The following is a 56,712-nucleotide window of genomic DNA, read 5'->3' as shown; positions in this document are numbered from 1 at the left end:
CTGTGATCACCAGGGGCGGCTCGTGGTGAGGTATTCGGCCATCTTCTGGCTCTGCCGACGGTGCGCACGGCGGGTCTCGGCTCGTTCGTCACCGGACCTGTTGAGCTGGACTTCCTCGTCGGACTCCGGCAGCACCGGCGGCACCTGGGTGGGCAGGCCGGCGTCGTCGATCGCCACGAACGTCAGGAATGCGGTCGCGGCGATCCGGCGGTCACCGCTGCGGAGGTCTTCGGCGGTGACCTTCACGAACACCTCCATCGAGCTGCGTCCGGTCCACGTGACGAACGATTCGAGGCACACCGAGTCGGACGGTGTCACCGGTGCGAGGAACGCCACAGAATCCGTCGACGCCGTGACCACCGATGCGCGGCTGTGCCGGGTCGCGGAGATCGACGCGGTCATGTCGATGTCGCTCATCAGCTTCCCGCCGAACAACGTGTTGTGATCGTTGATGTCATTGGGAAAAACCCTGCTGGTCTTGATGACTCGGGATTCGCCGCACGGTTTGGCCTGCACGCGTGGTCCTTTCGTAGGCAGTGCTCCGGGATCTCCGGTTGTCTGCACCGTCAAGCCTACGGCCACGGAAGCGGCACGTTACCGGTCCGCGCGAGAGTGATGCCCCACAAGCTTGGTCAGCATCGCAGCGAATTGTGCACGTTCATCCGCTTCCAGCGGGGCGAACGCCACATCTTGCACTGCGGTGAGCGCCAGCTCGAGTTCGAACAGCCGATTGCGCCCTCGGCGGGTGAGGCTGATGATATTCCGGCGCCGGTCGCTCGGGTCGGGGGCACGCTCGACGAAATGCCGGTCGACGAGTGCGTCGACGACGGCCACGACGTCGCTGCGGTCGAGGCCACACCGGCGCCCCAGATCGATCTGGCTGGACGACCCGTACTCGTCCAGCGCGGCGAGCACTCGGTAATGGTGCCCGCGGGCATCGGCAGCGTCGAGCCGGTCGAACACGACGCGGTGGATGTGCCGCGCTGCCTGGCTCAGCAGGAAACTGGGCAGATGCTCGAGTCGGGCCGGACCGGTCGGTGCAACGGTGGCGGGCATGGACGGAGTCTACGTTCGGCGACGTCTGGGAAGGAAGTTCCGTGAGGTGCGTCCCTATCACCGTCCGCGGTGGTCGGTGATGGGCGTGCGTGGTCCGCGCTTCGGAACCTGTGAGTATCCACCGGATGCGACGATCAGCCGGACCGCTCGATAACGATGCGGTCGTAGCGGTTCGAGGTACTCGACCATTCCCGCATCGTCGAGGGGTTCGCCGAGCAGCGACCGGCCGACCACGTTCGCCAGGTGGTAGTCGCCCACGGACAGGGCGTCGGCGTCGCCGAACGCGCGCTGTGCGACCTCGGCCGCAGTCCACACCCCGATGCCCGGCAGTGTCCGCAGCTTCCGCTGGGCTTCGTCCGGGGCGTCGTCGCACAAACGCTCGAGACGGTCGGCGAGCTGTGCGCACCGCACGATCGTGCGGGCACGGGACGGATCGACGTTCGCCTTGTGGAACTCCCACGACGGGATGCGACGCCACACCTGAGCGCTCGGTGGCACGCGCATGCCTGCCGGTGCGGGTCCGGGCGCGGGGTCGCCGAAACGCGTGACGAGGCGGCGCCACGATGCGAACGCCGCGACGCCGTGTACTCGTTGCTCGAGCACGGCGGGCACGAGCGATTCGAGGACACGGCCGGTACGCGTGATCCGCAGTGCCGGGAATCGCCGGTGGGCCTCGACGAGTGCGGGATGCTCGGGTGCGAAGCCGGACGGGTCGTCGTGTGCGCCGAGGAGGGCGGGTAGTTGCTCGTGCAGTTCTGCCGAGCCCGGACCCCACAACCGGGCGTGCGCTCCGTTCGGGCCGTCCTGGGTCAGGCGGTAGGTCACCGGACCGGACTCCATCCGAGACACCCGCCACACGCCAGAGCCGTCGGTGCGGTGACATGGATCCCACGCGCCACGCTGGAGAGGCCGAAGCGTCGACACGAGGTCGACGGGCCATGGCACTCTTATACGGGTGTCCATTTCGAATGTGGACGTGGGCACCGAATCACCGTACTCCCGGGAACTGAACACGGGTTTCGCCGGTGTCGGACGGGGACGGCTCACAACAGTCGACGAGAAGTACGGTACTCCCTCATCCTCACTGACACTTCCGTCCAACCCCATCCGCCACTCGAGGAGACCGCGGAATACCTCGACATCCGCGTAGTACAGATTCTCATGCACCGCGGCGGAGTTTCGGTTCACAGCTCGTCGTACCTGCTCCGATCACCGCATCGTCGACGAAGCGGATCTTCGGACGAACCCCGGAACGACCCGCAGCGCACACCCCAAACGCGATGCCGCGGCGCGGGCTGAACGGAACGTGTCGGTGGCCCGCGTTATCGTCACCGCCGACACCTCACACCGGCACTGCCGGGAAGAACACACGCGGCATCCTCAGTGAAGCCCGCAACCGGGGGACGAAGGGGGGACGCGATGGCCGGCACCGAACTGACCGAGCGGCGCCAGTTTTCGTTCACCACCCGCCCCCACCTCGCGGTTGACGACACCAGCGGTGAACCGATCGGACTCGACGACATCGATAGTCGTGTCGGGTGGCTGCTCGACCTGATCACCGGCGCCGAAACAGAATTGCTCACCAGGCTGTGGCACCCCGACACTTTCGATGCCCTCGCTGCTGGCCGGGACGGTGACGGCCGGGCACTGCCGAAGCACGGGCACGTCGCCGCCGCCCGTCTCGGCTGGACCCCCACCTACCCCGACGGGTGTTATGTGCCGTCACGGGTGTCGCGGGTGGTCACCGCACAGGCCACAGCGACGTTGCGGACCTCGGCGTATCGGGATTCCGTGATCGCTGCACTGTCGGCCCGGTTCGATCCGGTCACCGGGCGTGTGCGCGCACCGGCCGATGGTGAGCTGTCTGTGCCGTCGGGGTTCGCGCGGTGTGTGCGACGGCAGTTGGTCGCCTGTATCGGCCGCACGGGCGCAACCTCGAGCAAGGAAGTCTCGAGTGACGCACCATCCGGTGCACCGATGTCCGTTGCATCGACAGCGGCGGATGAAACAGCGGCGGATGAATCGCCCTCCACACGGGTGCGGATCACCGATATCCAAACCCCACCGCAGGTCAGCCCGATGGCCCGCCTCGCCGCCGCCGATCGGCAACTCGCCGAGCTCACCGTCACCGGCAACACGATGGTGTTGATGGTCAAACTCCCGACCACAGCCACCCCCACCGGGCGAGCACACTGGCGGGCGGTGCGGTTGACCGCCGCGCTTCCACCCCACCTGCACGGCCGACCGATCACCGGATGGCATCTACCGACCCTGACCCACGACGGTCGAGGTCTGCTGCTGCGCTGCGCCGCCACCGAAGCCGTCCCCGCAACGAATCTGCCGGCAGCAACGATCGCGGTGGGGGTGGACTGGTCACCGTCGACCCTCGGCGCCGCCGCGATCACCACCGACACCGGCGACGGGCTGGTCTCCGATTTTCAGGGCTACACCTACGACGACCGCGGCCTCGGTATCAAGCTGGCTCGCCTTCAGACCGAAGGTCAATTCCTGCACCGCAAGGCCGCCCGCCTGACTCGGCTCGCCGAGACTGCGCCACCGCAGCTCCGCGCGGAGCTCGAAGCGAAGATCGCCGTGCTCGATGAGAATCGCGCCGCCGTGGGCGCCAAGCGCGGGAAGATCAACCGGGAACTCGCGTTCCATTTCGCGCGTCAGGTCACCGGGTACGCGGTCGCCGCCGACGCGACGGTGATCGCAGTCGAAGACCTCGCCACTCTCGAACCCCGTGGGCGTGGCCGGGTGAACAACAATCGGGCGGCGCAGTCCCCGCGCCGTAAAGCCGCCGACGCCCTCACTCATACTGCAGCCCGCGAGGGTGTGGTGGTGGTGTCGGTACCCGCCCGCGGGTCGTCATCGTTGTGTCCGGGCTGCAACGAGGAACTCGCCCGGCCGAAGGGGTATCACGATGCGTGGTGTCAGACCTGCGAGGTGGGTGGGAATCGTGATGATGTGGCGGGGGTGAACCTCGCCAAACGCGGATTGTTGGGACGCGGGAAAGCGGTCCAGACACGTGGTGGGAGTCTGGAGATCCGCACCACCATGCATGCCCCCGTGCGGAAATGTCGGGACAAGACCGGTCCGACACCGGGCAGGCAGCGGCATCGTCGTGTCCGCCATAGTGTTCCGACCCCGACGGCCTCTGAGGGGGTGAACAAATCGAAGCCTCGTCCTGCATCTCGAGCGTCGGTGTGGGACACGGTCGAGCCCGCGGTGTCGCAGGATGTCTCGGGTAGCCGTGAGGAACGTGGATCTGTACCGCCTGCCACTTGAATTCAGGTGGCGGAAAGTATCGGATTTACGGAGACGCTATGGTTCGCACATGATCATCGTGAGCACCGACGGATCCTGTTTGCGCAATCCCGGTGGCGCCATCGGGTGGGCGTGGGTCAATCACGAAGGCCCCAGCGCGTCGGGTGGTGATCGCTCCGGTACCAATCAGATCGCGGAGCTGTGGGCGCTGCTCGAAGCACTCCGCGCTCATCCGGGCCCCGACCCGTTGCTCATCGAATCCGATTCGCAGTACGCCATCAAGTGCGCGTCCGAGTGGCTGCCGGGCTGGAAGCGCAAGGGCTGGAAGACAGCGTCGGGTGCTCCGGTGAAGAACCTCGATCTGGTCCGCGACATCGACCGCGAAATCGCCGGACGCACGGGCCCCGTGAGGTTCCGCTGGGTGCGGGGGCACGTCGGCAACCACTTCAACGAGGTCGCCGACAAGCTCGCCGGTGAGGCGGCACGTGAGGCCGCCGCCCTGCCCGGCCCGATCGAGGTCCCGAAGATCGCGCCCGCCGCGGTCAAGCCCAAGAAGACTTCGCCCGCCGCCGACGCCGAAATGACCCTGTTCTGAGTCGGTAGTACAGCTCGGCGTCAGTAGTAGACGGCGAGGCGGCCATTCGGCCCGTCGACGCAGGTGACAGGGGTGTCGAACACCCGCGTGAGCACCTCGTCCACCAGGATCTCGTCGGGGGTCCCGAACTCCACTACCTTGCCGTCCTTCATCGCGCAGATCCGGTCGGCGTAGTGGCCGGCGAAGTTGATGTCGTGGAGCACGATGACCACGGTGCGTCCGAGCTCGACGGCCACCTTGTGGAGGTGCTGCATCATCTGGACCGAGTGCTTCATGTCCAGGTTGTTCAGCGGCTCGTCCAGCAGGATGTAGTCGGTGTCCTGGCACAGCACCATCGCCACGTAGGCGCGCTGCCGCTGCCCACCGGAGAGCTGGTCCAGATAGCGGTGTTCGAGGTCGGTGAGGCCGAAGAACTCGATGGCCTTGGTGATGGCCGTCTCGTCGTCGCGGGTGAGGCGGCCCTTCGAATGCGGGAAACGTCCGAAGCCCACGAGTTGGCGCACCGTCAAACGGGTCACGAAGTGGTTCTCCTGGCGGAGGATCGAGACGATCTTCGCGAGGTCCTTCGACTTGGTGCTCGACACGTCGTAGCCGGCGATCTCGATGGTCCCGGAGTCGGCGCCGAGCAACCGGCCCACGATCGTGAGCATCGTCGACTTGCCTGCGCCGTTGGGTCCGACGAGGGCGGTGATTCCGCCCGCGGGGATGGTCAGGTCGATATCGCCGATCGTGACCGTGCTGCTGTACTCCTTACGGAGTCCCTTGATCTCGATCACAGTCTGCCCTTCCGGAGAATCACGTAGAGGAACACCGAGCCGCCGACGGCCTCGATGATGATGGAGACGGCGCCTTCGGCGTAGAAGATGTTCTTCAGGACGAAGTAGGCACCGCCCAGGATGACGAACCCGGTGAGGATCGCGACCGGGAACACGAAGCGGTGATCGTGCGTGGCCGCGAACTGGTAGGCCAGGGTCGCGACGAGGAAGCCGAGGAATGTCATGGGGCCCACGAGCGCTGTGGTGGTGGCCATGAGGACCGACACCAGGAACAGAATGAGCAGGATCTCGCGGCGATGGTTCAGGCCGAGGTTCGTGGTCATGTCCTTACCGAGCGCCACGATGTCGAGCCTGCGGGATCGCCACCACAGCGTTCCCGCAGACGCGATGCAGAGCGGGATCGCCAGCGGCAGATAGGACGCATCCGCATTGGACACCGACCCGAACAGTTTGGCGGTGAGGATGTCGAACTCGCTGGGGGTAAGCATGCGCTGCATGAAGGTGGCCACGGAGCCGAGGCCGCCACCGAGGACGATGCCGACCAGGAGCATCACCTGCATGTTCCCGTACTTGCCGGAGAGCAACCATCCGTAGAGCACGAGCGAGAAGCCGATCATCAGGACGAGCATGAGGGCAAACTGCGGCACCCCTTGGAGCGTCGTCACCCCGACCGCGCCCAGGAAGAAGATGGCAGCGGTCTGGATCGCGACGTAGAGCGCCTCGAAACCCATGATGGAAGGTGTGATGATGCGGTTGTTCGTCGCCGACTGGAACGACACTGTCGCGACGGCCTGACACACGACGACGATGGCGATCACAACGAGGTTGGTCGCGCGCATCTGCGTGATCCGCCAGAATCCTGCCGTCCCGAAGGGCACCGGGTTGTTCCAGGTCACGATCCCCACGGCGACGACGACGGACAGCAGAACCAGGGCTCCGACGAGGATCCAGTAGCGACGCTGTTGGCGTGCGGTGGCGAATGCTCCCGAGCCCGTGTGCTCGGTCTTCACAGCAGTGGTAGGCGCGGGCTCGACGGCCGTATCAGGCTTTGTCTTCTCAGGGAGTGTCGTATCAGGCATTGCGGCGGCTCCGGAGAAGCAGGGTGATGAAGACGACGGAGCCCACGACTCCGAGGATCAGGGATACCGGTACTTCGAACGGCATGATGATCGTCCGGCCGATCAGGTCGCAGACGGTCACGATGGCGATGCCGAGCAGACACACCCACGGGAGGTTGCTGCGCAGGTCGTCGCCACGGAACATCGACACGATGTTGGGAACGATGAGCCCGAGGAACGGCAGGGCGCCCACCACGACGGTCACGACTCCGGTGGAGATGGCGATGAGACCGGTTCCCAGAAGAATGATGCGGTTGTAGTTCAGGCCGACATTGGTGGCCACGTCCTCACCGAGTCCGGCGACCGTGAGTCGGTCGGCGACGACGAACACCAGCACCGCGACGATCGCAACGATCCAGAGGGCTTCGTACTGACCCTTGACGATGGATGTGAAGCTTCCGGCGAACCAGATGCCCAGGCTCTGGAGTTTGTCGGTGGAGAGAGCGATGTACGTGGTGATGGAGCCGACGACGGCGCCGAGCATGATGCCGACGATGGGAACGATCAGCGACGACGACAGCTGCACCCGCCGTAGGAAGAGAAAAAAGATCATCGTCCCGACGAAGGCGGCGCCGATCGCGCCGATCATCCGGGGCATGAGGCCCGCGGTGGGAAAGACGATCATCATGAGCAGCAAACCGAGTCCGGCCCATTCGGTGGTGCCGGTCGTCGTCGGTTCCACGAAGCGGTTCTGGGTGAGCAACTGCATGACCAGGCCGGACATCGCCATCGCTGCGCCGGCGAGGACCAGCGCGATCGTGCGGGGGATGCGGGTGATGCTGAACATCTCCCAGCCGAATTCGCCGCCGAAGATATCGAACACACCGGTGAACAGTGATATGACCAGCAGGACTCCGACCCCGAGAAATCCCAGTAGGAGCTTCCAGTCGAACAGCTTCTCCCCGGTCCGGGAGGATTGGGTCTGCGTACTCATGCCACCGTCGTTCTCAGTCGTGAATCACGTCGGCCGTGGGCTCGACCTGGTAGCCGGGCCCACGGCAATCGACGCTGTGCGTCAGGTACTCACTTCGCTCGCGCGAAGATCAGTTGTTCGCTTCGCCCTGTGTGTTCTGCTTTTCGAGCAGATCCGCGAGGGAGTTGAAGAACTCCGTGTAGGTCTGGATGCTCTCGTTGGTGTACGTGTCGGTGGGCAGGTAGATGATGTTGCCCTCCTGGACCGCCGCCACATTCTGCAGCGCCTGGGACTGCTCGATCACCGTGGTGGCAGGGATGTAGTCCGGTCCGCCACCGGTCGAGGTGCCGGCATCGCGGTCCATGATGATGATCAGGCCCGGGTTGGAGGCTGCGATGGCCTCGACGGAGATGTCGTCGCCCTGATGGTCGTCGGTTCCCTCGGGAACGTCGAGAGCGGGGGTCATGCCGAAGATGTCGAACATGGGGCCGATGGTGCGACCGGTGCTCGGGGCGACGTACCCGATCTGGCCACCGGACACGATGAGACCCATCACCGACTGGTCGGGGGAGTATGCGGCCTGCACGCGGGCGATGGATTCGTCGAACGCATCGCTGAGAGCCTGTGCTTCGGTTTCCTTGTCGAAGATCTCGCCGAGAACCGTGACGCCGCGCTTGAGTTCGGCGTCGAAGGACTCGCCGTCGCGCGGAGCAACCTCGACGATGGCGGCGTCCGGTGCGAGGTCCTGGAACTGTTCGCGGAACTGGGCGAACCGTCCGCCGTTGATGATCAGGTCCGGATCTGCGGCGACGATGGCTTCGAGGTTGGGCTCACGATGTGAGCCCAGGTCGATGATGCTCTCGTCCTCCGTGTAGGAGATCGTGTTCGGCATGAGGGTGACCGCGCCTGCGGCGAGCGGGATACCCCACGTGTCGAGAGTCTCGAACGTGCTGTTGTCGGTGGCGACCACGGATTGCGGCGGCACGGTGACCGTCTGGGGACCGAAGTTGTCTTCGACGGTGACAGTGGCGGCGGTGTCGTCGGTCGCCTCGGTGGCGGGGTCGCTCGAACATGCCGTCAGGGCCAGGGCAGCCAGGGTGCCGAGGACGGCACCTCGGTACAGGCGGGATGCGTTCATCAAATTTCCTCGCTGCTTGCTCACAAAGGGGTGGGGGTGTCGTTTAGGACACCCTATAAAACGGTTAGCATAACCTAAGCCAGAGGGATTGCTAGGATCGAGTCCGATACCGCTCTGAACTCGGGTTTTTCTATCGGTATCGGTGCGCAGACGGACGTCGATCGACCCCGGTACGGTCGCTGTGTGAACGAGATCGAGCAGATTGCGCAGTTCCGTCGGCGTCACGGCATCGATGCGCTCATCGATGTCCACACGCATTTCATGCCGAAGAGCGTGATGGACAAGGTCTGGGAGTACTTCGACACCGCGGGGCCGCTCGTCGGACGGACCTGGCCCATCACCTACCGGCACACCGAAGAGGAACGCGTCGAGCGCCTGCGCGCGTTCGGGGTCCGGTATTTCACGTCGATGCTCTACCCGCATCGACCGGAAATGGCGGCGTGGCTCAACGCATGGTCGGCGGATTTCGCCGCCCGCACCCCGGATTGCCTGCACACCGCGACGTTCTATCCCGAGCCGGGCGCGGCGTCCTACGTGTCCGACGCGATCTCGTCCGGCGCAGCGGTGTTCAAATCCCACATTCAGGTCGGCGACTACACGCCACTCGATCCACAGCTGAAAGATGTGTGGGGGCTACTCGAGGACGCGGGCCTGCCGATCGTCGTGCACTGCGGGTCGGGGCCCGCTCCCGGAACGCACACCGGCCCCGGGCCGATGGCCGAACTGATGCGGCGGTATCCGAATCTGACGGTGATCGTGGCGCACATGGGTATGCCGGAGTACGAGGCTTTCCTCGACCTCGCGGACGAGCACCCACGCGTGTACCTCGACACCACGATGGCGTTCACCGACTTCGTCGAAGCGGATATGCCGTTCCCCGAGGCGGCATTGCCCAGGCTCGACGCCCTCCGGTCGAGGATTCTTCTCGGCAGCGATTTCCCCAACATTCCGTACGGCTACCTTCACCAGCTCGAGGCGGTCGAACGGTTCGCGCCGGATTCCGCGTGGGTGCGCGAGGTGTGCCACGACAACGCGGCTGTGTTGTTCGGGCTGGGGTAAGAGCTCCCCCGCGGTTGACGCAGAAAAGGCAGATACACACCTTCGGAAGATGTGTATCTGCCTTTTCGGTTGTGACTATCGTCAGACCGCGAGATCGCGCCGGATGATCTTGCCGGTCGCGTTGCGCGGCAGGAGATCCTGCGTGATCTTCCACGTCTTCGGGATCTTGTAGTAGGAGAGACGGTCCTTCAGGAAGCCCCGAAGATCGTCTTCGGTCGCCCCACCGCCGGGTCGCAACACCACCACTGCCGCGACTTCCTGCCCGAGATCTTCGTCCGCGACACCGATGACCGCGCACTCCTGGACATCGGGATGCTCGTCGAGTGCCTGCTCGATCTCGGTGGGGTACACGTTCTCTCCGCCCCGCAGGATCAGATCGGAACGCCGGCCGGTCAACCGGAGGCGACCGTTCTGGAGGACTGCGTAGTCGCCGGTGCGCAACCATCCGTCGGAGGTGATCGCGGCGTCGGTGGCCGCGTCGTTCTCCCAGTAGCCGAGCATCACGAACGGGCTGCGAACGCAGATCTCACCTTCGACGCCGTCGGCCACCTTCTCGCCGAACGGGTCGCGGATCTCCATGCTCACCGTGAGAATCGGGTTGCCGAGGGTGCCGGGGAAGGCTTCGAGCTCGGGTGCGGTCGCCACAGCGATCGCGGTGCTGCACTCGGTCAGGCCGTAGCTGTCCACCAGCGCCTGCTGGGCAAAGGGGAACTTCTCCTGCAGCCGCTTCTTGAACGCCGGTGACGACGGTGCGGACGCCAGCGCGAACGCGCTCAGCGACGACAGGTCGTACTTGTCGGTGTCCTCGTGCTCGAGCATGCGCGACGCCATGGTCGGGACGGCGCCCCAGTTGGTGACCTTCTCGCGGTCGATCAAGGTGAACACCTTGTCGACGTCGAAGGCGCCTTCGGTCATGACGAGCGCGCTGCCGGTGGCGAGCCGCGGAACGGCGAGGTTGTGCAGGCTGGCGATGTGGAACAGCGGCGAGGTCAGCAGGTAGCGAAGGTCGCTCGGCGCGGAGTCGTCGTACTGGCGCCCGTACATCGTCGCCATCATCGCATCGTTGAACCGGTGGTAGTCGATGACGGCGAGCAGGTTCCGCTGGGAGTGCACCGCACCCTTGGGGCGTCCGCTGGTGCCGCTGGTGAACAGGATGACGGCGGGGTCGTCCTCGGCAACGTCGGTGACCGGGAGCTCGGCGCCGGACGCTGCGGCCACGATCCGCGGCACATCCTCTTCCATCGAGAGCACATCGAACCCGGACACCTCGGCCGTGGCGAGCAGCGCGGCGCGCTTGGCGTCGGCCACGATCACCTTCGGCTTCACCAGGTCGACGCCGTACGCGATCTCTGCGGGCACCCACCACGAGTTGAGCCCGACGCTGATCGCACCGAGGGACTGCGTCGCCCAGAAGGTGATGATCCATTCCGGCGAATTGGCGGCAAGGATCGCGACCCGGTCGCCCTTGCCCACGCCGTGTTCGTCGCGCAGGGTCGTGGCCAGGGCAGCCACCGCGTCGGCGTGCTGCGCGAAGGAGATACGTCGGTCGGCCGTGACGATGTAGTCGCGGTCGCCCCACGCCTTCGATGCAGCGATGACGTCGCCGACACGCCGATCGCGATTGACCATCACCGGCATGGCGTTCCCACGGACCTCCTCCACAGCGATCTCGAACCGTCCGCCGGGGCCTGTCAGTTGGGATACGACCTTCTGCAGCATCTGTTGGACGTCAGCTGGTGCTGTCACTTCGATCGCCTTTCTTCGGTATCGCCGAGGGGTACTTCACTCATTGCCGCGCGACGATCTCACGCCGGGTCCCCAGTATGGCGTGACCGTTACCACTGACCGGGAGTGCGCTGTGGTGCCGATCACGCCCAAGTCTCACTCACCGGGAGTCCGAGATGTCCGTTGCACGCCGCTGGCTACTTTCTCGGCACCCCGATATGCCGCCGCGAGGTCCGATTCCCTCGCCGTCCTCGGCGCGCTCGAGACGAAGGAGCTCCTCATCGTGAAACGCAGTACTGCTTCGAAGCTGGTGGCCGGCCTGGCCGCCACCATGGCGGTGACCACGGCCTGTGCATCGGATCGCGGTCAGGATCCGTCACTTGCCGGGCTCGCTCCGGCCGCCGCCGCGGAAGCGGTCGCCGCTCCCACCGATGTGAAGTTCGGAACTCTCGAGTCGCCCTGCGGTGCAGGCGATGCCGCGGGGGGAACGGACCAGGGCGTCACCGACACCGAGATCCGGATCGGCTACGGCGACGACAGCGGCTACACCAAGAGCCCGGGCCTGAACAAGGAAATGGGCGACGCCGTCGCGGCCATGATCGATTGGTGCAACGACCAGGGCGGCATCAACGGACGCACGATCGTCGGCACCCGCTACGACGCAGCGATGACGCAGGCGAACGCCGTCACGCAGAACGCGTGTACGTCCGAATTCATGCTGGTCGGTCACGGCTTCGCCATGGACCAGACCTCCGAGCAGACGCGTGTCGCCTGCAACCTCGTGTCCGTCCCCGGGTTCACCGTGTCGCCCGACGCGGCGAACGGGCCCATGACCTTCCAGGGCGTTCCGTTCCCGGTCGACCACGCGAACGGGTCGCAGTGGTTCCAGATGGCGGAGATGCACCCCGAGCTCGTCGGGGAGTTCGACATCATCGACAGCACGATGCCGACGATCATCTCGGCGAACACCAAGACCCGCTCGATCGCCGAAGCGGCCGGATTCACGCTCAAGAACTGCGGCGTCACCCTCAACTACGAAGGTGAATCGAGCTACGTCCCGTTCGCCGAGAAGTTCAAGCAATGCGGCGTCAAGGGCCTGTGGACATCTCGCTCGCCGGTGCCCGCCGAGTTCAACTTCGTCAAGGCACTCGACCAGGTCGGTATCGATCCGATCATTCTCGGTGAGGCCACCTGGTATGCCAACGCCGTGCCCGCGTGGAACGGTGAGAACGGCCTGCTCGACAACCTGCATGCCGGCATGACCTTCCAGATGCTGGAGAACAGTGACTCGATCCCGGCCGTGAAGCAGTACGTCGACCTCGTCACCGAAGCGGGTGGCAAGACCGCGTTGCTCGGAATGCAGGCCACGTCGTCGTTCCTGCTGTGGGCCACTGCCGCGAAGGACTGCGGCTCCGACCTGACCCGGCAGTGCATGGTGAACGAGCTCTCGCAGGTCCACGAATGGGACGGCGGCGGACTGCATGCCGCCACCGACCCGGGCGCCAACATGCCGGCCAAGTGCGGGCTGATGGTGACGGTGAAGGGTGTGGAGTACTCGCAGGCGTTCCCCGCCGAGGCGGGCCAGTTCAAGTGCGACGACAAGTACCTCGTCGCGACCGATCCGAGCACGTGGGGCACCGAACTGGGCCCCGACCGCATCTCCACGAAATTCCTGAACCCGAACGTCATCAGGCCGACCGCCTGATCCCTTCGACCGGTGTCGGCGGACGCCCCTGCGACCGCCGACACCCTCGACCAGAGGTACTTGCATGGATACCTTCCTGACCTTCACGATCGTGGGGTTGGTGCTCGGTTCGGTATATGCCATCGCCGCATCGGGCCTCGTTCTCACCTACAACACGTCGGGCATCTTCAACTTCGCGCACGGCGCGCAGGCCATGCTGGGCGCATTCGTCTACTGGCAGCTGCGTTACGGCTGGGGTCTGCCCACCCCGGTGGCGCTCATCCTCACGCTCGGCGTGCTCGGGCCGATGATGGGGCTGCTGCTCTACGTCGTGATCATGCGCGGCATGCGCGACACCGCGGAAGTCACCAAGATCGTCGTCACGGTCTCGATCCTGCTCGGCATGCTGTCCGTATCGCACTGGTTCTGGCATCCCGAGCAGGCCAGGACGATGACGATGTTCTTCGGCGACCGGAACGGCATCGATATATTCGGCGTCGGGATCCGCTATCACGAACTGATCTGCATCGCGGTCGCCATACTCATCGCGGTGGGGCTGCGCGTGATGTTCACCAGGACCCGTGCGGGCGTCGCGATGCGCGGCGTCGTGGACGACCCGGACCTGTTGCGGCTCAACGGGCACGACCCCGACCGGCTCGCAGCCCTGTCGTGGATGATGGGGTCGACGCTCGCGGTGCTGGCCGGGATCCTCGTGACACCGATCAACGGCGGCACCCTCGAAGCGAACATGTTGACGTTGCTGGTCATCGATGCGTTTGCCGCCGCGATGTTCGGTCGGCTGCGCAGCATTCCCCGCACCTTCGCAGGGGCGCTCTTCCTCGGCTTGGCAGCCACCTACGTGCTCGCATACTTCCCGACCGCGTGGACATGGACGTCGAATCTGCGTGTGTCGCTGCCGATGATCGCGTTGTTCGTCGTCCTGATCGTGCTTCCGCAGGACCGTCTGCGCGGCGCGGTGACCCGCACTCGCGAGCGCTATCACGTGCCGTCGGTGCGTAAGGCCGTGGCGTGGGCGGTGGCGTTGGTGGTCATCGTCTACGCGATCCGACTGCTGATGGTGACCTCGGCGGTCACCACACTGACCATCGGTATGACCTTCGCGATCATCGCGTTGTCGTTGACGCTGCTCACCGGGTACGCGGGTGAGATGAACCTGGCGCCGGTGTCGTTCGGGGCGATCTCCACGATCGTCGCGTTCCACTTCGGGATCTCCGGTGCCGGACTCGCCGCGCACCTGAACCTGTGGGGTGTGGCGCTCGGTGTCGCTGTGACAGCCGTGATCGGCGGGCTGATCGCACTACCTGCACTGCGGCTCCGCGGTCTGTATCTGGCGTTGGCCACCATGGCGTTCGGTGTGTTCCTGTCGAACATGGTGTTGCGCGACACCACGACGCGCGAACTCTTCGGTATCGAGTTCTCCATCTTCACCGACGCAAACATCGCAATTCCGCCGCTGAAGGTCGGGCCACTGGATCTGAGCAACGAGACCGTGTTCCTCATGACCATGACGGTTGTGTTCGCTGTGCTCGGCGTCGGCATCATCGCTCTGCGCAACAGCGGCTACGGACGACGACTGGCCGCGATGAAGGACAGCCCTGCGGCATCGGCGATGCTCGGACAGAGTCTCGTGCGACTCAAGCTCGGAGTGTTCATGCTGTCGTCCGGCATCGCGGGGCTCGGCGGCCTGTTCATGGCGAGTGCAATGGGTTCGGTGTCCGCCGAGAGCTTCTCGATCATGGTGAGCCTGTCGCTGCTGATGCTCACGGTCGTCGCGGGCATCGGGTACGTGTCTGGTGCGCTGTTCGGTGGCATCATGTCGGGTATCGGTTTCGCAGTCATCATGACCTCGTTCGCGAACCTTGCTGCAGCGCAACCGGGTCACGCCGACATGTGGACGCTCTTCGGCCATATTGCCGCGGTGAGCCCGGCGCTGATCGGTATCGGAGTTGCGGCCAACCCCAGTGGCAGTGTCCATCAGATGGTCGAAGGCTACCGTCATCTCGCGAACGCGAAGCCGGTGCTGATCGGTGGAGCTGCCGTGGTGCTGGTGTCCTACTTCCTTGCGCTCGTAGGCATTCTGGACAACTGGTGGTTCGCATCGATCACCATCGCGACGGTGTTCATACTTCCCGTCATGGGGCAGTGGCTGATGCCGGAGGCGGTGCTCGGAGCCGAGGAAGCGAAGCGGCGCGCGCCGCTGGTACCGGAGCGCGTGGGTCTCGACGTCCCCTACAGCGATCAGGTGCGCGACGAGATCGACCGGGAACTCGGTATCGCCGAGTACCTGGCGACCTCTCCCGCCCGGACCGACAAGGAGCTGGTCACCAATGGCTGACGCACCGATTCTCGAAACACGAGGTATCACGGTTCAATTCGGTGGTCACAAGGCAGTCAAAGATGTGAGCATCGGGATATCGAACGGAACCATCACAGGGCTGATCGGCCCGAACGGTGCCGGGAAGACCACCTTGTTCAACACCATCACCGGTTTGCAGAAACCGACGGCAGGCACGGTGTTCCTCGACGGTCGCGATATCACGTCGGCCCCGCCGTACAAGCGGGCGCGTCGTGGCCTCGCGCGGACCTTCCAGCGTCTCGAACTGTTCGTATCGTTGTCGGTGCGCGACAATCTGCGCGTGGCAGGCGACATCCACAATGCCAACAGTCGCGCACGCATCGATGTGGAAGCCGAGACCGACCGGTTGCTCGAACTGACCGGCCTGGCGGATATCGCGGGCAAGGATGTTTCGGATATCCCCACCGGGCGTGCCCGTGTGGTGGAGGTGGCGCGAGCGCTCATGACCTCTCCGAGGGTCCTGTTGCTCGACGAGCCGGCATCCGGGCAGACGGAGCAGGAAACCGAGGAATTCTCGGCTCTGCTCAGCGGTCTCGCCGACGGGGGCCTCGCGATCTGCCTTGTCGAACACGACATTCCGCTGGTCATGAAGATCTGTTCGACGATTCACGTCCTGGACTACGGTGCGATTCTCGCCAGCGGAGTTCCGGACGAGATCAAGAACGACCAGACGGTGATCAATGCGTACATCGGAACCGAGGAGGAAGCGGTATGAGCACCGAGTCTCCGCTCGACATGAAAACCGAGTTTCTGCTCGAGTTGGTGGATGTACGTGCGGCGTACGGGTCGATCGAGGTTCTGCACGGCGTCGACCTCGCGGTGGCGCCGGGCGCGGTCGTGGCGTTGCTCGGCCCCAACGGCGGCGGTAAGACGACGACGCTGAAGGTGTGCTCCGGAATCCATCCGGTGACCTCGGGGGAGTTCCGGCTGGCCGGTCGCGTCGTCAACGGTGCGTCTGCAGCAGAGTTGGCGCGTCTGGGAGTCTGCTCGATCCCGGAAGGGCGCGGTGTGTTCCCCAACCTGACGGTGCGGGAGAACCTGTGGATCGCCACGGGCACCGGCGTTTCCCTGGCCGAGCTCGAAGAGGTCGCCTACACGCGATTCCCGATTCTCGGTGAGCGACGCACCCAGCTGGCCGGGTCCATGTCGGGTGGCGAGCAACAGATGCTCGCTCTGTCGCGGGCGTTGGGCACCAATCCGACCGTGTTGTTGCTCGACGAACTGTCGATGGGGTTGGCGCCGCGGATCGTCTCGCAGATCTACGACATCGTGGGTGAGCTTGCGGCCGAAGGGGTCTCGATTCTCGTCGCGGAACAGTTCGCGCGGGCAGTGCTTCCCATCGCGACCAGTGCCGGACTCATGTTGCAGGGGCGAGTGGTTCGTACCGGTGATCCGGCGGAGATCGAAGAAGCACTGTCCACCAGTTACCTAGGAGGTTGACCATGACTCTCGTCGACGAACGACGTGAACAGTTCAAGAAGGATGTGGCCGCATTGGGGCTCGACTCGGCCAGTGCGGGCTCCGGCGGAGGTAAGGGACGGATCATCGGCCTGACGCTGATGATCGTCGGAGCCGTTGCGGCATTCGTGATCTACATTGCGTCGCTGACGCTGTCGGATACGCGGGACCTGATGTCGTATCAGCTGCTGAGCATCGGATTCATCGCGCTCACCTTGATCGGCGGGTTCGTCTATCTCGCGGCCGCGGTCACCCGGGTGCTGAGCTTGTGGCTCGTGCGGCAACTGCTCGAAAACAACGCTCAGGCGGAAAAGGTAGAGAAGGTGGACGAGGCACTCGCGCCGACGACTGCCTGACGAGGTGGACGGCACCGGTCAGCCCGGGGCCTCGACGTGACGCTCCTGTTGTTCGGCTGCGTCGTCGAGGATCCCGGGCTCTTCGGTGTCGGGGGACGAATCGCCGATCAAGGCGTCGACCCACCGGGTGGACTGGTCGATGTCGATGAGAAGCGCTTTCACGAGCAGCGTCAACGGCACGGCCAGTAGCGCTCCCAGAGCCCCCAGTACCCACGACCAGAACACCAGCGACAGGAATGTCACCGTGACGCTCAATCCGACTGCGTCACCGACGAACTTCGGTTGGATGATCGACTGGATCACGAAGTTGATGACGCTGTAGACGACGATCACCCAGACCATGAGCGCCGGTCCACCCTCGAGCAAGGCGAGAAGTGCGGGCGGAACGAGTCCGATGATGAAGCCGACGTTCGGGATGTAGTTGGTGATGAACGACAGCAGCGCCCAGAGGATGGGGAGAGGTACACCCAGCAACAACAGCGCGACACCGTCGAAGACCGCGACGATGAGGCCGAAGACCGTGGACACGATCAGGTACTTGCGTGTTCCACCGACGAAAGCCGAGAGAGCGTAGGAGATGTCGGGTCGCAGCCGGTCGATGACGCGCATGCGACGCCCGATGGTGCTTCCGTCGACCGCCATGAAGAGCAGCAGAGCCATGATGAAGACGAGGTTCGAGACCACGCCGAGGAGTCCGGCAAGCAGCCCATCGAGGAAGCTGACGAGCTTCCCGAGATCGAGGCTGCCCAGCGTGGTGGCGATGCGATCGTCGTCGACTCCGGCGTTACTCAACTGCGCATGAACTCCGTCGAGCAGGTTGTTCAAGCTGTCCGTGTACTGCGGTAGCTCTGTGGCCAGTTGCGCGACCGACAGCAGGAGTGCGCCGATCAATCCGAGCAGGATCGCGTAGACGGCCGCCAGGGCGGCGAGCATCCCCGCCCACGCGGGAATGCCCCGCCGCTGCGCCCATGTCTGGATCGGCTGCACCGCGATGGTGAGCATCAAAGCCAGAAAGAGTGGAGCGAGCAGGCCTGACAGCGCCCTTGCCCCGGCAACCGCGACGACGGTGGCTGCCAGGGAAAGGAGGACGATCAAACCACGAGGAATCGTCCAAGGGAGCGGTGCCGATTCTGTGTTCACAGGTGTGTATCGGGAGCCCATCCGGATTCCTCCTGGTCGACGCTGTGCTATTCGGCGAAGACTTCGCGCAGGGCTGCTTCCTGGCCATGGGAGAGGTTCGTCGAGATCAGTTCGGCTTTCTGCCCTTTGAACTCGTCGTGAACTCGATCGAGGGTCGCGTCGGAGGTCAGGACGAACAAGGCGGAGGTGCCCGGAGTGATCTTCTCTTTCAACTGGTTGATGAAGCTGTCGTCGATTCCGACATCGGTCAGAGAACCGCTCAGGGCACCGATCCCGGCTCCGACGGCAGCGCCGATGAGGGGGATGAAGAACAGGATTCCGAACAGCAATCCCCAGAACGCGCCGCCCAGCGCCCCGACTCCCGCGAGATTGTTCAGTTGACGTGTCTTCGGTTTCTTTGCTCCTTCTGCCCAGCTCACCACGGCGGCATCGTGAACGGTGATGAGTTCTCGCCGCTGCAGGTCTTTCAACGTCTCGACGGCTGTCTCGGCACCGGAATCGGATTCGAACTTCCATACGGTCAAGGTTCCGGCCATGGGTTTCCTCACTTCAGTGACGCAGTGATGTTGTCGGACTCGACGCTAGGACTTCTGTTGACATCCGGTCTTCATGCGATGAGGGTGAGATTCGTCGAGTGGGTCAGCTCGCGTCCGGATCGACTGTTGTGTACGGATCGGCGATGGCAGCCCGGACAGTGGGATACACCGCGATCGGCGCTCCTCCTGAACCGGAATGTTCCAGCACGTCGCCGAATTGGCCGATGTCGCGGGCGATACGCAGCGTGATGCCACGCTCGGCGAGCGTGTCGCGTAGTTCGAGCAGCATCTGTGCGGCACTGACATCGATGAACGGGGACGTCTCCGCATCCAGCACGACGACGCGCGTTTCGTCGGTGCACCGCGCTTCGATCTGCTGGTGTACATAGTCGGAATTCGCAAAATAGAGACCGGATTCGACACGTACCACGAGAACCTCGGGCCTGCCGGTGGCATGGTCGCTCGGGCGCGCGGTGACATCCACCCACCGGTCGCCCATGCGAACCAGCGACGCGACGTGCGGTCGCGACGACCGGTACAGCAGCAGCAGCATCGATACGCCGATGCCGATGACGAGACCGGGGAGCGTATCGAACAGCAGCACGCCCAGCATCGCTGCGATCGCCGCCGCGAAATCTTCGCGGGCGGCGAGGCCGTAGATGCTGCCGAGTCTGTCGGTCCAGACCCGGTAGAGGCGGCGCAGCGCGGCGAAGTCGACAAGTTCGATGACTGCCGCGATCACGATCGCGGCGAGTGCGGCGTCGGGCAACTGCTCGAACAACCCGGTGAGGAACAGCAGGGTCAGGACCACCAGCGCCGCGACCACGAGCCCGCTGACCTGTGTCTTGGCGCCCGCTCCGCCGTTGACGGCGGTCTTGGACAGGCTGCCGTTGACGACCATGCCCGAGCTGAGCCCGGATCCGAGGTTGGCGACGCCGAGGCCCAGCAGTTCACGGTTGGGATCGACGGTGTAGCCGTGTTTGACCGCGTAGGTTTTCGCAGCGCCGAGGCCTTCGGCGAACCCGATCAACAGGACTCCGACGGCGGGCCCCAGAAGATCGATGTAGTCGTGGAAATCGAGCCCTTCGGGCATGCCGAGTGCAGGTAGCCCGGAATCGATCTGCCCTACGATCGTCACACCCTTGTCGTCGAGGCGGAAGACCACCACCGCGAGGATTCCGGCAGCCACCGCGACCAGCGCACCGGGGATGCGCGGCAACCATCGCTTGAATCCCAGTACGACAACCAGACAGAAGATTCCGACGAACAGGGTGCGCCAGTCGGTGCCGCCGAGACCTCGGATCACTCCCCATGCCTGGACGAAGAAGTTGCCTTCCGTCTTCTCGATACCGAAAAGCTTGGGTACCTGTCCGATGATGATCGTCAACGCGAGGCCGACGATGAACCCCTTCAACACCGGTTCGGAGATGAACGACGCAATGAATCCGAGGCGCGCGAACCCCGCGATCAGTCCGACGATTCCCGTCGCGATCGCCAGCCCCGCAGACAGCGCCACGAACTTGCCGTCGTCGGCGCCGGCGATCGGCGCGATGATCGCGGCCGACAGCGCGGCGGTGGCCGACATCGGGCCGACCACGAGGTGCCTCGAGCTTCCCGCTGCCGCATACAGCACCAGGGCGGGTATCGCCGCATACAGGCCGATCACCGGAGGAACCCCGGCGATCGTCGCGTAGGCGAGCGCCTCAGGAACGAGAACCGCCCAGACTGTCAACCCGGCGACCACGTCGGCGCGGATCCACGATCGTCGGTATCCCTGCAACGATCCGAAGACGGGCCAGGAGCGCGCGGTCCGGCGGTTCATCACAGCCCTCCGAGACCCTTGCCGACGACGGTCACCCCCATGATCAGTAGCACGATGGCCATCACCATGTGATTGTTCGCCTGCAACCAGTTCTTGGCCGCATCGAGCGTATCGGCCAGTCGTTCCGCCGCGAATGCGTACCCGATGACGGGAACGAGGACCGAGCAGGCAGCCAGGATGGTGAAGACGAGCCATACCACCACCGCATTGCCCGAGGACAGTCCCGCTGTACCGATGGTGACACCCGCCGACGCGCACAGGAGCAAGTTCTTGGGGTTCACCGCAGACAGCGCCAACCCGAGACCGGCGGCCTTGATGAATGTGAACTCGTCGAGCGCCTGCATCCACTTCGGGGGCGTGGTGTCGGCGCGCGAGTGCCACTGTTTGAAGGCAAGGAGGATCAGGAGGAGGCCGAGGATCACCTTGGCCCATCCTGTTGACGATTCCCCATCGTCCTCCGGGGTGAGCGAACCGGACAGGAGGATCATGATCCCGGTGACCGCAAGAATCCCGACCACCCAGCCGAGACCGAACCCGGAGCTTGTTGCTCGGGCGTTGCGCGACAGCAACATCAAGATGACTGCGACGATGGGTATCGGCGAGATCGCGACACCTACGGCCAGTGGAAGGACTTCTCCGATTGTGGTGCCCATGACGGCCAGTCAATCAGTCGGCCGGCGAACCCCGGCTCACCCGTTGCGGATGAAACTCAGCCGAGGAGCTGCTTTTTCGCGGCGGCGAACTCATCGTCGGACAACACGCCTGCTGTGTGAAGCTCACCGAGCTGCTTCAGCTTCGAGACCAGGTCATCGGAGGAAGCGGGCGCTGCAGGCGCCGGCGCGGGATAGTCCTGTGGCGGGAGCGGCGGCGGAGCCTGTTGCGCGGTGTAGGCCTGCTGTTCGGCCGCGCGTTGCTGACCGCGCCGGTTGATGGCATTGGACGTGGCGGTGGCTGTGCCCGAGATGACGGCGGTGCGTGCGACCGTGCCGAGCAGACCCGGACGGCCGACGCGTCCTCTACGGAAGACCATGGGACTACCTCTTTCTGGAATGCGGCGAGTGCCGCTACTGTTTCGACGACGCAGAAAGTGCCGCTACTGTTTCGACGACGCAGACAAGGCTGCTTCGACTGCATCACGCGGGACCTGAACGTGCAGTTCGACCTCGCCGCCTGCTCTGCGAACTTCGCCGGCGAGCTTGCGAGCCCACGTCTCCTCGTACACGATCACGACGGCCGAGGTATTGGGCTCCATCGACGAGCGGACGACGTCGAGGTCCTCGTCGCTGACGAGTCCGAGTGGGTCGACGGTGATGCCGTCGAGCCCGGTTTCGGAGAGTGGTTCGTCGATCTCGATCTGACTGAGGGTGCCGTCGGCGTCCTTCGACAGATAGATGAGGTCGAGGATCGTGGCGTAGCCACCGTCGATCACTTCCGCGAAGGCTGCTGTCACTGCCGCGTCGATCTGCGTTCCAGGGAACGACAGGACGACCATTTCCACGGGTCCGAGAGAAACTGGCTGCGTCATGGGAACAATGCTTCCGTCGATGTCCGCGCGGCGCTTCACCCGAGGCGGATGAGGTTGGTCGTCGTACGCCTACGGTGTCACGATCGCGAAGTCCGGGTCGGGAGAATCGAGATATCCGACGAGCTCGGACAACGCGGCGACGTTGCCGTCGGCCTCGACCGACCCGTCTTCGATCATGGCACTCAGATCCGCACCACCGAGCAGCGCTTCATGCAATGCGCGACTCGTGAGGGTGAAGATGACATCCGGCGACCCCAGATCGGCTTCGCCCAGGTCGAAGTGGACGAGCAGTCCGTTGCGCAGTTGAGCTCGATGGGTGATCGAGTGATCGCTCACGTGCCAGTCGATCGTGATCCGTGCATCCCATGCCCGGGGACCGTCGACTCGCAGGGCGAGTGCGTCGAAGAGCTGTTCGACGGTGAGCGCGCCGGTGATGTCCGGAGATGCCGTGACCGTGGGGGTGCCGATGCTTCCGTAGCGCAGCTCGTATGCACCCATCAGGAAGAAGTTGCGCCACGTACCGTTCTCGGAACCGTATCCGAGCTGCTCGAGGGTGTCGGCCTGTAGGGACCGGGCCTCGGCGTTGTCGGGATCGGTGAAGATCACGTAGTTCAATACCTGCGCGACCCAACGGAAATCACCCTGGTCGTATGATCGGCGGGCCTTGGTGATGACTTCCTCTGCGCCGCCCATGAAGTCGACGTGGCGTTTCGCCGACGCGACCGGCGGATGTTCCCAGAGGTTCGCCGGGTTGCCGTTGAACCAGCCCATGTAGCGCTGGTAGATGGCCTTGACGTTGTGGCTGACCGAACCGTAGTAGCCGTGTGTGTGCCAGGCCTTCTCGATCGCCGGCGGCAGGTCGATGTCCTCGGCGATCTCGATACCGACGGAGCCCTTGTTCATGGCGCGAAGAGTCTGATCGTGCAGATAGCCGTAGAGGTCGCGTTGAACCGACAGGAAATCGGTGATGCGATCGGTGTCCCACGTGGGCCAATGATGCGACGCGAACAGCACATCGGTGCGGGATGCATAGCTGTTGATGGATTCGGTCAGGTACTTCGACCACACGTGCGGATCGCGAACGAGCGCGCCGCGCAGTGTCAGGAGATTGTGCAGCGTGTGGGTCGCGTTCTCCGCCATGCACAATGCGCGCTTGTCGGGGAAATGGAAGTTCATCTCCGCGGGCGCCTCGGTGCCCGGCGTGAGTTGGAACTCGATCCGGATTCCGTCCACCACCTCCGTCTGTCCGGTGTGGTCGATGTGGACCGTCGGGGAAATGAGCGTCGGCGTGCCGGTCGAAGTGGTGGGGCCGAGACCTGCGCCGATGGAGCCATGTGCGCCGCGCGGAAGCGCAGCCCCGTACATGTATGCGGCCCGTCGCGCCATTGCGGTACCCGCGTACACATTTTCGGCGACGGCATGTTCGACGAATCCGACGGGAGCCAGCAAGGGCACGCGTCCGGCCGCGACGTCGTCTTCGGTCGTGACGCCTTTGACGCCGCCGAAATGGTCGATGTGGCAGTGCGTGAAGATCACGCCGGTGACGGGGCGGTCGCCCCGGTGTGCACGGTACAGGCCCAGGCCTGCGGCGGCGGTCTCTGTGGAGATGAGCGGATCGATGATGATGACGCCGGTGTCGCCTTCGACGATGGTCATGTTCGACAGATCGAGTCCGCGGATCTGGTAGATCCCCTCGGAGACCTCGTAGAGTCCCTGCATTGCGCAGAGTCTCGACTGGCGCCACAGGCTCGGGTTGACGGTGGGTGGGCACTCTCCTTCGAGGAAGGCGAAGGCATCGCTGTCCCACACGATGTTCCCCGACGCATCCTTGACGACCCCGGGCTCGAGCGATGCGATGAAGCCTCGCTCGGCGTCGGAGAAGTCTTGAGTGTCCGAGAACGGAAGGGTCCGTTGTGCATCCGAATTCGTGTTCGACACAGTCGCTGTTGCTTCCTGAGATTGCGTCATGAAGCGATTGTGCTGCCGTCCCCGCGGCGGGCCATCACCCGTTGCAGGTGATCTCGGCGCTCCGCTTCACCGAACTATCGGCCCGGGAACCGACGCCGATCGTGCGACGCCCGACAGGAGGGAGACGATTGCAGTACCGACGATGAGGTAGAGCACGGCGCTGCACACCTTCGAGGCCAAGGTCGCGTCGAACATGAACGGCCACAGGGCCACGGCGATGGTGGCAAGAGTGCAGATCCAGCCGAAGAAGCTCGTGGCACGCGGTGTCGACACCAAGAGTAGGTGGAGTAGCCCGGTGGCGAGCAGTGCTGCGGCTGCGGCGAACACCGCAAGGTTCGCCGCCTGGGAACGACCGAACAGTATTTCCGGCGTGATCATCGGAACGTCGAGCAGTTCGCGGACCACGAGCAGCCCGACCACTGCCGCGAGCGCAGCAACGACCGCGGTGGCAGCACCACCGGCCCACAACTTCTTTGGGTCCACCGCGCTCGGTGCCTGGCTGGGGTTGTATTGGGTCATCCAGTGGGTCCTTTCGATCAGTCGGGTAGTCGGCTCATTTCGATGACGGTGATCCCCAATGCATCGAATCGCGCCAGCACCCCACGTAATTCGGTCGGACTCGCGATCGAGCCGTAGAGCATGGTGTATGCACCGGGAATGTCGGACATGTGCAGTTCCGGGAACGCCGCGAGCGTGCGCTCGGACAGTGTGCCTGCGACCGTGAACGAATAGCGCACGCCCTTCGGCCACGAATCTGGCTGCATCGCCGCTCCTCTCGTGGTGCACACCAGAGTGCCGTATCCGCCCCGGGTGCACTTCACCCGTACATGGTGAACATCGGGAGTTCACCTGTGACGGGCGATGCGAGGTTCCTGGGCCATTGCGTGCAATGGGGTGCATCGGGCCGTGCTCAGGTCCGAATCACACATGAAGGGAATCCGATATGTCTTCGCACGGTGGAGGCGTCAAACAAGGTTTTGCGGCAGGCACATCGATCACGGCTGCGCTCCTCCTGCTCGTCGTCGGCGTGGTGTCGATCCTGCAGGGGATCTCTGCCATCGCCACCGACGAACTGTTCGTGGTGGGCGCCGAGTACATTTTCGAGTTGAATACGACGGCGTGGGGCTGGATCCATCTGATCATCGGTGTTCTCGTGGTGATCACGGCGTTTGCGCTGATGTCGGGGGCGACATGGGGACGCTTCACCGCGATCGTCCTGGCCTGCCTGTCGATCATCGTCAATTTCCTGTGGCTGCCGTACTACCCGATGTGGTCGATCCTGATCATCGCTCTGGACATCGTCGTGATCTGGGCAGTATCGACGTGGGATCCTGACCGCTGATCTTCTGTCCGATCTCTCGAGCCGACCGGTCCTGCTGTACTACAGCAGACCGGTCAGCCGAGCGGCTGTGATCGCTTCCCCCCGGGACGATACGCCCAGCTTCCCGTATACACCTCGGAGATGTGTCTTGATCGTGTTGACCGAAAGCGCGAGCGCGTGCGCAATCTCCTGGGTTGTCTGCGGAGAGGGCAACTGTTTGAGCACACGTGCCTCGGCGGGCGTGAGGACGACGTTCGTCGAGGCATGGGGTGCGTCGGGGTGCGTCCGGATGGTCTCGGCGAATCGATCGAGCCGGCCGAACCGGCCACTGTAGGTGTCGAGCAGTGCCACCGCGCCGACGATAGTGAGGAACGGCCGGACCAGGCGCTCGGGTTCGGCGAGGCTGAGTGCGGTCTCGAGATCGTCGTACGCCCCGAACTCGCGGTTGGAGGCTGCACGAATGACCGCTCGCAGTACATGAGCTTCGACCTCGGAAACCCCGTGGTCGAGCCGATGGTCCAGGACGGAGTCCAGAAGTTCCCGGGCACGCGCCGAGCGTCCGCGAGCGTGTTCGACCGTTGCTGCGGCGAGGTCGAAGTGAGGGTGCCGGCCCAGAACTCTTGTTGCTTTTTCAATGATTCGCTGGGCGTGGTCGAGTTCGTGGACGGCTACCAGTGCATGAGTTGCGAACGGAATGATCGGCGCCGACCTGGCGCCCATCCGAGAGTCGGTCAGTGCGGTCAGGACCACGTCGGCGATCTCGCGGGCAGCTGTGATCTTGTCGGTGGCCTGGCGGAAGGCAAGGAGTTGCGACATCGTGTAGCTGTTCCAGCCGGCGAGAGGCGACGACAGTCCATCGATCCCGATGGACATTGCGAGTGGCCGATCGATTCCTTCCGGCGGTCGTGTTCCGCAAAGAAAATGGTGGTAGTGGCACATCACCGCGCACCGGTCGGCATCTCCCGACTCGGACAGGCCGACACTTCGCGCATATTCGACACCGATGAGGGCGCGCGCGCCCATCGACGTCAGGTGTCCGTGAGCCCCTTCGTTCAGCGCGAGCAGCATCAGGGCTTCCAGATGGGGACGAATGCTGCCGGTGTGCTCGGCCATGCTCACCGCTGCGCGGAGACGATCATTCGTGCCTCGATCTCCGGTCGCCATTGCGCACTTCGCCTGCTGGACCGCGACATACGACTCGATATCGCGATGGTCTCCGGGTGCTGCCGGTACGGAGACGTCGACCTCGTCTCCGAGTGCGCTGCAGATGTCGATTTCGACGGCGTGATGGAAGCGATCGAACATTTCTGCGGGGCATATGGACGACGAACGGGCGGATGTGGCGCGGAGAAATGCATCGGCTTCGACCGGAACGCCGAGAGCCAGGGCATGCACGCTTCGCAGGAGATGGACGAACGGGTCGTCGGCAATGTCGGAGGGCGCGGAATCGAGGACCTTCAGAAAAGCGGCACCGTGTGGACCGAACACTGCATTCGGGCCCAGGTCGAGGATGCATTTCGACAACGCATAGCGATCTTGCGCAGCAGTGAGATATCGGATGGCCTGGACCGGGTCGCCGAGTCTCGAATACCAGCCACCGACCCTCAATTCGAGCCTGCGCACTCCGTCGCGACCGAGAGCCCGGTCGAGTTCGGCTTTGAGATGAGAACGCATGAGCGGGTGGTAACTGTAGATTTCCGATCCGGCGATTCCGGTGTGGGATATCGGAAAGTACGCGGCGAGGATCTCCGCGAGTATTCGCTCCGCTTCGGGTCCTGCGAGTTCGCCGGCGAGATCCACATCGAATGAATCGGGAACAGCTGTTCGCATCAGGAACTCACGCTGCTCCGCGCTGATGCTGTCGAGGAGTTCTCCCACAAGGAAATCGGATATCGCCGAGTGATCCGATGCGGTGGCCGACGCCAGGATCTCTCTGTTGTCGCCGCGCGCCGACAACAGGAGCGCGATGAACCGGACCATAGCGGCCCACCCGCCGGTGAGTGCCACGATAGCGTCGAGTTCGTCGTCGGTGACAAGGACATCGCCTGCGGCGAGGACTCGGCCGGTCTCGTCCCGGTCGAACGCCAGGTCGGCGTCGTCGAGTCGTACCAGCCTTCCGGTCAGGTCCAGCTGGTGCCACGGAATCGGCGGGGGAAATCTGGATGTCAGCACCACGGTGACGTGGTCGGGAAGTATTTCGAGTAGATGCGCCAACCCGGACAGCGTCAGCGGGTCGTGGATGACATGAACGTTGTCGAGGACGAGCACGGCGGGACCATCGATCGTGCCGAGCCACTGCGCGAATATCTCTGCCCGCGCCCTCGGTGCTTGCTCGCCGTGGCGGGGCGGTGAATCGTCGAACGACCGATGTAGCTCATCCCAGAATGCTCGGGGATTGTTGTGTTCCTCGGAGAGTTTTGCCCACGCCACCTGGGTCTGCGACGCAGGCAGATGTGAGCAGCGCAGCCATTCGGTCACCGCCACCGTCTTGCCGGTACCGGCCATGCCGCACACGAGCGCGACACTCCCACCCACCTTCCGGGCGCGCTCGAATCGAGTACACAATCCGTGCCGATGGACCGGCTCGGTTGCAAGCCGGGGAATCGATCGAATGCCTCGGTCGGTGGTTCTCGTAGAACTGTCGTCACTGGGTATGAGCAGCACCGCGGCTCCGTTCACGAAACTGTCAGATGTGTTCTCCTCGGTTCTGTCCCCGGTGCTGAATTTATCGCAGTCGAGCGCATCGCGGGGGACGAACGACATGAGCGCGCGTTGTCACAACGGCGACGTTTCATCCTCGCGGGGTGAGCTGACAGGGTAATGCCCTCACTACCGTTGGGGTGCCGAGCTGTCGTAAGGCACTGAATACCTGGTGAATTCGTCATCTACCGGATTGGGGCGCGGCCGTGGATGTGTTGGTTCCGGACAGTCAGCGGCGAACACTCGACGAACTCGTCGACCGTCTCGATCTCAGTACGGGGGAGTCTGCATCGAAACGCTCGGCCTTCTGGATCATGCTGACGTTGTCCGCGGTGATCGCCGCGTCGGGTGTGGCGGGTGATTCGACTGCAACGGTGATCGGCGCCATGATCGTCGCGCCGCTGTCGGTTCCCATTCTCGGTGTCGGACTGGGGATTGCGACCGGACGTGGAAAGCTGATCGTCCGGAGCCTGCTCCTGGTCCTCGTGGGCATCGTGCTGGTGGTGGCGATCGGCTTCGTCGTCTCGCAGTTGCTCCCCAATCCGACGAATGTGCTCACGAATTCACAGGTGGTCGGGCGCACTTCGCCGAAGCTGATGGATCTCACTGCCGCGTTGGCGACCGGGTTGGTGGGGGTCATCGCCATGACCCGGCGCGACGTCGGAGATGTACTTCCCGGCGTGGCCATTGCGATCTCACTGGTGCCGCCGCTGGTGGTGGTCGGTGTGTGCTTCGGCTCGGGAGCACCCGGCCTCGCGCTCGGCGCATTCGTGCTGTTCGCGTCCAACATGGTGGCGATGATCGTGACCGCGACGGTGGTGCTCGTCGTCGTGGGGTACGCGCGTGAGGCCGGGGCCGGTGAAGCACGACGCGGTCGGGCGTACGCCGTCCTCGCCACCGCGCTGATCATCGTGGCCATTCCGATGGTGGTGAACTCGTTGTCGTCGCTGTGGGCAGGCCAGATCGCTGATGCCACCGCGATCTGGCTCGGGGACGAGTCGAGTTCCCAGGTCACCGACGTGTCCCTGCAGCAGAATACGGCGACGATTCACGTCCTGACACCTGATGGGCTGCCGCCGGTGGACGAACTCCAGAAGGCGGTGGACGATCTCGTTCCGTGGCACCCGGAGGTCGTCGTGGTCCATACGGTCGGTGGCCGCGTGACCGAGTGACGAGCAAGGCAGGGGAGGGCCGCGATGCGTTCCCTTCCCCCGCCTGCGTCGACCCCTGTGAGATCAGCTTCCGGCAGCCTCGAGGCCGGTGGTGATATCGGCGAGGATGTCGTCGATGTGCTCGATACCGACGGCGAGGCGGACGAGTCCCGGAGTGACGCCGGCCGCGAGCTGCTCCTCGGCGGAGAGCTGGGAATGGGTGGTGGACGCGGGGTGGATGACCAGGGAGCGCACATCACCGATGTTGGCGACGTGGCTGTGCAGGGTCAGCGCGTTGACGAACTTCTTACCGGCATCGATGCCACCTGCGAGTTCGAACACCACGATCGCACCGGCACCCTTGGGCGTGAGCTCCTGTGCGCGGTCGAACCACGGCGACGACTTCAGCCCGGGGTAGGCGACGGAGGTGATCTCGGCCCGCTGTTCGAGGAACTCCGCAACCTTCTGGGTGTTGGCGACGTGACGTTCCATGCGCAGACTCAGGGTTTCGAGCCCCTGCGAGATGAGGAACGCATTGAACGGGGACACCGCGGAGCCGAGATCGCGCAGGAGCTGGACACGCGCCTTGAGCGCGAACGCGGGTGCGCCGAGGTCGGCGTAGACGACACCGTGGTAGCTGGGGTCGGGAGTGGTGAACCCGGCATGGCGTCCCTGCGTCCAGTCGAAGGTGCCGCCGTCGACGATGACGCCTGCGATGGCCGTGCCGTGACCACCGAGGTACTTGGTGGCCGAGTGCACGACGATGTCGGCGCCGTGCTCGAGCGGGCGGACCAGGAACGGGGTGGCCACCGTGTTGTCGACGATCAGCGGCAGCGCGTTGTCATGCGCGACACCGGAGACTCCGGAGATGTCGAGGATGTGGTTCTTCGGGTTCGCGATGGTCTCGGCGAAGAACGCCCGAGTATTGGGCCGGACGGCCGCGCGCCACTGTTCGAGATCGTCGGGATCCTCGACGAAGGTGGTTTCGATGCCGAGCTTGGTGAGTGTGTAGTGCAGCAAGTTGTAGGTGCCGCCGTACAGGTAGGGGCTCGCGACGATGTGATCGCCGGACTGGGCGACGTTGAGGATCGCGAGGGTCTCGGCGGCCTGACCGGAGGAGAGCAGCAATGCCGCGACGCCACCTTCGAGGGCAGCGATGCGCTGTTCGACCGCATCCTGGGTCGGATTCATGATGCGGGTGTAGATGTTTCCGGTTTCGGCGAGTCCGAACAGCGCGGCTGCGTGGTCGGTGTTGTCGAAGGTGTAGCTGGTGGTCTGGTAGATCGGGAGGGCCCGCGCTTTGGTGTCGCCTCCGGCAGGCTGGCCTACGTGGATCTGCTTCGTCTCGAAGTTCCAGTCGGCGGTCGGGTCGACGGCGTCGGGCGTGGTGTCACTCATGGGTTCGGACTCCGGATTGCTCGGATGATTCAGGGGCGTGCCGACCTTGCGGTCCGTGACCCGCGCAGCGAACGTTGCGCCGACGGAGTCGGGGGACCGGGGCTACGGGTGCGGGCGGTCAGCGGGCCTGGCACCCGCAGATACACAGTTTTCGGGCACGAGAATGCGCCGTCGGATGTCCCGGCGAATGTTCGTACGTCCTGCTCACGATCGTGACGATAGTCGCAATCGATGATCTCTACCAGTGCACGGGGAAATGCCTCCATGACGCGCCGATGTTTTTGCATCCGTAGCGCACATACACTCTGTGTGCTGTACTTCTCGGGGGGATGCGCATACTGCTACCGTGCAGTAATCAATTTCAGTTCTGATCGAGTTCTGCACCCCGACACTAGCGATGGAGGGCACGTTGACAGTCATCGATTCGGAGTTTGCGCAGGCCGACACAACGATGCTGCGCCCGCCGCCGCCCTCGATGGTCGAGCGGATGACCCGCATCCTCGAGGCCTTCGACGCAAGCATCGCCAGGCTCACCCTCGAAGAGGTGACGTTCCGTTCGGGTCTTCCCCGGTCGACCGTGCACCGCATCCTCGACCAGCTGGTCCGACTCGACTGGCTCGAACACGGTGCGCTCGGCTACGGACTCGGATCTCGCGCACTCGGCCTCGGCGGCGACATCGACCGCGACCGTCTCCGCGAATGCGCGGCACCGCACCTCCACGAACTGGCGATGCAGACCGGCGGGGTAGTACACCTCGACGTTCTCGACGGAACGCAGGAATACTGCCTCGACAAGGTCGGTGGCGCAGGCGCAGCGGGGCTACCGACCAGGGTGGGCGGACGCACCGCGGCGTATGCCACCGCGGGCGGCAAAGCCATGCTTGCGACGCTCGACCCCGAACAGGTCGACAGCCTGTACCCCGTTCGACTGGCGCCCTGCACACATCACACGATCACCGACCGGGTGATGCTCCATCAGGAACTCAACCGCGTCCGGAAGCGTCACGGCATCGCATTCGACCGCGAAGAATCGATCGTCGGCATCGGTAGCGTCGGCGCGCCCCTGCGCGGCACCGGCGGAATCGTCGCGAGTGTGTCGCTGGCCGGCGGCGTGCGCGCGATCCAGCTCGAATGGATGGCACCGCTGGTGGCCGACTTCGCCCGGAAGATCTCGAGCGCGCTCGCGTGCGGAGACGAGGATCAGCGGACCAGGTGGGCGTAATCGTCGCGACGCTCGGCAGGCAGGATCGTATTGAGCACGAAACGGATCTGCAGGCGGATGTACTCGTCCAGTGAGTAGAGGGCACCGAAGTGCCAGTGCTTGAGCGCCCACCCGTGTGCGAGAAGCAGTAGGTCGAACACCATGAGATCGACGTCGACGTCGTTCATGATGCCCGTGGCGATGCCGTCTTCGAGGACTTCCCGCAGTGGTGCCGACGTCGACACCTCGAGTTCCTTGATGCGGTCGCGGCCGGCGCGATCGAGTGTGCGGCTCTCCCGATAGGTCAACGTCACGGCATCGATGTTCTCGTCGACGATCTCGATGTACCGCCGCATGCCGGCAACGAGGCGATCGACGGGATCGTCACCCGCGGTGTCCATCGCGGGTGCCAGCTGGTCGCGGAACGATTCCAGGATGCTGACGATCGTCGCGAGGAGGACGTCCTCCTTGCCGCCGAAGTACTTGTAGATCAGGCCCACGCTGACACCCGCCTCGTCGGCGAGTGCCTGCATGGACATCTGATGGAACCCGGTCCGCTGCATGACCGTCGCGGCGGCGCGAAGGACCTGACGCCGCCGCGAATCCGTCCGTACTGCCCGCACCGCGTCGTGGACGGACAGTTCGTCCTGGTCGTTGGTCATGTCCTGCTCCTATCGCGCTGCCGTTCTCGTCAGATCCCGAGATCCTTGGCGATGATCGTCTTCATGATCTCGGTGGTACCGCCGTAGATCGTCTGGATGCGGGCATCGACGAATGCCCGCGACACGGCGTATTCACGCATGTAACCGTAGCCGCCGTGCAACTGCAGGCATCGGTCGGCGACGCGCACCTGCAGTTCGGTGGTCCACCACTTCAACCGTGCGGCGCGGGCGGCGGTGAGCTTGCCGTCGACATGCTCGGCGATGCAGTCGTCGAGGAACGTGCGAGCGAGGTCGAGTTCGGTGGACAGTTCGGCGAGGACGAACTGGGTGTTCTGGAAGCCGGACACCGGTTTACCGAAGGCCTTGCGTTCCCGGACGTAGGCGAGCGTCGTCTCGAAGACGCCTTCGGCCGCAGCCACCGCTCCCACCGCCAGCGACAACCGTTCCTGGGGAAGGTTGTGCACGAGCTGGTAGAAACCCTGCCCCTCCTCACCCAGACGATTCGCGACGGGCACGCGCATATCGGTGAACGTCAGCTCGCTGGTGTCCTGCGCATGCAGACCGATCTTCTCCAGGTTCCGGCCACGGGAGAAGCCGGGAGTGTCGGCCTCGACGACCAGCAACGTCAGGCCCTTGTGCGGGTCGTCGGAGGTGCGGGTCGCGACGACGAACAGGTCGCCGTTCTGTCCATTGGAGATGAACGTCTTCGATCCGTCGACGACGTAATGATCACCGTCGCGCACCGCCGACGTGCGGATGCCCGTCAGGTCGCTCCCGGTCCCCGGTTCGGTCATCGCAATGCCGAGGACTGTCTCACCACTGACGACGCCGGGTAGCCAACGCGCTTTCTGCTCGTCGGTGGTCATGTCGGTGAGATAGGGCAGCACCACGTCGTTCTGCAGCGAGAACGCAATACCGGCGGCGGCATGCCCGGCTCGGTTGACCTCGTCGATCAGGATGGCGTTGTAGCGGAAGTCGTCGACGCCGGGCCCGCCGTACTCGTCGGCGACCGAGAAGCCGAGCAGCCCGAGTTTTCCTGCTTCGGTGAACAGAGAGCGATCGAGGCAGCTCGCACGCTCCCAGTCTTCGTGGACAGGTGTGATCTTCTCGCGGACAAAACCTCGCGCGACGTCGCGGAACTGGAGATGTTCGGATTCGTGGATCAGCGCTGCGTTCATCGGGTCACCCCGGAAGCGGTAGGGGTAGTGAACCGGCCGTCGGTGAATTCGGCCGCTGCTGCGGCGGTCGCCTTGTAGTGCAGCTTCTTTCCCGTTGCGGAGACGGGCAGTGATTCGACGAACCGATATGCTCGCGGTCGTTTGAACGAGGACAGCAGGTGGTGTGCTCGGCAGTGCTCGTCGAGAGCGTCGACGGACAGGCCGGGGTCGGACACGACGATGTAAGCGACGACGATGCGTCCCCACCGGTCGTCCGGCACACCGACCACCAGGGAATCCTGCACTCCGGGATGCTGGTTGAGCGCTTCCTCGACCTGAACGGGGTGCACGTTCTCGCCGCCGGAGACGAGCATGTCGTCCTTGCGGCCGACGATGGTGACGAACTCACCGGCATCCCACGTCGCGAGGTCTCCGATGTGCAGCCAGCCGTTCCGGAACTTGGCCTTCTCCTGATCGGGTGAGTCGAAGTAGGCGTTGGAGCACTTCGGCGACCGGACGATGACCTCGCCGACGTCCTCTCCGTCGCGTGCGACCACGTCGTCGGGATCGGCGAGGCGGTCCGGATACAGGTGCACGACTCGAACATCGTCGTCGGTGCAGGCGCGTCCTGCGGTTCCGGCGTGATCGGGCAGGTCGGCCGGACGCAGGAAAGTGTTCCAGAATCCCTCGGTGCTCCCGTAGCCGTTGAAGATCCGCGGGTTGAGCACGTCCTGGTAGCGGAGCGCGGCTTCGCGCTCGAGAGGTGCACCCATCGTGACGATGCCCCGGAGCGTCGATAAGTCACGGGGACGCTGTTCCTGCGCGGTGGCGAGCATCGCGAGGTTGGTGGGTGCGCCGATCAGGAAGGTCAGGCCGAGTTCCTCGACGAGGTCGAGGACGCGATCGGGATCGAAGGTGCGCAGTGGCACCACCTGCCCGCCGATGTAGAACGTCGGGTTCGGTCCGCCGGAGTACAGCCCTCCGCGGTGGAACCACGGGGTCATGTTGAGCGTCTTGTCTTCGGGACCGAGCGGGAAGTGCATGATCACGTCGTGTGCGCTGAGGATCTCGATCATGCTGTTGAGCGGCACACCCTTGGGCATACCGGTGGTGCCGGACGTGTACAGGCGGGTGGTTTCGTCCCAGACGGTCCGGTGGAGCGGCGGCAATGCCACCCGGTCGGCCGGAAGATCGCGATAGCGGATCACGGTGGCTCCCGGGACGCCGAGGGGCTCCCCGTCGCCGACTGTGATCACCACCTCGGGTGTGTGCGACGAGTGTTCCAATGCTTCTCGAACATTCGACGTGAGTTCGGTGTCGTAGACGAAGACCTTGGGCGTGCTCGTGTCGAGCACGAACGCGGTCTCACCCCCGGCCAATCGAAAGTTGACCGGTGAGCCGACGGCGCCTATGGCCTGTGTCGCGAGGTACAGCTCGGCGAACGCGATTCCGTTGAACAGCTGATAGGCGACGACGTCTCCGCTCCGGACGCCTGCGTCGGCGAGGCCGGTCGCGATCCGATCGACTCGTTCGCCGAGCTGCTTGTACGTCAACTGCTGCCCGGTGTCGGGGTCGGTGATGGCGACCCGGTGCGCGTAACGCCCGGTGTTGCGCCGGAATCCGTTGAGATACGTGAAGTCGTTCTCGAAGTACTCCCGGTAGGCCCGGGCGTTGTACGACGCGGTCATGGTGTTCGTCCGTCCTGTCCTGGTGAGGGCCACTCAGCCGGCCATGGTGAGGCCGCCGCTGACGCTGATCACCTGTCCGGTGATGAACGATGCGGAATCGGAAGCGAAGAACAGCACCGGAGCGGCAACCTCGTCGGGGCGGGCGAGCCGCCGGAACGGGATGGCCTTGATCAGTGCCGCCTTGAGCTTCTCGTCCTGTGACTGGAACAGCGGTGTGTCGGTGGGGCCGGGGCACACACAGTTGACGTTGATGCTGTGCCGGGCCATTTCTCGCGCAAGCGATTTGGTGAGCGCGATGACGCCGCCCTTGGCCCCGGCGTAGATGGATTCACCCGAGCTGCCGACGCGGCCTGCGTCGCTGGCGAGGTTGATGACCCGCCCGCCGTTGCCCGCCTCGATGATCCCGGGCAGGAATGCGCTGCAGATGTTCACCGGACCGAGGTAGTTGATCGCGACTACTTTCTGTGCGAATTCCGGAGTCGCATTGAGGAACTGGTCTGTTCGGTCCCATCCCGCAGCGTTGACGAGGATGTCGGGGACGCCGACCTGCGCGTGGGTGTACTCGCGGAGCGCGTCGACCTGGGCGCGGTCGGAGATGTCGACGGGCAGCGCGGTGATCAGCTCCGGATTCTCCTTCGCGGTGGCCTCGGCGGCCGCGAGGTCGAGATCGGCGGCGATCACCTTGTCGCCTTGCGCCGCGAAGGCCAGCGCGATGGATTTGCCGATGCCGGAACCGGCTCCCGTGACGAGTGCGATGTTGCTCATGTGGATTGTCCTCTTGGCGTGGAAGATGCGGTCAGGCCTTGACGTACTTCGCGAAATCGGCGGGGCGCTTCTCGGCGAACGCCTTCGCCCCTTCGAGGCCTTCGTCGGACTTGCCGAACAGGTCGAGTGCGGACATCGCGAGGTTGCTCAGGCCGGCCTGGTGGTCGGTGTCGGCGTTGAACGACTGCTTGAGGAAGCGGATCGCAGTGGGGCTCTTCTCGGCGATCTCGGCGACGACGGCCTTGGCCTCGTCGAGCAGCTTATCCTGGGGGACAACCCAGTTCACGAGTCCCCAACGCTCGGCCGTGGGGGCGTCGTACTGGCGGCACAGGTACCAGATCTCGCGGGCGCGCTTCTCGCCGACGATGCGGGCGAGGAAGGCGGAACCGAAACCAGCGTCGAACGATCCGACACGGGGCCCGGCCTGGCCGAACTTCGCGTTCTCGGAGGCGATGGTGAGATCGCACAGAACGTGCAGGACATGCCCGCCGCCCACGGCGATTCCGTTCACGGCAGCGATGACCGGCTTGGGAACGTCGCGGATCAGCTTGTGGAGGTTGCCGATCTCGAACATGCCGCTCTCGGTGGGGCCGTAGTCGCCGGTCTCTGCACGCTGCTTGACGTCGCCGCCGGTGCAGAACGCCTTCTCTCCGGCGCCGGTGAGGATGATCGCCGAGACGCGGGTGTCGGCCCAGGCGGAGCGGAACGCCTTGATCAGTTCTTCGACGGTCTTGCCGCGAAAGGCGTTGTAGCGCTCGGGGCGATTGATGGTGATGATCGCGGCGGGGCCGTCGATTTCGTAGGTGATGTCGTCGAAGTCGGTCATCGTGACTCCCTGGTCGAGGTGAGAGAATGAATGCTCATTCACTGACTATGAAGCTACATTCACCCACGCGGAGTGTCAAGGGTCACAGCTGCGGCGGGCGTAGTGTGTGCAGCCGAAAACGCCCCGGGCTGCAGGAGCGCCCGGGGCGGGGAGTATCGAGGCGGAAGTGTCCGCCCGCGGAGTTGTTACCGCGAATTGAGCGCCATGAAGCGCGCGGGCACCTCACCGCCGCCGTGGACGGCGAGATCGGCACCGTTGACGTAGGACGCAAGCGGCCCGGCCAGGTACAGGCACGCGCCCGCGATATCGGAGGGAACGGCCATCCGCTGCATGGGCAGGGTTTTCGTCACCGCCGCACCACCGTCGTCACCGTAGACGTGGGCCGCCGCCTCGGTACGGATCAGCCCGGTGGTGATGTGATTGACCCGCACTTTCGGAGCCCATTCGAGCGCAAGGGCCTTAGTGAGCGCCAGCAGACCGGCCTTGGCTGCGGTGTATGCGGCGGTACCGGGTTGAGGATCGTGCGCGGAGACGCTGCCGATGTTGATGATCGAGCCGCCGGTGGGCTGTGTGCTCATCACCCTGTTCGCGGCCTGCGCCGCATAGAAGGGCGCAGAAAGATTGAGCGAGATGATCCGATCGAAGAATCGTGTCGAGACCGTCGCGGCGTCCGCGTCGGGGGAGCCCCCCGCATTGTTCACGAGAACATCGAGGCGACCGAATTCGGCGGCCGCGGCATCGACGACGGCCGCAGCCTGGTCCGCGTCGCGGATGTCGGCGGAGACGAACGAAGCCGTACGACCGCCCGCTGCCGGGAGGGTCTCGGGCTCGGACCGCCCGCACACGAGAACGTCGGCGCCCGCAGCGAGGAACGTCTCGGCGATGACGAAGCCGATGCCCTTCGTGCCGCCGGTGACGACGACTGCGTGTCCGGTGAAGTCGGCCGGGTTCGAGATGCTCATGGAAGCGGAGGGTAACGGCGCGGCCGATCGCCCGGTCGCGCCGTTCCGCTCAGTGGGTGGTGTCGCGTTCCGCTCAGTGGGTCGGTTTCTGCGGTCAGAGCAGATGAACCTTCTTGTAGAGGATCTTCGACGGGCCGCCGACGAGGCCGACGCTGTCGAGGAAGGTCATGAGCTTCGCGCCGGACTTGCGCACCTTGTCGTGATGGTGCTTGTTGCCCTTGGCTTCCGCGAGGGCGCGGTCGCGGTCGAGGCCGGCCTTGGAGTACACCGCGGGGTGAATCATGCTCTTGACGACGAAGTACACGACCACTGCGGTCTGGATGCGCTCGAATGCGAGACGCGCACGGCTCGCGCCGGTGAGTCGCCGAGTGACCTCCTCGCGAGCGAATCGGATGTGCCGGGCCTCTTCGAGGACGTGGATCCTGCTCACTGCGCGGGTGACCGGTTGCACGCGCTCGTCGCGCATGAAGTCGCGCTGCATCATGTCGAGGATCTCCTCGGCGGCCATGACCGACGCATAGGCGTTGGCGCCGCGGAAGTAGTGCCCCCACAGTCGTCCCAGCTGGTGGATGTACCTCGGGGGGCCGTAGCCGGGCGTGCCGAGACGTTCGCCGGCGCGCGCGAACATCACGGAGTGGCGGCACTCGTCGGCGACCTCGGTGAGCGCGAACTGCACGTGGCTCGAGTGCTTGTCGCGGTCGTATACGTCGCGCAGCAGCATCTGCATGAGCAGGACCTCGAACCACAGTCCGACGCCCGAGACGCTCGCGGCCTCGTGCTTGGTCAGGGCGATGCGCTGCTCATCGGTGAGCTCGTCCCACAGGGCGGTGCCGTAGAGCGTGCTCCACTCCGGCGTCATGCCGAATTTGTCGTCGGGGATCGGTGCGTCCCAGTCGACCTCGATGACCGGGTCGTACGACTTGCGGGCGGACGATGCGAGTAGGCGTCGCGCGGTGTCCTCGCGGTCGGAGATCGGGAGTCCGGGAACGAAACCCTTGCTGTTCTCGCGGGTGAGCGATGCGGTCATGCCTCCACCTTTAAGTGTGACGGTAAGTAACTGTTAACCCGAGACTACAGTGACGGCGCCCACGACACAACGCCCACCGCCGAAGTGGCGATGGGCGTTGTGAACCGACGAACCGGCGGGGTCAGGTGCGAGAGGGGGCCCAGAATGCCGCGGCGACCGCACCGACCAGCAGAATCGCCGCGAGTGCCCACGATGCTTGCTGCATGCCGACGAGGAATGCGTCGCGTGCGGGTGCGATGAGGGCGTCGCCTTGCGAACCGGCCTGTTCCGCGACCTGCAGAGCGGCGGCGAGCGAATCCTCCACAGCCCCTCGCGCCGGTTCCGGGAGCATCTGGGCAGTCGGTGCGATCTGGTTACCGTAGGCCGCCGCGAGAACGCTGCCTGCCGCGGCGACACCGATCGCGGCTCCGATCTCGCGCGTGGCGTCGTTGACGGCCGACGCGACACCCTGCTGGTCATCAGGTGTGTTCGTGACGATCGCGTGCGTCGCGGGCGCGGTGCAGAGTCCGAACCCGACGCCGGTCACCAGCATCGTCAATGCGGCATCGAGGTACGACGACTCTGCGTCGAGAATGCCGATGAAGATCATCGACACCCCGATCAGGCACAGTCCGAGACTGATGAGTATGCGCAGACTGATCCAGCGGAGCAGGGCAGGGACCGCGAAGGACAGGGCCATCACGACGAAGAAAATGGGTGTCAGCGCGACGGATGCCATCAGAGGTGAGTAGCCGAGAATGAGTTGGAAGTACTGCACGATCAGGAAGAACATCCCGAATCCGGCGAGGAACTGCAGATTCAGGCAGGCGGCACCCACGCTGAATGCGCGGTTCGTGAACAGGCGCATGTCGAGCAGTGGTTCGTGCGCGCGCAGTTCCGCGAACACGAACCCCACGGCGGCTGCGAGGCCCACCACGAGGGCACCGATGGTCACCGGGTCGAGCCAGCCGCGGTGAGGTCCCTCCATCACGCCGAGGACGAACAATCCGACGGCCGCGATAGCAAGAATGCTCCCGCCGAAGTCGAAGCGTCCGGGATTCTCCGCCCGCGACGACGGGATGGTCAGCGCCATCGCGACGAGTGCAACGGACGCGACCGCGAAACCACCGAAGATCAACTTCCACGAGGTGTATTCGAGGATGACCCCGGACACGATCATGCCGACGACTGCGCCGGAGGCGGCCACCCCCGCCCAGATGCCGATCGCGCGTGCACGGTGCTCCGGCGAGAATCCCGTCGTGATCAGTGACAACGTGGCCGGCATGACCAGTGCCGCGCCGATTCCGGCGACCCCGCGGGATGCGATCACCCACGTCGGCCCGTCGGTGATCAGCGGTAGCGCCGACCCCAGCCCGAACACCACCAGGCCGACGATGAGAATGCCGCGCCTGCCGAACCGGTCGCCGAGCGCGCCGGCAGGGAGCAGAAGGGCGGCGAGGGCGAGCGTGTAACCGTCGACGATCCAGGTCAGCTGGCTCTGTGTCGCTCCGGTGTCGACGGCGATGTCGGGCAACGCGGTGTTGAGTGCCGCCATCGCCGCGATCACCGCGGACACCGAAGCACATGCCACCGCGAGGAGCCACAGCTGCGACCAGTTCATGCGAGCGGCGGGAATGTCGGACTTCGGAGGTGCTGATGCTTCGGGCACGGTTGCCTTCCGAACGTGAAGGTGGATTTGTCGCCTTGCAAACGAGACTGCCGGTATCGTAACGGAACCGATGGTTCCACAACCAGGTCCCGGCGGAGACGAGAGAAACTGTGGGTGTGAGCGCGCACGAAGGTATCCAGACATCCCGAGAACCCGACCCCCGGAAGGCGCGGTCGCGAGCACGGCTGCTCGACGCTGCCACTGAGCTGCTCGCAACGGGGGGCGCCGACGCCGTCACGATCGACGCCGTGACCACCCGTGCAGGAGTGGGTCGTGCCACGCTGTACCGGCACTTCGCGAACGGAACCGAACTCGTCGCGGCCGCATTCGCGCGGCTGATCCCGCCGGCGCCACCCGTGCCGGAGAATGCCGACCTGCGCGAACAACTCGTCGAACTGCTCATCGGCCAGGCACGGATCGTCGAAGAAGTTCCCATTCCCCTCGCCGCGATGTGTTGGCTGGGCATGGGGCCGGAACTCATCCACGCGAGCCGCCCTGCCGACCCGGAAGCCCAGGAACGGCCCGAGCTGCAGTCGCTGCGCGAGCAACTCGTCGAGCGCTACCGCTCGTCGTTCGACCGTGTACTCGGTACGGAATCCGCGCGGGAGGATCTCGGCGAGTTCGACTACGATCTCGCTCTCATCCAGCTGGTCGGCCCGATCGTGTTCAATCGGCTCGTCACCCTGCCACCCATCGGCAGGCGGGCATGCGAGCAGATCGTCGACGATTTCCTCGCCGCCCGTCGCAGCGCACGCGGGTAGTGCGGCGGGATATTCGGTAACCGGGTCGCAGAGTCAGAGGGCCCAGCGTCGCTGATCCGGTGCCCGCAGAACGAACGGACGGGACCGGCGGAAGTCCTTGACCCTGAGCCTGCGCAGTGGCTGGATTCGGAACTCGTCCGGATCCAGCTCGGTGGCGAGCATCTCGTCCACCAGGATCGTGCCGGGCCGGGCTGCGCCCGTGAGACGAGCGGCGTTGTTGACGACGGAGCCGAACAGGTCGCCGAACCGTGCCAGCACCGGTCCCCACGCCAACCCCACCCGGAGTTCCGGGGTGTCCTTGCTCGCGCCGAACGTCGCCTGCAGTTCGAGTGCCATCCGCGCGCCGTCGGCCGGATCCTCGGCCGCGAACATCACTTCGTCGCCCACGGTCTTGATGACCCACCCGTGGTTCCCGACGATCGCCGCAGTGACCTCGGATTCGAAGTACTCGAGCAGTTCGTTCAGCTCGCCCGCGTCGATACGGCGGGTGAGCTGCGTGTAACCGACCATGTCGGCGAATCCGACCACGACCTCGCGAAGGGGGGCGTCGCCCTCCGGCCGCCAGACGGAACGTTCCGTGGTGCTGACGATATGGCGCCGCCAGATGTGGCTCTGCAGGGTCTCGGCTCGCATCGACAATTGCTGCACCAGAGCGTCGATGAGGTCGGGCATCTCCTCGGGCGACACATCGGAATGCTCCTCGACCAGGTTGTCGAAGAGATGGGTGTTGAACAGGGTCAGTTCCCACTCGGCGAGTCGCGAGATGGACTGGCCGAGCGACCGGGCTGCCGAGAGCTCGAGGTTCTCGTCGATCACGCCGCTGCCGACGATCGCCGCGATATCGCGAAGTGCACCGACGTCTCCGTCGGTGAACATTTCCGCGTCGGGCTCGGGATCGACGGTGAATCCCAACGCCTGCCACAGTCGCCGCACTCGTGCGGGGGCCATGCCTGCCATCGCGGCGACCTCGTCCACGGTGTAACGGCGTTCGCCCCCGAGCAGGCTGCGTTCGAGCTCCCGCTGGATGACAGAGAGCATGTCGGAGCCGGGACGCGATGGTTGTTCCGGCGAGTTCACATCCGCCATCTTTCCTTGTCGTGGTCAGGAGCACACGCCGGGTTCCCCTGTGACGAGACGACCACGGTCCGTCCGCGCGGACGGTGTGTCGTACAGGTGTGCGAGAGTGGGCGCCGTCGATCGCACAGTAGAGCCGAGAAAGGACGTGGCATGCCGCCCCGTAGACGTGCGGACCATCTGACCGACGAACAACTCGAGGAATTGAACTCCGCTCTCGCGGAGGGTCGCCGCGCCACGGTGTATCTCGTCGAGGGGATTTCCAGCCTGGGACTCGAGCCGGGTACGTCGGCGCGGGTCATCTCGATCGCGGGAACCACGGTCACCGTCCGACCGAAGGGTGTCAACGACGAGCTTCCCTTCGAAACCGACGAATTGCGTTTCACCCGGGAAGTAGCGACGAAGTCGTCGCCGAAGCCTGCTCCCGCGAAGGCACCCGTCGCGAGCAGAGCACCCGCCCCGAAAGCCCCCGCAGCTCCCGTCGCGAAAACCGAATCCGCACAGCCCGCCCCCCGGCAGGCAGCCAAGGAGAAGACCACAGTGACCTCCACCCCCGCAAACCCGCCGGCTGCCGCCGAGCCCGCCAAACCCAAGACACCCGCCAAGCGTGGCGCCAAGAAGCCGGCCTCCATCAGCATCACCGTCACGATCGACGCCGAGAGCGAATGGACGGTCAGTGTCGCGCAGGGCACGAGGAAGATCGGTAAGCCCGCGGCGGTCGCCCCCGATGCCGTCGAACGCGCAGTCAAGGAACTCGGCGACGAGACGGCGATCGAAGCGGTGCACTCGGTGATCGACGAGGCGCGCCGAACCGTGGAGGAACGCGTCGCACAGTTGAGCCGCGAACTCGACGAAGCCCGTAAGGCGCTCGAAAGCCTCGGCGCCAACCCCGCATAGTGCGTAAACCTCTAGTACTGTGACGGCGCTCTAGTACTCTGACCGCGGAGACGGTCGGGCCAGATCGCGTTGGAGGGGCATGATGTTCAGAAGACTTGCTGTGGTATTCGCAACCGCGATTGCCTTGGTCGGCAGCGGTGCGGCGGTGGCCACGGCAGCCCCTCCCGTTGTGCTCGGCGGCGGATCGGGCATCACGCTCGGCAACGGCGACGAGAACATGTACGACTGCACGCTCACCACTATCGGACACGATGCGGCCGGCCGGCTCGTCGGACTCACTGCCGCGCACTGCGGCGACCCGGGGATGACGGTCAAGTCCGAATACGACATCGCTGCCGGGACGGTGGGCCGCATCGTGTCGACCAACGAGACGCTCGACTACGCGGTCATCGAGTTCTACGGCGACAGGGTCACCCCGGTCAACCGCATCGGTAACGTCACCATCACCGGGCTCGGTTCACCCGCGGGCTTCCCCGACATCGCATGCAAGGAAGGCCGCACCACCGGCAACACCTGCGGCATCGTGTGGGGCGACGTCTTCGGCGTGCAGGAGACGTGGACGCAGGTCTGCGTCATCGAAGGCGATTCGGGTGCACCGCTCGTCGTCGGCACCACTCTCGTCGCGATGGTCAACGCCTACCTGCTGGCACCGTGCGTCGGTCCCGAGGTCGGCACCAACATCGACGTGATCATGGCCGACATCAATGCGCGCGGCGGCGCCGGAGCAGGTTTCCGGCCGATCTGATCGGATTCATCCGCACACAGCGCCTTGTGATGCGGACCCGACGAGTTTCGTGTACTTCGCCAGAACACCCTTGGTGTAGCGCGGCGGCAGTGGCTTCCAGCCCAGCCCCCGCGTCGCTATTTCAGCGTCGTCGACGAGCACCACGAGCAGACCGTTCGCGACATCGAGTTTGATCTGGTCGCCGTCGCGGATGAACGCGATGGGGCCACCGTCGACGGCCTCGGGCGCGACATGCCCGACACACAGACCGGTGGTGCCGCCGGAGAACCGTCCGTCGGTCAGCAACAGGACGTCCTTGCCGAGGCCCGCGCCCTTGATGGCGCCGGTGATCGCGAGCATCTCACGCATCCCCGGACCACCCTTCGGACCTTCGTACCGGATGACGACCACATCGCCCGCGGTGATGGTGCCGTCCTCGAGCGCATCCATCGCCGCACGCTCGCGTTCGAAGACCCGCGCGGTGCCCTCGAAGACGGACTCGTCGAAGCCCGCTGATTTCACCACCGCACCGCCCGGTGCAAGGGAGCCCCGCAGGATTGTGATGCCGCCGGTGGGATGGATCGGATCGTTCAGCGCGCGCAGCACCTTCCCGTCGGGGTCGGGCGGGGCGATCCCGGCGAGGTTCTCCGCGACCGTCGCGCCGGTGACGGTGAGGCAATCGCCGTGCACCAGACCGGCGTCGAGCAGAGCTTTCATGATCACCGGAACGCCGCCGATGTGGTCGACGTCCTTCATCACGTGTCGCCCGAACGGTTTGACGTCGGCGAGATGCGGGACGCGGGCGCCGACCCGCACGAAGTCGTCGAGCGTCAGGTCGACGTCGGCCTCGTGGGCGATCGCGAGCAGATGCAACACCGCGTTGGTGGATCCACCGAACGCCATCACCACCGCGATCGCGTTCTCGAAGGCCTCCTTGGTGAGGATGTCGGATGCGGTGATGCCGCGCCGCAGCATCTCGACGACGGCCTGCCCGCTGCGGCGTGCGAACCCGTCGCGACGGCGATCGGTGGCCGGGGGCGACGCGCTGCCCGGGAGCGACATACCGAGTGCTTCCGCAGCGCTGGCCATGGTGTTCGCCGTGTACATGCCGCCGCACGCGCCCTCACCGGGGCAGATCGCCCGTTCGATCGCGCCGAGATCCTCTTCGGACATCAATCCGCGCGCGCACGCACCGACGGCTTCGAACGCGTCGATGATCGTCACGTCGCGTTCGGTGCCGTCGGACAGCTTCGCGACGCCAGGGAGGATCGAACCCGCGTACAGGAACACCGACGCGAGGTCGAGGCGTGCGGCGGCCATCAGCATCCCGGGCAGCGACTTGTCGCACCCGGCGAGCAGCACCGATCCGTCGAGACGCTCTGCCTGCATGACCGTCTCCACACTGTCTGCGATCACCTCGCGGGAGACGAGCGAGAAATGCATGCCCTCGTGACCCATCGAGATGCCGTCGGAGACGGAGATGGTGCCGAACTCGAGCGGATATCCGCCGCCCGCGTGCACTCCGTCCTTCACTGACTGCGCAAGGCGGTCCAGCGACAGGTTGCAGGGAGTGATCTCGTTCCACGACGACGCCACACCGATCTGGGGCTTGGCCCAGTCGTCGTCGCCCATCCCAACGGCGCGCAGCATCCCGCGCGAGGCGGTCTTCTCCATGCCGTCGGTGACGTCGCGGCTGCGGGGCTTGATGTCGATGTCGGGTGTGCTCGAGGTGGGGCTGTCGGTCATTGAGTTCCTTGCTTTCGGGGGGTCACGGCTGTCGGGGATCGCGACCGGTGAGTGCGATCAACCGGTCCTGCACGGGAGCGTCGTCGGCTATCGGTACGGGAGGCGCGAACAATCCGCTCGATGCGAGCATCTCGCGCTGAGGTTGCAAGTCGGTCCACACAGCCTCTACCAGTCCGGGATGGAGACGGTCGCCGCCACCGACGGCGTGTGCCAGATCCCAGGTGTGCACGGTGATGTCTGCGACTTGTTGCTTGAGGTAGTCGAGGCACGGCACGGTGCCGTACGACAGGTGTACCGGCGCGTCGAGCGGGGTGGCGGCCCACGCTGCGGTGGCGTCTTCCGCGTACCGGTGCCACTCGGTGGCGAGGTCGTCGCGGATCGGTTCGAGTGTCGCTTCCGCGTCTGCGAGGGCGAGTCCTCCCAGAATGGGCGCGACCCACCGCTGTTCGTCGACCACGTGTCGTACGAGGTCGGCGACGTTCCATTCGGTGTCGGGAGTGGGGGCGGACCAGTCGGTGATGTGTGCGAGACGGGTGTCGAATTCGCGTCGGGCGGTGTGTTGAAGTTCAATCCAGTCGATCGCCATGAACCCAGCGTAGGCGCGGCGCAGTTTCGATCACTGTGATTCTCGAACCTGCGCGACGGGGCATTGTGCGAAAGGATCGTCGTGTTCCGTGTTCGCCTACTCGAGGAGAGTGCTCGATGCCCGTCCCCACCGTGGAGCTTGCACCCGGATTGACCGTCAGCGCTCAGGGCTACGGCGCCATGTCCGTCGCCCCGGTCTACGGCGCGGTCGATCTCGACGAGGCCCTCGCGACGCTGCACCACGCGGTCGACATCGGTGTCACGTTCATCGACACAGCGAACATCTACGGCAGCGGCACGAGTGAGCAGGTTGTCGGGAAGCTCCTCGGTGAGCGGCGCGACGAGGTGCAACTCGCCACGAAGTTCGGTCTCGTCGGAGGCCTCGGGAATGGCAACCGGGCGATCAACGGGCGCCCCGACTACGTGCACGAGGCCATCGACGAGTCTCTGCAGCGGCTCGGTGTGGACGTGGTGGATCTGTACTACCTGCACCGCGTCGACCCCGAGGTTCCGATCGAGGAGACCGTCGGCGCGATGGCCGAGCTCGTGAAGGCCGGGAAGGTGCGCCACCTCGGTCTGTCGGAAGCAACCGGCGACGAGCTGCGCCGCGCGCACGCCGTGCATCCGATCGCCGCGATCCAGTCGGAGTGGAGCATCATCTCGCGCGATGTGGAACGCAACGTGGTGCCGACTGCTGCCGAGCTCGGGATCGGCTTCGTTCCGTTCTCGCCGGTCAGCCGAGGTTTGTTGACCGATGCGTTCGATCCGGGGCGGATGGGCGACGGCGACCTGCGTCACCGGTTCCCGCGTTTCGGCGCAGACGCGCTTCCCGCGAACCTGGAGGTGCGTGCGAGGGTGCGCGCGGTCGCCGATGAGGCCGACGCGACAGTCGCGCAGGTTGCTCTGGCGTGGCTCGATGCGAAGGCTCGCGCGTTCGGTCTGCCGTCGGTGTCGATCCCCGGTACCCGGTTCGCTGCGCGTGTCACCGAGAACGCGGGCGCTGTCGACGTGACGTTGTCGGACGAGCAGGTTGCGCGTCTCGACGCCCTTGCAGGTGAGGTGGTCGGTGAGCGGGCCTCGGATCCGACCTGGGTGTCGCTCGGTCGCGAGTAGTTACCTGATCTAACGAAATCCGGCGTATCGTGTGTATCTCATGAGGTCATGGCTGGTCTGGGGTGTCGGTGTCTTCGCCTACCTGGTCGCCGTCCTTCATCGCACGACCTTCGGCGTTTCGGGCCTGGCCGCGACCGAGCGTTTCGACATCGCCCCGTCCGTGTTGTCCGGGTTCGTGGTGCTGCAGCTCATCGTGTACGCGGGCATGCAGATTCCGGCCGGGGTCCTGCTCGACCGGTTCGGCTCACGCAAGATGATCGCACTGGGTGCCGTCATCATGGCGGTGGCCCAACTCGTGCTCGCGACCACCGACTCGCTGCCGATCGCGTACGCGGGTCGTGTGTTCGTCGGAGTGGGCGACGCACTGACGTTCGTCTCGGTGCTGCGGCTCGTCCCGGTGTGGTTCGCTCCGCGCAGGGTTCCGGTGGTGTCGCAGTTGACAGGCATCCTCGGCCAGCTCGGGCAGGTGCTGTCGGCCGTGCCGTTCGTGCTCATCCTGTCCGGCCAGGGCTGGACAGCTGCGTACGCCAGTGCCGCGGCATTGGGAATCCTTGCATGTGTCCTGGCGGTCGGGATCATCCGGGACACTCCGTCCGGGGAACGGATGGAGGTCCCGCCCGCGGGGTTGCGCAACGTGCTCGGCCAGATCGGTGTCGTATGGCGCCGGCCGGGGACGCGGCTCGGGTTCTTCACACACATGGGCACCCAGTTCTCGGTGACCACATTCGCGTTGATGTGGGGTGTGCCGTACCTCGAATCCGCGCAGGGGCTCTCGCCTGCGGCTGCCGGTTCGATGCTCACGGTGTCGGTGGCCACCGCGATCGCTGCCGGCCCGATTCTCGGTGTCCTCACCGGGCGCTACCCGAACCACCGATCCTGGCTCGTGCTGTCGATCATCGTGGCGTGCGCGACCGCCTGGACGGTAGTGCTCTCCTTGCCCGGTCCCGCACCGATCTGGCTGCTGGTCCTGCTCATCATCGTGATCTCCGTCGGAGGCCCGGGGTCGATGGTCGGCTTCGATTACGCGCGCACCTTCAACCCGACCACCGCGCTCGGCACCGCTCAAGGCATCGTCAACATCGGTGGCTTCCTTGCGACGTTGCTGGTCGTCCAGACGATGGGTGTCCTACTCGACAGTTTCGGCGGTTACGGCTTCGACTCGTTCCGGGTTGCCTGGCTCGCGCAGTACCCGATCTGGGTTATCGCGCTGGTAGGAGTGCTGATCACCAGAAAAAAGGCACGTCGCGAAGCAGGTGTGCATCCGCGCACTTTGCGGCAGATCCTGAGTGCGAGGAACGAGCCTCCTCGAGAGAAGCTGGCAGACTCGGTGGTGGAACACATCGAGGAGGAACCGAGTGACAACGACGGTGGACGACCCTGAACAGGGTGTACCCCTACCTGACGAACCCGAGGACATCTCCTCATCGCTGCCGGTCCCGCTTCGGGATCTGAAGAGCGACCTCACTCGATTTCTGATGGTCTACAAGTTCGGCATCGACGAGATGATGACCAAGATCAACATCTTGCGCGACGAGTTCACCTATGCCCGCGACTACAACCCGATCGAGCACGTCAAGTCGCGTCTCAAGTCGCCCGAGTCGATCATTGCGAAGGCTCGCCGGAAGGGGTCGCCGCAGACGATCGAGGGTGTTCGCGAATATGTCCGCGACATCGCCGGTATCCGCATCACGTGCAGCTTCACCTCCGACGTCTACCGCATCATGGACATGATCACGCGCCAGGGCGACGTCACCGTTGTCGAGATCGAGGACTACATCGCCGAGCCCAAACCGAACGGGTATCGCAGCGTCCACGTCATCGTCGAGATTCCCGTGTTCATGTCGGACAGGGTCGAGTCCGTGTATGTCGAACTCCAGATCCGCACGGTCGCGATGGACTTCTGGGCGAGCCTCGAGCACAAGATCTACTACAAGCACGACCGCGCGGTGCCGGACGAACTACGCGAAGAGCTCCGTATCGCCGCCGAGACGGCCCGCGACCTCGACCTGAAGATGGAAGCACTTCACGGCCGAGTGCACGGGGCGCGCGAGGACTGAGGCGTTCACTCCTCCGGCGCCGAGCCGTCGCCGGGGCCCGCGGCGTCATCATCCTTTCCGGCGACCGTCTCGATGATGAGACCGTCGGTACCGGCGTCGATGCGCACCGTGTCTCCCGCACCGAGCGTTCCCGCAAGCAGCAGGTTCGACAGCCTGTTGTCGAGTTCCTTCTGGACGGTCCGCCGCAACGGGCGGGCACCGAACTCCGGTGCGAACCCGGTATCCACCAGCCAGTCGACCGCGCTCTCGGTGATTTCCAGATCGATGTCCTGTCCTCGCAACCGTCGCCGGGTCCCGTTGAGGATCAAGTCGACTATCTCGCGCAGCTGTTCCTTGTCGAGTCGATGGAACACCACCGTCTCATCGATACGGTTGAGGAACTCGGGCCGGAAATGGGAGTGCAGTCGCTCCATCAACTTCGGGGTCAGGGTCTCGATGTCGCCGCTGGTGTCGGCAAGAATGAGGTCGGACCCGATGTTGCTGGTGAGGATGACGATGGTGTTCTTGAAATCCACCGTGCGGCCTTGCGCGTCGGTGACATGGCCGTCGTCGAGGAGCTGAAGAAGCACGTTGAACACATCGGTGTGCGCCTTCTCGATCTCGTCGAACAGGATCACCGAGTACGGCTGACGGCGAACCTTGTCCGTGAGTTGCCCGGCCTCTTCGTACCCGACGTAGCCCGGGGGAGCTCCGACCAGACGGGAGACGGTGTGCTTCTCCTGGAATTCGCTCATATCGAAGCGAATCATCCGGTCCTCATCACCGAATACGGCCGCAGCAAGCGCCTTCGCGAGTTCGGTCTTGCCGACCCCGGTAGGGCCGAGGAACAGGAACGATCCGATCGGCCTGTTCGGGTCGGACAGACCTGCGCGCGCCCTCCGCACCGCTTCGGCCACTGCTGTGACTGCTTGCTCCTGCCCGACCACGCGAGCGTGGAGTACGCCCTCGAGGTCCAGAAGCCGTTGGCGTTCTTCGGCCGTCAGTTCGGAGACCGGGATGCCTGTCTGTCGGGAGATCACTTCGGCAATGTCGACGACCTCGACCTGCGGCGTCGACACTGAGCCGCTCGCGCCGACGCGCTCTTCGAGGGCTGCGATCTCGTCCTTCAACTCGCCGGCTTTGGCGTAGTCCTCAGCCGCGACCGCGGTGTCCTTCTCGCGCTCGAGGCGCGCCAGTTCGTCCTCCTGTGAACGAGTATCCGCGTCCGGAGTCTTGGTTCGCAGCCTTACACGTGCGCCCGCCTGGTCGACCAGGTCGATCGCCTTGTCTGGCATGAACCGGTCCGTGATGTACCGATCGGACAGCTCCGCAGCGGCCACCAGCGCTTCGTCCGTGTAGTGCACCTGGTGGTGTTCTTCGTAGACATCGATCAAGCCGCGCAGAATTTCGATGGTGTCGTCGACCGAAGGCTCGGACACCATCACCGGCTGGAACCGCCGTTCGAGCGCCGCGTCCTTCTCGATGTAGCGACGGTATTCGTCGATCGTGGTCGCGCCGACCGCGTGCAACTCGCCGCGCGCGAGGGCCGGCTTGAGGAGATTGCCGGCATCCATCGAGCCTTCGCCGCCACTGCCCGCGCCGACGATCGTGTGCAACTCGTCTATGAAGAGGATCAACTCGTCGGAATGTTCGCGAACCTCGTCGAGGATCTTCGTCAACCGCTCCTCGAACTCGCCGCGATACTTGCTCCCCGCGACCAGCGAACCGACGTCGAGAGCTACGACGCGTCGATCGGCCAGCGTCGACGGTACGTCTCCGTTGACGATTCGCTGCGCCAAACCCTCCACGATCGCGGTTTTGCCCACGCCGGGATCACCGATCAGGACCGGATTGTTCTTTCGCCGACGGGAGAGGATCTCGATGGTCTGCGCGATCTCGTCTGCGCGCCCGACCACAGGGTCCACGTTGCCCGCGCGAGCTTCTGCGGTCAGATCTCTGCCGTACTCGTCGAGTGTGGGCGTCGTGCTCTGTGATGTGTCGCGGCGACCGCCGGTATCGAGCTTGGCGCCCGCCAGCGCGTGAGCAGCCGGGTTCTCGCTGTTCGCGGCAATGCCGTAGAGGATGTGTTCGGGACCTATGTAGCTGATGCCGGACTGTCCGGCCTGCTGCTGGGCGACTCTCAGGGCACGTTTGGTCGCAGGACTGAGCGTGACCTGCTCACCGTCGCTGCCTTCGCCTTCGTCTCCGGCAAGGGAGCGCATCTGCTCTGCGACCGCATCGGGATCCAGACCCAGACCACTGATCACGCCGCGAGTCGGGTCGTTGAGTGTGGCGGCATACAGAAGATGTTCGGGGGTCAGCTCCGCACTGCCCCACTCCGTGGCTGCCTTCCTGGCCTCGGAGACCAATTGTTTCGCATCGTCGTTGAGCAACCGGCTCAGATCCACCCGTTGCACCTGCGGTTGACGGAGTCCGCCGGAGCTGAAGAAGCGGTCGAAGATATCGTCGAAAGGATCGCGAGAAAGCCAGTTGTCGGTCATTGTCACTCCACGGGGTTGACCCTGAATATCGGTTTCCGCAGGAGGTGCAGCACGCACCCACGTTGCGGCACAAATCATTTGCGGAGACATACTCCGCCGCGCCGGCAACAGATACGTGCCGACCAATGAGTTCGATCGTAGCCTCCGAACCTACGATTTGTGTGCGGGTCGGCGAATCGGGTCGAGTCTTTCGGGTAGCGGTCGGACGCTGACACAACAGCTTCGGACAAATGCTGACACAACAGATTCGGACAAATGCAGCGACTTCCGATCGTATCCGTCTGTCCTAGGTGTATCCGGTCACGCGGCAGAGTTCTGCGGCCCCTGGCGGACCAACTGCGACAGTGACTCGAATGCGCCGATCTCGAACTACCACCGGGTCTTCACTCCGCGTGCTGCTCGGAAGCGATCGCGCAGCGGGAGGGGGCGGAGAAGTTCGACGGCATCGCGCTGGCCGACGAGGTGCCGATCTTCCGGCCGAATGTGCAATCGACGGATCAGCTCGATGAGCATGTTGGGTTCTGCGACGAGTGCATACGCACTGATGGCCACCTCGTTCTCCTCGTCGAACGGCACAAGCTTCACGGTGGGTACCGGGCCGGGCACGCGGAGTCGGATCATCGGATTGCAGATGGTGGGGCCCTTTGTGTGGACGAGGAAGACGTCGGCAGCGACATCCTCGATGTCGTCCCACTTCACGAAGGTGTCGTACTTGTGCAACCGGAGCCTGCGGATCGTCACGCGACGTCGGATTCCGTCCTCGTACACCTGCAGCACGGTGGTGCCTCGGATCCTCAGTGGAAGCAGTGCGATCACCAGTGTCGAGACGGCGGTCAAGGCGATGAACGGAACATGCTCAGCCACTTCGTCGCGCGGAATCAAGACTGCGTCCGCGTGTGTCACCACGGCGTAGATCATGACAGCGCCGGTTGGTGTCACCAATGCTGCAATCGCACAGGCCGATAGGAGCGTTGTGCTCCCCGTGGGTATTTCGATGCCGCGACCGTACTCGGTATCCGTGTGCGTTGTGATCCGGCGGCTCAGTCCCATAGAAGAGAAGCCGGAGTACTCGAATAGCCACAGTGATATCAACGCGAAGAGAATGGTGTTGGTGATTGTCAACCACCGGATTCCGATATCGTCGTCCGAAAGCGATTCGGGTACGTGGTATGCGAGGAAGAGGAAACTGCAAGTGAATGCCGAGCCTGCCGCAAAACTGAAGGGGCGGAAGCGCTGAGGCCAGGTGGGGATGGGTATGGCCTCGGTATGAACCGTGTCGTATCCGGGCATCTATCGGTCCGCTCGGCGAGGCATATCCAGCACGACTGTCAACCCGTTGTGAATAGTCGATGTATCGGAGGCCGGTCTCGCTTCGGGGTGAGCGTGGGTGGTTACCGTCAGCTGGGTCAAGTACCGGTCGTATTCGGCGTCGACGACGAGAAATCGAGTTGTCGCGTCGAACCAGGCATCGTCGACGTGGTAGATGCCTCGCGTGACAACCGAGCGATGGGAATCGAAGTCGTCAGTGTCACAGTGAAGTTCGGACCAATCGGGAAGTGACCGACATTCGGATGCGGCGATACGGAGGAGCTCGTCGGTGGGGCGCCAACGTGAGAGACGGCCATGGAGCAGCACCGCGTTGGGTGTCCATTCGTTTTCCGTATCTTCGGGTGCGACGAGGACCGCGTATGCGTGGGGGAACACTTTGTTGGGAACAGGGATCCACCCGGCCGGAGTCGGGATCGTGGCATGCGGGTGCCCGGTCCCGTCGGGGGTGCAGGCGATGAGCTCGACTTCGTGACTCTCGAGGTATGTGCGGAGGGTTCTCGGGGCTGAATCCGGTGGACTCATGACGTCGGCTCCGTGGATCGGGAGACTCGGAAACGTTCGAGCAACGGGGGTGGTCGCAGGAGTTCAACCGAGTCAACGTCGCTCAGAAGGTGTCGCTGGTCTGGGTTCTCCTGCAAGAAGCGAAGCAACCCGTAGACAGTATTCGGCTCCCCGATGAGGCGATACGTGGGGACGTCGAGTTCGCTCGTCTTTTCTCCTGTTCGAGTGTCGACGATCACACCGCCGATTCTGATCACCGGGTGGCCGGTGGGGGATTTGCTGTTCGGGCCGGAATAGAGGGCCGGGGTGATCGATTCGATGTGATCCCACTCGATGACCTGCTCGGTTGTACTCGTGAAGAAGGGAATGTGGCGACGCACAGCGAGGTAAATCCCGTTGGGGTAGATCTCGAGGGAAGTCGGCGTTCGGATGATCAGAGAGAGGATGAAGAGGGTGAGTGAGAATATTCCGAGAACAGTGGCACCCACCGGCCCACCGATGCGTAGGAACACCTCGTCCAGCAAGCTGAGGTCGCCCTGGTCCTCATGGGGTGGCAGTAGAGCGGGAAGCGCGGCAACGGGGAGGCTGCTCAGTAGGAGGACCATGAGTAGATCTCGCTTGTGAGGGACAAGGATGCCCATTCCGTGGCCTCTGTTCTGGTTCCGGGATATTCGGCGGGGAACAGTGAGGTGGCGGAGCCCGCCTTGTGTGAGTGCGATTCCAGCAATCGTCGAAATCAGGAGGGTGAAGCCCGAGAATCCGATAGCGGTGTCGAGTTCGTTTCTCTGAACACCTTCCACTGTGAAGTGGATGAATACTGCTGCGAACGGGATTACAACAATGGCGGCGATGAGTTTCGTTCCTTCGAGGCGTTGCGGCCACGGCGCTTCGTATGAGGAGCGAATACGGTCACTGATCGAATGGGACGGGTTTCGGGACATTTCACTCCTGAACTCGTTTGAACATGATGCCGGGTACTGGTTCAATCCCAAGCCCATTGAAGAAACTTAGAAACGCCGACGGAGGTTGCTGCACCAATTGCAGTACCGACCACCAGTCCGACAGCCGTTCCCAGGCCCGGTACGACCGATCCCACCGCGCTGCCGGTTGCAGCTGCACCCGCAACTGAGCCCAGGGTCGACCCAAGGGCAAGACCTGCTGCCGCGCCGGTGGATTCAGTTAGAACCGCTTGGGTCGGGTCCATACCCCCTTCGATATCGTTGGAGATCGCTGGGATCACTCCCAGGGCGGCGCCAGCGGGACCGAGGCGCCCGGCGATACCACGCGCAAGGTCGTCACCAGTGGATAGCGCTGCAGCCTTCAGCCCCTCCTTGGTCGAGTCGGCCATGAATCCGATGGTGGAGGCCGCGGCCGTGGCAGACCAGTCCGGAACCCATGAGTGCGTGCCATCGTTGGATCGGACGATTTCACCCGGTGTTGCTGCCTTGGCGGCGTCCTCCAACACCGCGATTGCGTTGTTGATGCGACCCGTTATGTCGTTGGCGGCTGCCGTGGCTTGCTGGAGTGCGTCGACCAGCGCGACACTCAGTTCGGCGGCCTGGCGTTCGAGTTGGAGTGCTGCGGTGTCGTAGGTCGCGCCGGACGGCAGCAGTATGCGAAGTAGTGCGATCTGGCTCGCTGCGTCGACGATTCCGTTGTCGTGCACCATGAACGATTGAGATTCGGCCGCCTGCACCAGCCCGACCACGTGCATCCGGGCGCCTTCGATGATCGGCGCGCTGATGCGGTAGGCGTCGGCGACCTGCAGGAGCGCTCCGGCGATGGCGCTGCCGAGTGAGCGTTCCCGGACGACGCGGAGGGCGGCAGCGTTGGCGGCGTCGCCTTTCCACTGCTCGGCGAGGGCGTCCTGATCGTTGAGCAGGCCCTTCATTCGGTCGTCGAGTTCGTCGACGAGCGCGTCGAGAGCGCCGGCAGTTGCCCGCAGGGCGTCAGGATTCCAGGACTTGACGGCGGAGACGCCAGGACTCACCGGGGTAGACCCATCGCAGTGAGTGCTGCGACGAAGTCGGTCTCGGCGATCTCGTAGTCGTCTGCCGCACCGTTCGAGATGTCGGTGACTTCGAGGAGGCGCTGGCGGATGTTGGCCAGCGCTTGTGCCGTAGCGAGGTGCCCGCGCGCACCCGTGTCGCTGAAACCGGTTCCGGGGAGTGCTGAGTGCGAGTGCGTGTATGGAGCGCCGATATCCCATTCCCCGATGGCGTCGGCTGCGCTACTGACGGATGCGGCGAACGCACGAAGCGCGTGCGGATCTACTTTCAACGTCACGACTGTCCCCCCGACAGAATCCCCCGATGTGTCCGGGCGTGACGATAGCCTCGATCTTTCGTGCGGGTGACGCGCCGGCCTGAGCAGTTCGGACTGGGTGTGGAAACCGCGGATCCGGTGTGCGGCCACGATCGACTACC

Annotated in this window: 53 protein-coding genes; 17 read left to right on the top strand and 36 right to left on the bottom strand. The window is 64.6% G+C overall.

What is annotated here, in order from left to right:
* Window positions 1-6: 6 nt before the first annotated feature.
* The 3 genes from ACFWCF_RS24670 to ACFWCF_RS24660 all read right to left on the bottom strand — a co-directional run bounded on the left by ACFWCF_RS24670 (window position 7) and on the right by ACFWCF_RS24660 (window position 2,019).
* Window positions 7-516, bottom strand: coding sequence for an acyl-CoA thioesterase (locus tag ACFWCF_RS24670; RefSeq protein WP_378567310.1), 510 nt, complete (start codon window positions 514-516; stop codon window positions 7-9).
* Window positions 517-594: 78 nt separating this feature from the next.
* A complete protein-coding gene (locus ACFWCF_RS24665; protein ID WP_378567307.1) occupies window positions 595-1,056 on the bottom strand; it encodes a MarR family winged helix-turn-helix transcriptional regulator in 462 nt (153 codons plus the stop codon).
* A gap of 57 nt (window positions 1,057-1,113) precedes the next feature.
* The gene (locus ACFWCF_RS24660) at window positions 1,114-2,019 is read right to left on the bottom strand and encodes a DNA-3-methyladenine glycosylase family protein (RefSeq protein WP_378567337.1); all 906 of its coding nucleotides are present in this window, start codon (window positions 2,017-2,019) and stop codon (window positions 1,114-1,116) included.
* A gap of 456 nt (window positions 2,020-2,475) precedes the next feature.
* On the opposite strand from ACFWCF_RS24660, the gene ACFWCF_RS24655 reads away from it, so the two are divergent.
* The gene (locus ACFWCF_RS24655; RefSeq protein ID WP_378567304.1) at window positions 2,476-4,344 is read left to right on the top strand and encodes a zinc ribbon domain-containing protein; all 1,869 of its coding nucleotides are present in this window, start codon (window positions 2,476-2,478) and stop codon (window positions 4,342-4,344) included.
* 49 nt (window positions 4,345-4,393) lie between these two features.
* On the top strand, window positions 4,394-4,918 hold the full coding sequence (locus ACFWCF_RS24650) for a ribonuclease H (RefSeq protein WP_378567301.1): 525 nt from the start codon (window positions 4,394-4,396) through the stop codon (window positions 4,916-4,918).
* Window positions 4,919-4,938: 20 nt separating this feature from the next.
* Here ACFWCF_RS24650 and ACFWCF_RS24645 read toward each other — a convergent pair whose 3' ends face one another.
* The 4 genes from ACFWCF_RS24645 to ACFWCF_RS24630 form a co-directional block, all read right to left on the bottom strand.
* Window positions 4,939-5,694: an ABC transporter ATP-binding protein gene (locus tag ACFWCF_RS24645; RefSeq protein ID WP_378567298.1), complete on the bottom strand. Its 756-nt coding sequence runs from the start codon at window positions 5,692-5,694 to the stop codon at window positions 4,939-4,941.
* On the bottom strand, window positions 5,691-6,773 hold the full coding sequence (locus ACFWCF_RS24640; RefSeq protein WP_378567295.1) for an iron chelate uptake ABC transporter family permease subunit: 1,083 nt from the start codon (window positions 6,771-6,773) through the stop codon (window positions 5,691-5,693). Before ACFWCF_RS24640 ends, ACFWCF_RS24645 begins: the two co-directional genes overlap by 4 nt.
* A complete protein-coding gene (locus ACFWCF_RS24635) occupies window positions 6,766-7,746 on the bottom strand; it encodes an ABC transporter permease (RefSeq protein WP_378567292.1) in 981 nt (326 codons plus the stop codon). Before ACFWCF_RS24635 ends, ACFWCF_RS24640 begins: the two co-directional genes overlap by 8 nt.
* A 109-nt stretch (window positions 7,747-7,855) precedes the next feature.
* Entirely contained in the window at window positions 7,856-8,863 is a 1,008-nt protein-coding gene (locus ACFWCF_RS24630) for a siderophore ABC transporter substrate-binding protein (protein WP_378567289.1), read from the bottom strand.
* A 183-nt stretch (window positions 8,864-9,046) separates the two neighbouring features.
* On the opposite strand from ACFWCF_RS24630, the gene ACFWCF_RS24625 reads away from it, so the two are divergent.
* Complete coding sequence (locus ACFWCF_RS24625) at window positions 9,047-9,922, top strand: amidohydrolase family protein (RefSeq protein ID WP_378567286.1); 876 nt, start codon at window positions 9,047-9,049, stop codon at window positions 9,920-9,922.
* A gap of 81 nt (window positions 9,923-10,003) precedes the next feature.
* Here ACFWCF_RS24625 and ACFWCF_RS24620 read toward each other — a convergent pair whose 3' ends face one another.
* The gene (locus ACFWCF_RS24620) at window positions 10,004-11,668 is read right to left on the bottom strand and encodes a class I adenylate-forming enzyme family protein (protein WP_378567283.1); all 1,665 of its coding nucleotides are present in this window, start codon (window positions 11,666-11,668) and stop codon (window positions 10,004-10,006) included.
* A gap of 310 nt (window positions 11,669-11,978) precedes the next feature.
* Here ACFWCF_RS24620 and ACFWCF_RS24615 point away from each other — a divergent pair, with 310 nt between their 5' ends.
* The 5 genes from ACFWCF_RS24615 to ACFWCF_RS24595 all read left to right on the top strand — a co-directional run bounded on the left by ACFWCF_RS24615 (window position 11,979) and on the right by ACFWCF_RS24595 (window position 17,522).
* Window positions 11,979-13,352 (top strand): ABC transporter substrate-binding protein, encoded by a 1,374-nt coding sequence (locus tag ACFWCF_RS24615; protein WP_378567334.1) that lies wholly within the window; start codon window positions 11,979-11,981, stop codon window positions 13,350-13,352.
* A gap of 64 nt (window positions 13,353-13,416) precedes the next feature.
* Window positions 13,417-15,687, top strand: a complete 2,271-nt coding sequence (locus ACFWCF_RS24610) for an ABC transporter permease (RefSeq protein WP_378567280.1) — start codon at window positions 13,417-13,419, stop codon at window positions 15,685-15,687.
* The gene (locus tag ACFWCF_RS24605) at window positions 15,680-16,423 is read left to right on the top strand and encodes an ABC transporter ATP-binding protein (protein ID WP_378567277.1); all 744 of its coding nucleotides are present in this window, start codon (window positions 15,680-15,682) and stop codon (window positions 16,421-16,423) included. Before ACFWCF_RS24610 ends, ACFWCF_RS24605 begins: the two co-directional genes overlap by 8 nt.
* Window positions 16,424-16,443: 20 nt before the next feature.
* Complete coding sequence (locus ACFWCF_RS24600; protein WP_378567331.1) at window positions 16,444-17,148, top strand: ABC transporter ATP-binding protein; 705 nt, start codon at window positions 16,444-16,446, stop codon at window positions 17,146-17,148.
* Window positions 17,145-17,522, top strand: a complete 378-nt coding sequence (locus tag ACFWCF_RS24595; RefSeq protein WP_378488565.1) for a hypothetical protein — start codon at window positions 17,145-17,147, stop codon at window positions 17,520-17,522. The genes ACFWCF_RS24600 and ACFWCF_RS24595 overlap by 4 nt, the downstream gene beginning before the upstream one ends.
* An 18-nt stretch (window positions 17,523-17,540) precedes the next feature.
* Here the strand turns inward: ACFWCF_RS24595 and ACFWCF_RS24590 are convergent, their stop codons facing one another.
* The 9 genes from ACFWCF_RS24590 to ACFWCF_RS24550 form a co-directional block, all read right to left on the bottom strand.
* Complete coding sequence (locus ACFWCF_RS24590; protein WP_378567273.1) at window positions 17,541-18,683, bottom strand: AI-2E family transporter; 1,143 nt, start codon at window positions 18,681-18,683, stop codon at window positions 17,541-17,543.
* A 26-nt stretch (window positions 18,684-18,709) separates the two neighbouring features.
* Complete coding sequence (locus ACFWCF_RS24585; protein ID WP_378567270.1) at window positions 18,710-19,198, bottom strand: DUF1269 domain-containing protein; 489 nt, start codon at window positions 19,196-19,198, stop codon at window positions 18,710-18,712.
* A gap of 103 nt (window positions 19,199-19,301) precedes the next feature.
* On the bottom strand, window positions 19,302-21,020 hold the full coding sequence (locus tag ACFWCF_RS24580) for a SulP family inorganic anion transporter (protein WP_378567267.1): 1,719 nt from the start codon (window positions 21,018-21,020) through the stop codon (window positions 19,302-19,304).
* Window positions 21,020-21,673: a GAP family protein gene (locus ACFWCF_RS24575; RefSeq protein ID WP_378567264.1), complete on the bottom strand. Its 654-nt coding sequence runs from the start codon at window positions 21,671-21,673 to the stop codon at window positions 21,020-21,022. The genes ACFWCF_RS24580 and ACFWCF_RS24575 overlap by 1 nt, the downstream gene beginning before the upstream one ends.
* A 56-nt stretch (window positions 21,674-21,729) precedes the next feature.
* Window positions 21,730-22,050: an SHOCT domain-containing protein gene (locus ACFWCF_RS24570; protein WP_378567261.1), complete on the bottom strand. Its 321-nt coding sequence runs from the start codon at window positions 22,048-22,050 to the stop codon at window positions 21,730-21,732.
* Between the two features lie 63 nt (window positions 22,051-22,113).
* Window positions 22,114-22,545 carry a DUF6325 family protein gene (locus ACFWCF_RS24565; RefSeq protein ID WP_378567258.1) on the bottom strand — a complete coding sequence of 144 codons (432 nt, stop codon included), beginning with the start codon at window positions 22,543-22,545 and terminating at the stop codon, window positions 22,114-22,116.
* 69 nt (window positions 22,546-22,614) lie between these two features.
* Entirely contained in the window at window positions 22,615-24,513 is a 1,899-nt protein-coding gene (locus ACFWCF_RS24560) for an alkyl/aryl-sulfatase (RefSeq protein ID WP_378567255.1), read from the bottom strand.
* A gap of 66 nt (window positions 24,514-24,579) precedes the next feature.
* The gene (locus ACFWCF_RS24555; RefSeq protein ID WP_378567252.1) at window positions 24,580-25,032 is read right to left on the bottom strand and encodes a DUF6069 family protein; all 453 of its coding nucleotides are present in this window, start codon (window positions 25,030-25,032) and stop codon (window positions 24,580-24,582) included.
* Between the two features lie 17 nt (window positions 25,033-25,049).
* Window positions 25,050-25,277: a hypothetical protein gene (locus ACFWCF_RS24550; protein WP_378567249.1), complete on the bottom strand. Its 228-nt coding sequence runs from the start codon at window positions 25,275-25,277 to the stop codon at window positions 25,050-25,052.
* Window positions 25,278-25,456: 179 nt separating this feature from the next.
* On the opposite strand from ACFWCF_RS24550, the gene ACFWCF_RS24545 reads away from it, so the two are divergent.
* Window positions 25,457-25,855, top strand: a complete 399-nt coding sequence (locus tag ACFWCF_RS24545; protein ID WP_378567246.1) for a hypothetical protein — start codon at window positions 25,457-25,459, stop codon at window positions 25,853-25,855.
* Window positions 25,856-25,894: 39 nt separating this feature from the next.
* Here the strand turns inward: ACFWCF_RS24545 and ACFWCF_RS24540 are convergent, their stop codons facing one another.
* Complete coding sequence (locus tag ACFWCF_RS24540; RefSeq protein ID WP_378567243.1) at window positions 25,895-28,339, bottom strand: LuxR C-terminal-related transcriptional regulator; 2,445 nt, start codon at window positions 28,337-28,339, stop codon at window positions 25,895-25,897.
* Between the two features lie 401 nt (window positions 28,340-28,740).
* Here ACFWCF_RS24540 and ACFWCF_RS24535 point away from each other — a divergent pair, with 401 nt between their 5' ends.
* Window positions 28,741-29,706 carry a TIGR00341 family protein gene (locus tag ACFWCF_RS24535; RefSeq protein WP_378567240.1) on the top strand — a complete coding sequence of 322 codons (966 nt, stop codon included), beginning with the start codon at window positions 28,741-28,743 and terminating at the stop codon, window positions 29,704-29,706.
* A gap of 63 nt (window positions 29,707-29,769) precedes the next feature.
* On the opposite strand, the gene ACFWCF_RS24530 is transcribed toward ACFWCF_RS24535, so the two are convergent.
* Complete coding sequence (locus ACFWCF_RS24530; protein ID WP_378567237.1) at window positions 29,770-31,083, bottom strand: bifunctional o-acetylhomoserine/o-acetylserine sulfhydrylase; 1,314 nt, start codon at window positions 31,081-31,083, stop codon at window positions 29,770-29,772.
* Between the two features lie 409 nt (window positions 31,084-31,492).
* On the opposite strand from ACFWCF_RS24530, the gene ACFWCF_RS24525 reads away from it, so the two are divergent.
* Window positions 31,493-32,305, top strand: a complete 813-nt coding sequence (locus tag ACFWCF_RS24525) for an IclR family transcriptional regulator (protein ID WP_378567234.1) — start codon at window positions 31,493-31,495, stop codon at window positions 32,303-32,305.
* Here the strand turns inward: ACFWCF_RS24525 and ACFWCF_RS24520 are convergent.
* The 8 genes from ACFWCF_RS24520 to ACFWCF_RS24485 form a co-directional block, all read right to left on the bottom strand.
* Window positions 32,284-32,946 (bottom strand): TetR/AcrR family transcriptional regulator, encoded by a 663-nt coding sequence (locus tag ACFWCF_RS24520; RefSeq protein ID WP_378488545.1) that lies wholly within the window; start codon window positions 32,944-32,946, stop codon window positions 32,284-32,286. The genes ACFWCF_RS24525 and ACFWCF_RS24520 overlap by 22 nt on opposite strands.
* 29 nt (window positions 32,947-32,975) lie before the next feature.
* Entirely contained in the window at window positions 32,976-34,124 is a 1,149-nt protein-coding gene (locus ACFWCF_RS24515) for an acyl-CoA dehydrogenase family protein (RefSeq protein ID WP_378567231.1), read from the bottom strand.
* The gene (locus ACFWCF_RS24510) at window positions 34,121-35,791 is read right to left on the bottom strand and encodes a class I adenylate-forming enzyme family protein (RefSeq protein WP_378567228.1); all 1,671 of its coding nucleotides are present in this window, start codon (window positions 35,789-35,791) and stop codon (window positions 34,121-34,123) included. The genes ACFWCF_RS24515 and ACFWCF_RS24510 overlap by 4 nt, the downstream gene beginning before the upstream one ends.
* 33 nt (window positions 35,792-35,824) lie before the next feature.
* Window positions 35,825-36,556, bottom strand: a complete 732-nt coding sequence (locus ACFWCF_RS24505; protein WP_378567225.1) for an SDR family NAD(P)-dependent oxidoreductase — start codon at window positions 36,554-36,556, stop codon at window positions 35,825-35,827.
* Between the two features lie 31 nt (window positions 36,557-36,587).
* On the bottom strand, window positions 36,588-37,382 hold the full coding sequence (locus ACFWCF_RS24500) for an enoyl-CoA hydratase-related protein (RefSeq protein WP_378567222.1): 795 nt from the start codon (window positions 37,380-37,382) through the stop codon (window positions 36,588-36,590).
* 185 nt (window positions 37,383-37,567) lie between these two features.
* On the bottom strand, window positions 37,568-38,344 hold the full coding sequence (locus tag ACFWCF_RS24495; protein ID WP_378567219.1) for an SDR family oxidoreductase: 777 nt from the start codon (window positions 38,342-38,344) through the stop codon (window positions 37,568-37,570).
* Window positions 38,345-38,438: 94 nt separating this feature from the next.
* The gene (locus ACFWCF_RS24490; RefSeq protein WP_378567216.1) at window positions 38,439-39,371 is read right to left on the bottom strand and encodes a diiron oxygenase; all 933 of its coding nucleotides are present in this window, start codon (window positions 39,369-39,371) and stop codon (window positions 38,439-38,441) included.
* 121 nt (window positions 39,372-39,492) lie between these two features.
* Window positions 39,493-40,971, bottom strand: a complete 1,479-nt coding sequence (locus tag ACFWCF_RS24485) for an MFS transporter (RefSeq protein WP_378567328.1) — start codon at window positions 40,969-40,971, stop codon at window positions 39,493-39,495.
* A gap of 158 nt (window positions 40,972-41,129) precedes the next feature.
* Between ACFWCF_RS24485 and ACFWCF_RS24480 the strand changes: the two genes are divergently transcribed.
* The gene (locus tag ACFWCF_RS24480; protein ID WP_378567213.1) at window positions 41,130-41,780 is read left to right on the top strand and encodes a TetR/AcrR family transcriptional regulator; all 651 of its coding nucleotides are present in this window, start codon (window positions 41,130-41,132) and stop codon (window positions 41,778-41,780) included.
* Window positions 41,781-41,813: 33 nt separating this feature from the next.
* Here the strand turns inward: ACFWCF_RS24480 and ACFWCF_RS24475 are convergent, their stop codons facing one another.
* Window positions 41,814-42,866, bottom strand: coding sequence for an adenylate/guanylate cyclase domain-containing protein (locus tag ACFWCF_RS24475; protein ID WP_378567210.1), 1,053 nt, complete (start codon window positions 42,864-42,866; stop codon window positions 41,814-41,816).
* A gap of 141 nt (window positions 42,867-43,007) precedes the next feature.
* Between ACFWCF_RS24475 and ACFWCF_RS24470 the strand changes: the two genes are divergently transcribed.
* Complete coding sequence (locus ACFWCF_RS24470) at window positions 43,008-43,751, top strand: DUF6319 family protein (protein ID WP_378567207.1); 744 nt, start codon at window positions 43,008-43,010, stop codon at window positions 43,749-43,751.
* Between the two features lie 82 nt (window positions 43,752-43,833).
* Window positions 43,834-44,496 (top strand): serine protease, encoded by a 663-nt coding sequence (locus tag ACFWCF_RS24465; protein ID WP_378567325.1) that lies wholly within the window; start codon window positions 43,834-43,836, stop codon window positions 44,494-44,496.
* A 6-nt stretch (window positions 44,497-44,502) separates the two neighbouring features.
* Here the strand turns inward: ACFWCF_RS24465 and ilvD are convergent, their stop codons facing one another.
* On the bottom strand, window positions 44,503-46,221 hold the full coding sequence (ilvD, locus tag ACFWCF_RS24460) for a dihydroxy-acid dehydratase (protein ID WP_378567204.1): 1,719 nt from the start codon (window positions 46,219-46,221) through the stop codon (window positions 44,503-44,505).
* A 22-nt stretch (window positions 46,222-46,243) separates the two neighbouring features.
* The gene (locus ACFWCF_RS24455; protein ID WP_378567201.1) at window positions 46,244-46,807 is read right to left on the bottom strand and encodes a TIGR03086 family metal-binding protein; all 564 of its coding nucleotides are present in this window, start codon (window positions 46,805-46,807) and stop codon (window positions 46,244-46,246) included.
* Window positions 46,808-46,923: 116 nt separating this feature from the next.
* On the opposite strand from ACFWCF_RS24455, the gene ACFWCF_RS24450 reads away from it, so the two are divergent.
* Genes ACFWCF_RS24450 through ACFWCF_RS24440 form a run of 3 tightly spaced genes read left to right on the top strand, consistent with a single transcriptional unit; the run spans window position 46,924 to window position 49,976 of the window.
* Window positions 46,924-47,919 carry an aldo/keto reductase gene (locus ACFWCF_RS24450; protein WP_378567198.1) on the top strand — a complete coding sequence of 332 codons (996 nt, stop codon included), beginning with the start codon at window positions 46,924-46,926 and terminating at the stop codon, window positions 47,917-47,919.
* Between the two features lie 40 nt (window positions 47,920-47,959).
* Entirely contained in the window at window positions 47,960-49,300 is a 1,341-nt protein-coding gene (locus ACFWCF_RS24445) for a nitrate/nitrite transporter (protein ID WP_378567194.1), read from the top strand.
* Complete coding sequence (locus ACFWCF_RS24440; RefSeq protein ID WP_054809722.1) at window positions 49,275-49,976, top strand: GTP pyrophosphokinase; 702 nt, start codon at window positions 49,275-49,277, stop codon at window positions 49,974-49,976. Before ACFWCF_RS24445 ends, ACFWCF_RS24440 begins: the two co-directional genes overlap by 26 nt.
* A gap of 5 nt (window positions 49,977-49,981) precedes the next feature.
* Here the strand turns inward: ACFWCF_RS24440 and ACFWCF_RS24435 are convergent, their stop codons facing one another.
* The 6 genes from ACFWCF_RS24435 to ACFWCF_RS24410 all read right to left on the bottom strand — a co-directional run bounded on the left by ACFWCF_RS24435 (window position 49,982) and on the right by ACFWCF_RS24410 (window position 56,572).
* A complete protein-coding gene (locus tag ACFWCF_RS24435; RefSeq protein WP_378567191.1) occupies window positions 49,982-52,456 on the bottom strand; it encodes an ATP-dependent Clp protease ATP-binding subunit in 2,475 nt (824 codons plus the stop codon).
* 369 nt (window positions 52,457-52,825) lie between these two features.
* Window positions 52,826-53,398 (bottom strand): hypothetical protein, encoded by a 573-nt coding sequence (locus ACFWCF_RS24430; RefSeq protein WP_378567188.1) that lies wholly within the window; start codon window positions 53,396-53,398, stop codon window positions 52,826-52,828.
* Between the two features lie 348 nt (window positions 53,399-53,746).
* Complete coding sequence (locus ACFWCF_RS24425; protein ID WP_378567185.1) at window positions 53,747-54,307, bottom strand: LpqN/LpqT family lipoprotein; 561 nt, start codon at window positions 54,305-54,307, stop codon at window positions 53,747-53,749.
* Window positions 54,304-55,284, bottom strand: coding sequence for a hypothetical protein (locus ACFWCF_RS24420; protein WP_378567182.1), 981 nt, complete (start codon window positions 55,282-55,284; stop codon window positions 54,304-54,306). The genes ACFWCF_RS24425 and ACFWCF_RS24420 overlap by 4 nt, the downstream gene beginning before the upstream one ends.
* Window positions 55,269-56,276, bottom strand: a complete 1,008-nt coding sequence (locus tag ACFWCF_RS24415) for a hypothetical protein (RefSeq protein WP_378567179.1) — start codon at window positions 56,274-56,276, stop codon at window positions 55,269-55,271. Before ACFWCF_RS24415 ends, ACFWCF_RS24420 begins: the two co-directional genes overlap by 16 nt.
* Window positions 56,273-56,572, bottom strand: a complete 300-nt coding sequence (locus ACFWCF_RS24410) for a hypothetical protein (RefSeq protein WP_378567176.1) — start codon at window positions 56,570-56,572, stop codon at window positions 56,273-56,275. The genes ACFWCF_RS24415 and ACFWCF_RS24410 overlap by 4 nt, the downstream gene beginning before the upstream one ends.
* Between the last annotated feature and the right edge of the window lie 140 nt (window positions 56,573-56,712).

The sequence above is a fragment of the Rhodococcus sp. NPDC060090 genome (assembly GCF_042729855.1).
Taxonomy (GTDB): Bacteria; Actinomycetota; Actinomycetes; order Mycobacteriales; family Mycobacteriaceae; genus Rhodococcus.
This window is presented reverse-complemented; position numbering and strand designations above follow the sequence as displayed.

What these genes read in the sequence shown, in the direction of transcription:
- ACFWCF_RS24555 (WP_378567252.1), bottom strand. Translation starts at nt 25,032, where the DNA reads ATGACCCAATACAACCCCAGCCAGGCACCGAGCGCGGTGGACCCAAAG.
- ilvD (WP_378567204.1), bottom strand. Translation starts at nt 46,221, where the DNA reads ATGACCGACAGCCCCACCTCGAGCACACCCGACATCGACATCAAGCCC.
- ACFWCF_RS24420 (WP_378567182.1), bottom strand. Translation starts at nt 55,284, where the DNA reads ATGGGCTTGGGATTGAACCAGTACCCGGCATCATGTTCAAACGAGTTC.
- ACFWCF_RS24600 (WP_378567331.1), top strand. Translation starts at nt 16,444, where the DNA reads ATGAAAACCGAGTTTCTGCTCGAGTTGGTGGATGTACGTGCGGCGTAC.
- ACFWCF_RS24515 (WP_378567231.1), bottom strand. Translation starts at nt 34,124, where the DNA reads ATGAACGCAGCGCTGATCCACGAATCCGAACATCTCCAGTTCCGCGAC.
- ACFWCF_RS24445 (WP_378567194.1), top strand. Translation starts at nt 47,960, where the DNA reads ATGAGGTCATGGCTGGTCTGGGGTGTCGGTGTCTTCGCCTACCTGGTC.
- ACFWCF_RS24475 (WP_378567210.1), bottom strand. Translation starts at nt 42,866, where the DNA reads ATGGCGGATGTGAACTCGCCGGAACAACCATCGCGTCCCGGCTCCGAC.
- ACFWCF_RS24505 (WP_378567225.1), bottom strand. Translation starts at nt 36,556, where the DNA reads ATGAGCAACATCGCACTCGTCACGGGAGCCGGTTCCGGCATCGGCAAA.
- ACFWCF_RS24610 (WP_378567280.1), top strand. Translation starts at nt 13,417, where the DNA reads ATGGATACCTTCCTGACCTTCACGATCGTGGGGTTGGTGCTCGGTTCG.
- ACFWCF_RS24490 (WP_378567216.1), bottom strand. Translation starts at nt 39,371, where the DNA reads ATGACCGCATCGCTCACCCGCGAGAACAGCAAGGGTTTCGTTCCCGGA.
- ACFWCF_RS24550 (WP_378567249.1), bottom strand. Translation starts at nt 25,277, where the DNA reads ATGCAGCCAGATTCGTGGCCGAAGGGCGTGCGCTATTCGTTCACGGTC.
- ACFWCF_RS24655 (WP_378567304.1), top strand. Translation starts at nt 2,476, where the DNA reads ATGGCCGGCACCGAACTGACCGAGCGGCGCCAGTTTTCGTTCACCACC.
- ACFWCF_RS24580 (WP_378567267.1), bottom strand. Translation starts at nt 21,020, where the DNA reads ATGAACCGCCGGACCGCGCGCTCCTGGCCCGTCTTCGGATCGTTGCAG.
- ACFWCF_RS24485 (WP_378567328.1), bottom strand. Translation starts at nt 40,971, where the DNA reads ATGAACTGGTCGCAGCTGTGGCTCCTCGCGGTGGCATGTGCTTCGGTG.
- ACFWCF_RS24650 (WP_378567301.1), top strand. Translation starts at nt 4,394, where the DNA reads ATGATCATCGTGAGCACCGACGGATCCTGTTTGCGCAATCCCGGTGGC.
- ACFWCF_RS24455 (WP_378567201.1), bottom strand. Translation starts at nt 46,807, where the DNA reads ATGGCGATCGACTGGATTGAACTTCAACACACCGCCCGACGCGAATTC.
- ACFWCF_RS24425 (WP_378567185.1), bottom strand. Translation starts at nt 54,307, where the DNA reads ATGAGTCCACCGGATTCAGCCCCGAGAACCCTCCGCACATACCTCGAG.
- ACFWCF_RS24510 (WP_378567228.1), bottom strand. Translation starts at nt 35,791, where the DNA reads ATGACCGCGTCGTACAACGCCCGGGCCTACCGGGAGTACTTCGAGAAC.
- ACFWCF_RS24530 (WP_378567237.1), bottom strand. Translation starts at nt 31,083, where the DNA reads ATGAGTGACACCACGCCCGACGCCGTCGACCCGACCGCCGACTGGAAC.
- ACFWCF_RS24565 (WP_378567258.1), bottom strand. Translation starts at nt 22,545, where the DNA reads ATGACGCAGCCAGTTTCTCTCGGACCCGTGGAAATGGTCGTCCTGTCG.
- ACFWCF_RS24605 (WP_378567277.1), top strand. Translation starts at nt 15,680, where the DNA reads ATGGCTGACGCACCGATTCTCGAAACACGAGGTATCACGGTTCAATTC.
- ACFWCF_RS24560 (WP_378567255.1), bottom strand. Translation starts at nt 24,513, where the DNA reads ATGACGCAATCTCAGGAAGCAACAGCGACTGTGTCGAACACGAATTCG.
- ACFWCF_RS24585 (WP_378567270.1), bottom strand. Translation starts at nt 19,198, where the DNA reads ATGGCCGGAACCTTGACCGTATGGAAGTTCGAATCCGATTCCGGTGCC.
- ACFWCF_RS24660 (WP_378567337.1), bottom strand. Translation starts at nt 2,019, where the DNA reads ATGGACACCCGTATAAGAGTGCCATGGCCCGTCGACCTCGTGTCGACG.
- ACFWCF_RS24570 (WP_378567261.1), bottom strand. Translation starts at nt 22,050, where the DNA reads ATGGTCTTCCGTAGAGGACGCGTCGGCCGTCCGGGTCTGCTCGGCACG.
- ACFWCF_RS24540 (WP_378567243.1), bottom strand. Translation starts at nt 28,339, where the DNA reads ATGGCCGGTACCGGCAAGACGGTGGCGGTGACCGAATGGCTGCGCTGC.
- ACFWCF_RS24450 (WP_378567198.1), top strand. Translation starts at nt 46,924, where the DNA reads ATGCCCGTCCCCACCGTGGAGCTTGCACCCGGATTGACCGTCAGCGCT.
- ACFWCF_RS24575 (WP_378567264.1), bottom strand. Translation starts at nt 21,673, where the DNA reads ATGGGCACCACAATCGGAGAAGTCCTTCCACTGGCCGTAGGTGTCGCG.
- ACFWCF_RS24630 (WP_378567289.1), bottom strand. Translation starts at nt 8,863, where the DNA reads ATGAACGCATCCCGCCTGTACCGAGGTGCCGTCCTCGGCACCCTGGCT.
- ACFWCF_RS24435 (WP_378567191.1), bottom strand. Translation starts at nt 52,456, where the DNA reads ATGACCGACAACTGGCTTTCTCGCGATCCTTTCGACGATATCTTCGAC.
- ACFWCF_RS24470 (WP_378567207.1), top strand. Translation starts at nt 43,008, where the DNA reads ATGCCGCCCCGTAGACGTGCGGACCATCTGACCGACGAACAACTCGAG.
- ACFWCF_RS24640 (WP_378567295.1), bottom strand. Translation starts at nt 6,773, where the DNA reads ATGCCTGATACGACACTCCCTGAGAAGACAAAGCCTGATACGGCCGTC.
- ACFWCF_RS24615 (WP_378567334.1), top strand. Translation starts at nt 11,979, where the DNA reads ATGGCGGTGACCACGGCCTGTGCATCGGATCGCGGTCAGGATCCGTCA.
- ACFWCF_RS24520 (WP_378488545.1), bottom strand. Translation starts at nt 32,946, where the DNA reads ATGACCAACGACCAGGACGAACTGTCCGTCCACGACGCGGTGCGGGCA.
- ACFWCF_RS24665 (WP_378567307.1), bottom strand. Translation starts at nt 1,056, where the DNA reads ATGCCCGCCACCGTTGCACCGACCGGTCCGGCCCGACTCGAGCATCTG.
- ACFWCF_RS24500 (WP_378567222.1), bottom strand. Translation starts at nt 37,382, where the DNA reads ATGACCGACTTCGACGACATCACCTACGAAATCGACGGCCCCGCCGCG.
- ACFWCF_RS24465 (WP_378567325.1), top strand. Translation starts at nt 43,834, where the DNA reads ATGTTCAGAAGACTTGCTGTGGTATTCGCAACCGCGATTGCCTTGGTC.
- ACFWCF_RS24590 (WP_378567273.1), bottom strand. Translation starts at nt 18,683, where the DNA reads ATGGGCTCCCGATACACACCTGTGAACACAGAATCGGCACCGCTCCCT.
- ACFWCF_RS24635 (WP_378567292.1), bottom strand. Translation starts at nt 7,746, where the DNA reads ATGAGTACGCAGACCCAATCCTCCCGGACCGGGGAGAAGCTGTTCGAC.
- ACFWCF_RS24545 (WP_378567246.1), top strand. Translation starts at nt 25,457, where the DNA reads ATGTCTTCGCACGGTGGAGGCGTCAAACAAGGTTTTGCGGCAGGCACA.
- ACFWCF_RS24495 (WP_378567219.1), bottom strand. Translation starts at nt 38,344, where the DNA reads ATGAGCATCTCGAACCCGGCCGACTTCACCGGACACGCAGTCGTCGTC.